Origin of the sequence: Marinifilum caeruleilacunae (genome assembly GCF_013141825.1) — a bacterium.
In the GTDB taxonomy this organism is placed as follows: domain Bacteria; phylum Bacteroidota; class Bacteroidia; order Bacteroidales; family Marinifilaceae; genus Marinifilum; species Marinifilum caeruleilacunae.
Map to the genome: position 1 here is coordinate 57,672 of NZ_RZNH01000014.1, position 52,327 is coordinate 109,998.

The following is a 52,327-nucleotide window of genomic DNA, read 5'->3' on the forward strand; positions in this document are numbered from 1 at the left end:
ACCACCAGGCTTTAGAGACCATAAATCCCAACCCAATATTTCTCCACTTTTTAATCTTTCTTCGTGAATCTTTTCAAAAAAAGTTTCGGTTTCCCAATAATCCAGCTCCATATCGTCTGAAACCTTCATAAAATCGAAAACCAGAAATCTCTCCTGCTGAGCCATGCCAACACTGCATAACAAAGCAAACGTAACCAATAGCAATATTTTTCTCATTTCAGCAAGTATTTAGTGAATAATACTTAAGTTACAGCTTTTTCTTCCGGGAAACAATTCCATTTTGGTAAACCCCGTAAATTATCAGAGTAAGCAAAAATTCTTTCTCTTTATTATCCATATCAGACGAAATATTCTTGATCTGGAAAGATTGCCATCAAATGAAAAGGTTTGCGCTCGTAAAGTCTTGATATTTCGCAAAAACTTGACCTAAAATTCAAATGGAGATTGCATATAAATTGTATCTTTAAAAGTGTTTCACACCTTCGAATATTCAATCCATAAGATTAGAAAATGATCAATCAACCGGAAATTGTAAAAAGCGATCCTCAACTAAGGCCATTTCAATCGATAATCGAAAATCGATTGGGAAGAATGGTAGAAAAGTCTAATGAATTGTCAAAAACCAATTTATCTGACTTTGCGAATGGATACCGCTATTATGGTTTACACCAAAACGAGGAAAATTGGATCTTTAGAGAATGGGCTCCCAATGCCACCAATATTTACCTTATTGGTGATTTCAATAACTGGAGAGAATCAAAAGAATATGAATTCGAGAAAATGGAAAATGGAAATTTCGAATTGATAATCGATAAAAGTAAAATTCCATGTCAAGTCCTATACAAACTTTCGGTACATTGGGAAGGTGGACAAGGAGAAAGAATTCCTGTATGGACCAATCGCGTGGTTCAGGATGAAGAAACCAAATTGTTTTCGGCCCAAATTTGGCAGACTGAAAGTGATTATAAGTGGAAAAATGATAAAAAGAGAACCAAAGTAGATAACCCGCTGGTTTACGAGGCTCATATTGGCATGGCTACCGAAAAAGAAGCAGTTGGAACCTACAATGAATTCAGGGAATGGGTACTTCCCCGTATCAAGAAAGCAGGTTACAATGTAATTCAATTGATGGCCATACAAGAGCATCCTTACTATGGATCTTTCGGATATCATGTCTCCAGTCTGTTTGCCGCATCTTCTCGTTTTGGAACACCGGAGGAACTCAAGCAATTGGTTGATGAAGCCCATGCCATGGATATTATGGTGATAATGGACCTTGTACATTCTCACGCCGTAAAAAATGAATTGGAAGGCCTTGGCCTATTCGATGGTTCGCCTTACCAGTTTTTTCATACCGATGAAAGAAGAGAGCACAGCGCATGGGATTCTCTTTGCTACAATTATGGCAAAAACGAAGTAATTCACCTCCTCTTATCAAATATTAAATATTGGTTGGAAGAGTATCATTTCGATGGCTACAGGTTCGATGGTGTAACCAGTATGTTGTATAAAGATCATGGTTTATCGCGAGATTTTACCGGCTACGAAATGTACTTTGACGGCGAACAGGATGAAGATGCCATTTGCTACCTGGCTTTGGCAAACAAACTTATGAAGGAGGTCAATCCCAACTCTATCAGCATTGCAGAAGAGATGAGTGGTTACCCTGGATTGGCCAGTCCAATTGAAATGGGCGGCATTGGTTTCGATTTCCGCCTGGCCATGGGAACACCCGATTATTGGATCAAATTGATTAAGGAAAAGAACGATGAGGATTGGAACGTTGGGAACATCTTTTATGAATTATCAAATAAAAGAGAAGAAGAACAAACCATTAGCTATGCAGAATCGCACGACCAGGCATTGGTTGGCGACAAAACCATCATTTTCCGTTTACTTGATAAGGAAATGTACTGGAACATGGACAAACAAAGCAGGAGTCTTGTGATTGATCGTGGAATTGCCTTGCACAAATTGATTCGACTGATGACTTTTTCCTGCGCCGGAAACGGATATTTGAACTTTATGGGAAACGAATTTGGACATCCCGAATGGATCGATTTTCCAAGAGAAGGGAACGACTGGTCGTACAAACATGCACGCAGACAATGGAGCTTGTTGGATCATCCAGACTTGAGGTTTGAGCATTTAAATGCCTTCGACAAAGCCATGATCGTTCTGCAGCATGATCAATCTTTCCTGTCGGATACAAGCATAGCCTGTCTTGCTGCAAATGAAGAAGACCAGGTTTTGGCAATTCAAAGAAAAGACCTGGTTTTTGTTTTCAATCTACACCCATCAGAATCTTATACCTTTTATGGAATTCCTGTAAAAGCTGGAAAATATGAGATCATATTAGATTCGGACGCTGAGGAATTTGGCGGTTTTAATCGAGTTGATAATCAACAACAATATTATTCAAAACCAGAAGTTCAATTATCGCAAAAACACAGGCTATACTTATACCTTCCCAGCAGAACAGCATTGGTTTTCAAGCACATTCCGCCCAAAAGTATTTTTTAAATCATGACAAAAGAGAAAATTATTATATACCAGTTATTGCCCAGGTTGTTTGGCAATAAAAACACAAATCTTGTTCTGAATGGTTCAAGAGTTGAGAATGGCAGCGGTAAATTCAGCGACATCACTCACAAAGCCCTTAGGGAGATAAAAAAAATGGGTGTCAACCACATTTGGTATACTGGTATTATTGAACATGCCATTGCCGAAGGATATCCTGAACATGGTATTTTAAAAGGAAACCCTTTGGTGATTAAAGGAAAAGCCGGTTCGCCCTACGCCATTGCAGATTACTATGATGTTAATCCCGATTTGTCAGACAATGTGAATGAGCGAATGGAGGAATTTCAGGAGCTGGTATCACGAACCCATCAAAATGGCATGAAAGCAATTATCGACTTTGTGCCCAACCATTTGGCCCGCGAGTACAAATCGGACAAAAATCCTAAAGGCACAAAAGATTTTGGTGAAGTGGATGATAAAAACAAGTCATTTTCTGCCACGAACAATTACTACTATCTGCCAAATGAGGAGCTGAAATTACCACAGGAACTTCAAGATAAGTTCCCAAATCAGCAGTATACCGAAAATCCTGCCAAAGCAACGGGAAACGATCAATTTTCGGCCTATCCCAATTCTAACGACTGGTACGAAACCGTAAAACTTAATTATGGTATCGACTATCTGAATGGTCATGCCAAACATTTCGATCCCATTCCCGACACCTGGCATAAAATGAAAGACATTCTGCTCTATTGGGCACAAAAAGGAGTAGATGGCTTTCGTTGTGATATGGCAGAAATGGTTCCCGTAGAATTTTGGAATTGGGCAATTGGTGAACTAAAACATGAATTTCCTGATATCCTATTTATCGCCGAGGTATACAACCCTCAACTTTACGAAAGTTATATCAGGCAAGGAAAGTTTGATTATTTGTACGATAAGGTAGGCTTGTACGATACTTTAAAAGCCGTAATTCGAAATGAACAGCCCGCCCGAAATATTTCAAATTGCTGGCAAGCCTTGAATGGCCTGGATCAACACATGCTTCGATTTTTAGAAAATCATGACGAACAACGTATTGCTTCACGCTTTTTCTCGGGAGAAACACAAAAGGCAATTCCTGCCATGATGGTTTCAACCTGCCTGCACAAAGGTCCGGCAATGATTTATTTTGGACAGGAAGTTGGTGAACCGGCTGTTGGAGAATCAGGCTTTAGCGGCGACGATGGCAGAACTACCATTTTTGATTATTGGAACGTGCCTGAACACCAGAAATGGATGAATGGAGGTGCTTTCGACGAAGGCTTACTTTCTGCTTCACAAATTAATTTGAGAAAATCTTATGCCGAATTGTTGCAATTAGGACAAGAGCCTGCCATTAGCACAGGAGAATTCTATGATATCATGTGGCAGAATACCAATATGAATTCGTTTAATTCCGACCGTATTTATGCATTTCTTCGCCATACAAAAAATCAAAAATTACTTATCATTTGTAATTTCGATTCTCAAACTCAATTCCCTCATGTTGTTATTCCATCTCATGCATTGGAAGTTATGCAAATTCCAAGGCCAATTAAAATCTCCTTAACGGATAAACTAAGTTCATACGCCACAACAATTGGTACCGAAGAATTGATAAATCAAGGTGTAAAATTGGAAATAAGTGCTTACAATTCATTAATTTTAGAATTGAAGTACTAAAACCCAAACAACATGAAAACCTTACATTGGAAAAAAGGCCTGTTTAGCTGTACCTACAAAATCTATTCGGGCAATGAACAAATAGGATCGCTTTGCAACAGAAGTTTCTCAAAAAACAGTGAAGCCGAAATGAATGGTAAGAAATACACTTTTCGAACCAAAGGTTTTTTTAAGCAATCAACCGAAGTGTATACTGAATCTGGCGAGCTTGTAGGCGAAATTCAGTACAACTCCTGGATGACCAAGGCTCAAATCAGCCTGAATTCTAAATATTACTATTGGAAATACAATACCATGTGGAATACCAAATGGATTATGGAAGGTGAAGACCAAACTCAAATTAAGTCATGTACCAATTCTTTTAGTGGTGATATTGATACCAATACCGATAATGAATTGGCAATTCTTTCGGGATTGTATGTTACCAATTACTATATGCAAATGACCGTAGCGGTTATGGTGGCTGTATTTATTCCAATTTTTACAAGTACGATGCAGTAATCTTGAATTAAAACCTCAGGAATTAAAGGAAATCTTGAATTAAGCACACTTTAAAATTACAAAATAGGAGAACACAACGGTCAAAACTCAGTTCTCCTCTATATTCTTACGCCCTTTTAAGCACTCCTTTTCAGGTTTCAATTCTTATCTTTATTGATTATAAACAACGAGTCACTCCTACTTCTAAATATAGGCTGTTCAACAGGATACTATGAAATACAATCACCACTGCATTTTATTATCATTTCATTTTTAGATACTTATACGAACACTACTTATTATCCAACGATACAATTGTTAAGGTTTGTTAAAACATTAGGTTAAGATGTTAATTTTTTAATTTTACTTAAATTTTCCACTAATATTTTAGTTACATTTAAAGTGATTTTGATTATTAACATGAGGGGACAGATTGAAGAAGGGACGAAAAAAGACTACTAAACCATTTTGAGAACTGTTCAAATCTTAAATCAGATTGCATGTATTTGCATCATTGTGTTGTTTATTTCATGCAATTCTTCTAATTCTGATGATTTTTTTACCTACAAAGTAAATCGATCGCCTTTTACCGAAAAAGTTCAAATTACTGGTGAGCTTGAGCCCATTAAAACACTTACGGTTTACTGCCCCAACCTTAGAAGTGATGCTATTATTTCCTATTTGGTTCCCAATGGAACTGTTGTAAAAAAAGGTGATATCATCTGCAAGCTACAGTGTTACCAGTTAGATAATCAATACAATATTAAACAGAGAGAATTGGAAATCCAGAATGCCGAACTCTTAAAAATACAGGCAAACCAAAACCTTCAACTTCAACTGCTGCAAGCCCAACAACAAAACATTGAAGCTTCCACAGCTATTAAAATGCTCGATACCATACAGGAGAAGTTCATAAGTCCAGCCCAAAAGAAATTATTAAAACTAGAATTACAAAAGGCTCAAGTTGAATTGAATCAGATCAAAAGTAAAATTGGAAGCTTACAAAAAATCAACAAATCAGAAATTAACAGTCAAAGGCTTAAAATCAAACAAGCCGAAATGCAATTGACAAGTTCGAAGCAGCTGATGGACCAATTAACAATTAAAGCCTCATCGGATGGAATTGCCCTAAGAGCCAGGCGCTATGGCGATGGTCCTTTTCTTGTGGAAGGAGATGCTGTTTGGAGAAGAAAACCAATTGTTAAAATCTCAAACAATTCGGAGTTCTTGGTAAAATTTAAACTTCCCGAAGGTGTATACAAAGCGATTAACAAAGATAACCCTATTACTGGAGTGATCAGTTCCATTCCCAAATCTAAATTGAGTGGAAAAATTAGTCAGAAAGCTCCTGTAGGCAAACCCATTTCAAAAGAATCGAAAGTAAAAGTATTTGATGTAAGTGCCACAATTGATAGTATAAACATGACTCCCAAACCGGGATTAACTGTGATTTGTGATGTTTTTACCCAAAAAATGGACAGTGCTCTAGCTGTACCACTGGTTGCCATTCATAAAAGCGATTCTTCTCAGTATGTCTACACAAAACGCAAAAACAAATTCGTAAAAAGAGAGATCAAAATATCGTACAAAAGCGCCTCTTTGGCAGTGATTGAAGCAGGCATAAAAGAAGGTGATGTTATTTCCTTACACAAACCTGATAACAGGTCCATAACATCAACCGAAAAATTATAAACTAAACCAAACAGTACTTTTTTTTACTATGAACAAGTATTTATTCCCCTTACTCTTGTTTATTGTCGCTTGTGGCAATAAACACAATCCTGATATTGGATTGTACACCGTTAAAAAAGGTGATTTACAAATTATGCTTTCGGAAGAAGGTGAACTTAAGGCAACCCATTCAATTAACATTTCCTCTCCTAATGTATCGTGGAGGTATGGCAATCTTAAAATAGTAAACATTGTTGATGATGGAACAGAAGTATTCAAAGGTGACACAGTAATTACCTTTGATCCTTCAGAAGTGGGCAAAGCAATCGAAGAATCGAAAAACGAGTTGGAAATTGCCAAAGCAGAATTGGAAAAATTGAAAGCCCAACACAGTTCAAAACTAGCGGAATTGGAATCCAATTTAAAGGTATCTACCCTATCGCATGAAATATCGAAAATCAATTTTGAATTGGCCGAGTTTGAAGCTGAAGTAACCAAAAAAGAGATTGAGCTGAAACTCGAAAAGGCAAAAATATCGCTTGGCAAAGCCAATAATGAGATCGAGAACACAAAAAAAATGCAAAATGAGGAACTGCAACAATCTCTGCTTAAAATTGAGCAGCTAAAAACAAAACTAGATGAAGGCGAAAAAGCCCTTAAAAGTCTTACCGTAATTAGTCCTGCAAATGGTATAGCCATACTAACCAAGAATTTTAGAACCAATAACAAATGGCAAATTGGTGATCAAACCTGGTCGGGAAACCCGATGATTACCTTACCTGATTTGAGTGAAATTATGGCAAAAGTACAAATCAACGAAATTGATATTTCAAAGATATTGCCCGATCAGTATGTTGAGATACGCTTAGATGCCTATACCGACACCACTTTTAAGGCGAAAGTGAATAAAATTGCCAATTTGGCTGAGAACAAAGACAACAAGACCAAGATTAAAGTTTTCCCGGTCGAAGCATTAATTGAAGGAAGATCAGCGAAACTTTTACCAGGAATGACTGTGAGTTGTAACATCCATATCAGTAAAATAAATGATAAAATATTAATCCCTACCGATGCCCTGTTTTCTAAAACAAACCAACACTGGGTATACCTTAAAAAAGGGAGTTCCTTTATCCGTAAAGATATAGAACTGGGTGCCTCTAACAACGATTATGTGATTGTGGAAAAAGGTTTAAATGCAAAAGACATTATCGCATTAAGCAATCCATTTCCAGAAGAAGAAGAATCCCAAAAAGAATCATAAAACTTAACAGGATGAAAATCATTATCAAATGTCTTTTTGTGAGTATCCTTTTTTGGTCGTGCAGCAAAGAAGGCAAAAAGAATATTCACAATCTACAAAATGGTGCGTACACCGCATCCATTAGTGAATCAGGCGAATTACAAGCCATGAACTCACGAGCTCTTAATTTGCCATCCATTGGTTTTAGATATGGTTGGGAATTTAAACTGATTCATCTTGTTGAGAATGGCAGGATTGTTAAACAGGGCGATGTGATCGCAAAATTTGACCAGTCGTCGGTGAAAAAAGTAATCATCGAGTTGAAAACCAAACTTGAACTGGAGCAAGCCAACTACAATAAAACCAAAGTAAGCAACGAAATTGAACTTAGAAAACTAGAAACCGCTTTAGAAGAAGAAGAGGCCAACTTTGATCTTAAAAAGCTTGAAATTGAAAAGTTCAAATTCGAATCTAAACAAAAACTAAGGGTAAAAGAACTTGAGTTCGAACAAGTAAAACTAAAATTAGCAGAAGCAAAAAAAAGAATAAAATTACAGGGAATCATTAGCTCCAACGAATTAAAAATTCAGGAATTAAAAGTAAAACAGATTCAGAATGATATCGAAAATGCTTATGCCGCATTGGAAAAACTTACCGTTACAAGTCCGATTAATGGTATTGTTCAAATTAAAAACAACAGAAGAACCAAACTGAAATTCAAGGTTGGAGATGAACTTTACCTTGGCCAATCATTTGCTTTGGTTCCCGACCTAAAGAAAATGAAGGTTTTAACCAAAATCAACGAATTGGATTTTAAAAAGATTCAAGAAGGCCAGAAGGTAAAAGTTCGTTTGGATGCTCTCCCATCTGTTAGTTTTCATGGCAAAGTGAAATATTTGGGAAAATTAAGCAAAGCAAAGGAAGCGGAAAGTAGAATTAAAGTGTTCGACTGTGAAATTGAGGTAGATGAAGCCGATCCGAGGTTAAAACCAGGCATGACAGTAAGCTCAGAAATTTACTATGCTGATTATAAAAATGCTGATTACGTAAGCAATGATTGCATTTATACTACAAATGGTAAATCCTATGTTTACATCTGGGAGAATAACGAACCTACCATGTACCCTGTAAACGTAAAAGCAGTAAATAGTCAGTTTAGTTTGGTAGAAACCAAGTTAAAGCATGGTCAAAAACTCATTCCCATTCAAGAAATTTCTAAGCTTAAAAGTTAATTCATATCAATATGCAAATAGAAGAAAATATACGGGTTGCTTTTAACGGGCTCGTAGAGCACAAGGTGAGATCATTTTTAACCATGCTGGGGATCATTTTTGGTGTAGCCTCGGTAATTGCAATGCTTTCGATCGGTGAAGGTGCAAAGCGCGAAGCCATTAAGAAATACCAGCAGTTGGGTGTCAACAATATCATTGTAAGAGATAAAGACTTATCCGATCAGGAGCTGGAAAATGTGAGAGCAAAATTCTCCAACGGTTTGTCTTTAAAAGATGTTGAATCCATCCGAAATATTGTACCACAAATTGATAAAATTTCTCCACAGGCAGAAAAAGCAAGCGAGGTAAAATATGAAGACAAATCGCTAAAAGCCAATTTAATTGGCGTTACCCCTGAATATGATGAAATTTTGAATTACAAAATGGAATCGGGCAGTTTCATCAATAATGATCAATACCAACGACAACTAAAAGTGTGTGTGATTGGTTCCGAGGTTGCCAGCAAATTTTTCAAGCTTGGAGATCCAATAGGACAAAGTATAAAAATTGATGATCAATGGTTGGAGGTAATTGGCGTTTTGCAAAGCAAAGCTCTATTTACCGAAACTGTAGGAGAGCTAGCTTCAAGAGATTTAAATTCCGACATTTATGTTCCTCTTTCTACATTTCATGGAAGGTTCGATAAAGAAAAGCAACTTGCCAGTGAGTTGAAACAAATCACCATTAAAGTGGAAGATTCCAAGAACATCTCCAAAGCAGCCAAATTGATAGAAAATATTGTGAGCAGGCATCATTTCGACAATGATGATTTTAGCATTATCATTCCTGTTGAGCTTTTAAAACAGGAAGAGAAAGAACGTAGGATTTACAATATTTTATTGGGATCAATTGCTGCCATATCCTTATTGGTTGGTGGAATTGGCATTATGAATATTATGCTGGCAACAGTTATGGAACGAACCCGCGAAATTGGGATTAGAAGAGCCATTGGAGCCAAAAGAGATGCCATTCTTTCGCAGTTTATTACAGAATCTTTAACACTAAGTATTACAGGTGGGATAATTGGAGTACTCTTAGGTCTCAGTCTATCAATAAGCATCAGCTTTTTCACCGAAATTACAACTAGCGTAACACTTTATTCTGTACTGATTGCCTTTCTGTTCTCGGTAATCGTAGGTGTAACTTTTGGATACCTGCCGGCTAAAAAAGCAGCCAACCTTCGCCCAATTGAATCGATACGTTACGAATAAAACTTTTACTATGCTGATAGAAATAAAAGACCTCAGAAAAAAATACATCATGGGAGATATTGAAGTTGAAGCTTTAAGAGGAGTCAACCTCAATATACAACAAAATGAATTTGTATCGATTATGGGACCGTCGGGTTCAGGAAAATCAACCTTAATGAATATTCTGGGTTGCCTGGATAATCCTAGTTCTGGTCAATACATCTTCGACTCGGTAGATGTTTCATTGCTGAACGATGATGAATTATCTGAAATTCGAAATCAGAAAATTGGGTTCATCTTTCAAACCTTTAACCTTTTGCCAAAATTAAGCGCATTGCAAAATGTTGAGTTGCCTTTAATTTATGCAGGTTACGACAAGCATGAAAGACGCGAGATTGCTCGTGAAGCTCTGGATAAAATGGGGCTTTCGAGCAGAGCCGATCACAAACCCAATGAACTTTCGGGCGGACAAAGACAAAGAGTTGCCATTGCCAGGGCGCTGGCAACTAAACCTGGAATTATTCTTGCCGATGAGCCTACCGGTAACCTGGATTCGAAAACAGGAAACGAAATTATGGCCTTGTTTCGTGAGCTCAACGAAGAGGGAAATACAATTATCCTGATTACCCATGAACCCGAGATTGCAGAATATGCCGACCGCGCCATAATTATTAAAGACGGATTAATTATATCTGATAAACCAACAAGCGGAAATACTGCAGAAGTCTTAAGTGAGAACAGTCTAACATCCTAACCCACAAAAAATAACAGAATGAGATTTTTATACAAATACTTGATTATATTATTTTTAACACCTTTTGGCCTGAATGCACAAACCATTCATACCCTTGATTTGGAATCGAGCATTAATATAGCCAAAGAGAAAAGCTACAGCATTCGTATGCTGAGCGAAAGCTTAAAGGGTGCCGAACACAATTTACACGCAGCAACCAGTTCGTTTAAAACACACATTACAATGGATATGGAGTTGCCAAATTATTCAGAGCGAATTACCTCATATCAGGATACAATTGGTTTGACCTATTTTTCTGACAAACAACTCTCCTATTCGGGAAATTTAAGGATTAACCAACCCTTACCAACCGATGGTAGTTTATTCATCCAATCAGGATTATTCAATACGGATGACTACGATCAGGATGAAAAGATTCTACAGCTTACAACACGTCTTGGCTTTACCCAGCCCATTCAATCTCTTTACATGTACAATGAAATAAAATCGGAGTACGAAAAGGCCAAAACCAATTACGAGTTAACAGGAAAAAGGCTAAAAAGAAACGAATTGGACATCATTTTCCAGGTGAGCAGAACATTTTACGATTTGCATGCCTCCAAGGAAAGAATGAAAATTGCCAAAAAATCGCTTGATCGCCAGAAAGATGCTTATCAAATTGCAGAAAACAAATTTAAGGCAGGCCTTATTCGAGAGGTAGAGGCCTTGCAAATGGAGGTTGATTTGGGTGAGGCAAGAAACACTTACGATTTATCATTGGTAAGTTATGAATCGCAGCTAAATCTATTCAAACAAACATTGGGTTTGTCCTTAAAAGATAGTATTGTTTTGGTGAGCGATTTTGCGTACACTCCTATACAGGTAGATATTGATCAGGCGGTTAAAATGGGCCTGGACAACAGAATGGAACTAAAAGAAAAGCAGCTTGAACTGAAATTGGCAGAGCTCGACATCAAAAGGGTAAAATCATACGGAGCATTATCTGGTAATATTAATGCCTATTATGATTTTATTGGAATCGATCGAAATCATATCGATGCTTCTTTAAAAAGTGCCATTAAAAACTCATGGAATGACCTTAAAGACAGACCGGGAAACTTTGGTGTTTCACTGCAGTTAAGAATCCCGATTTTAGATTGGGGAGAAAACAAGGCACGTGTAAAGGCTGCCCAAACCAGAATCAATCAGAATTTGATTGAAATAGAGGAAGAGACCATGGATATTGAACGAGAAATTATAAGTACGGTAAACAATCTTCACAGTAGCCTAAGAAGACTTCAATTGTTAGAGCAAAATGTGAAGGTTGCAGAGAAAAGCTTTGCCATTTCCCAATCAAGATTTGCAAATGGCGACATTGACACACAAGCACTTGCTCTCGACAGAGAAAGACTTGACAATTCGCACGTCTCTCACCTTGAAGCTTACATTAGCTATAAAATGAATCTTGCTGATTTAATGAGAAAAACCTTTTTCGATTTTGAAAAAGGAATGGCAGTTAGTCAATAACAAACGGACAATTATTGGATTTTAATGGGCGATACTCTCGCCCATTTTTATTGAGGTTTCGTAGCCCTTTTGAGTGTTTTCTGTAAGATCTTTATCAAACTTTACCTTTCCCTTTTCGAAGAATAAAACCACTGTCGAACCGCCAAAGGCAAAGTATCCTTTTTCGCTTCCCTTTTTCACAAATGAATCGTTCTCATAGGTCTGAAGAATACTCCCTACCATGGTAGCACCAACCTCAGAAATCAGGATATCGCCATATTCCTCAGTCTCCAGTATACTGTAGGTTCTTTGATTCTGGCAAAAAATCTCCAAGCTTTTCTTCAGGGCTAAGGGTGAAACAGAAAAATACTTCCCCTTAATTTTTTTCGATTTCGAAATTTTTCCGCTTGCCGGAAAATGAAATCTATGATAGTCAGCCGGAGCCAATCGAACGATCAACATCGCCCCATCAGCATATTTATCTGCCAGCTTCTTACTCTTCAAAAAACTTCTCACAGAAAATTCCGATCCCTTTATGAAGAATGAATCAACTTCGTTGATATTTGGGAAAGCCAATAATTTACCATCGGCTGGAGAAACAACTGCCTCTCCAATCGGACGCTGAGTTTCCTGTATTTTACGGTAGAAAAAATCGTTAAAATGTCGATAAGATTTGCTATCTGTCTCGTGGTAAATGGAAAGATCAATCCCATTTTTTCGAACAAATCGTTTAATTTGCCCTTTGGAAAGGCGGCTATTCATAAATCGGCCACCCACAGCCGAAACCACCTTTCTTTTTACCAGTACATGCAAAGATGCTTTGCCAAAGAAAGAACCATAAAGCCATTTAAGCATACCCTCACCGGGAACAACTTCTTTTTTTACTTCACCACTCTCTCTTTCAATGTATTTAATGTACTCCATAAAACGATTTGGGATTTTACAAGCTACAAATTTAGTAGTATTTAGAGAATTATCATCAATTTCGCGAGCTCTTTTGGGACTTTTATCATAGAAATCTATTCACTCACCATCCTTGTAAATTCAAATTCAAATTCAACATACTTTATTATCTTTAGTTTTTATACGATTTAATAGTGCATTTGAAAATCAGGTTAACATGTCTAATTCAATCCCAACATTCGAAACCAACAGACTGATTATCCGTGAGATGAAATCTAAAGACGTAGATATTATCTATAGCTTCAACTCTTCGGAATCTTGTTTAAAATACATTGTTCGAGAAGTTTTTCGATCTAAAATTGAAGCGATTGATAAATTAAATTTCTTTTTGGATGGCCATAAAAAAGAGACCGCATATTGGTGGGTGTTTACTTTAAAAGATACTTGTGAAGATATTGGTTATGGTGGTTTATTTGATATTTCGGATGAACATAGCAGGGCAGAAATTGGTTACGGAATCTTGCAAAAACACTGGAATAAAGGATATATGTCAGAGATTATCGATGAAATCCTTGAATTTGGAAAATCATCATTATCATTACATAAAATTTATGCTTACATTTTAGATGGAAACCACGCATCAATAAAACTATTGGAAAATCGTGGCTTCGAGAAAGAGGCACATCTAAAGGAGCATTCATATACCAATGGGAAATATTGGGACGAAACAATTTACAGTTTAATTAACAAGTAAGAATATTATTTTTTCATGAAGTACATTGCGATTCTCTCTATAGGTATACTTGCCTATCTTTTGTTTAAAAAATTATGGTCGAAGAAAGACTGGAAATCTCCAAAGAAAAATTTCCCTTCCAATTGGAGGAACATCCTGGTTCAAAAAGTTAGTTTCTACAATAGCCTAAACACCGAAGAAAAAACAAGATTTGAATATAAGGTTCAGGAGTTTTTATTGAACTGTAGAATTACAGGAATACATACCGAAGTTGATGATACAGACAGGATTCTGGTAGCAGCAAGTGCCATTATTCCGGTTTTTGAGTTTCCCAATTGGAAATATACCAACCTGTTTGAAGTGCTACTCTACCCAAATAGTTTTAACGATAAATTCGAAACAAATGGTGATGATGCCAGAATATTAGGAATGGTTGGCACCGGTTATATGGAGGGTAAAATGATTCTTTCGAAACCTGCTTTACTTCATGGTTTTTCGAATGAATCGGATAAAAAAAACACGGCAATTCATGAGTTTGTGCACCTAATTGATAAGATGGATGGCACTGTAGATGGCCTTCCTTCTATCTTAATGGAAAAACAGTATTCCATTCCGTGGCTGGATCTAATCAGTCGAAAAATTGAAGAAATCTACGAAGAAAAGTCAGATATCAATCCTTATGGAGCAACCAATAAGGCTGAATTTTTTGCTGTAATAAGCGAGTACTTTTTCGAAAGACCAAAACTTTTAGCAAGTGCACACCCGGAACTATATCAATTGCTTGAAGAGATTTTCAACCAAAACATGTCGCAGAGAAAACTGTTAAGAGCCAAACAAAGCATCGGCAGAAACAGCCCTTGTCCTTGTGGAAGCGGATTAAAGTTTAAAAAGTGTTGTGGAAAATCACACTATTAAATAATCATACAAAAAAGCTTGACTCCTAAGGAATCAAGCTTTCTTTCTATATCAGCATTCTTAAATCCATTTTACGTAGTTGAAATCCTGACGGTGAGGCAGATTTGGATTACATGCATACATTCTTAGTCCAAAATCGAAAACCCCTGGATCATTCAAATCAAGATCCAAATGGTAAAAGCAAAGTGTATCTACTTTTCTTACCTTTTGCAATCTTTCTGTGCGTATTGGTCCGGCTGCTTTCCCTTCTGTTGAGGTACGTATCACCAGTTCAACGCAAATTTCCTCATCCACAAGTTCCTTTAAATCAAGTGCCACTTCAACATGATATGATTGACCTGAAGAATACTTGTGTTTCGGAGTACTAGGAGCATCAACTGAAACCACATCGATCTGATCCCAGCCTGCCAGAATTTTTTGTTTCCAGGCAGCCGTTGCTTTCGCATCTTCATAATTAGCTTCTCTTAATTTCTTTACACGATTAAAAAGCGGCATGTAAAAACGCTCTTTGTAATCATCCATCATACGTTTGGTTGTATAATCGGGAGCAATTTCAGAAATACAATTCTTGATGTATTTTACCCAATCTACAGGAATATTTTTCTCATCGCGTTTGTAGAAAAGTGGAATAATTTCATTCTCGAACATAGAGTAAATGGTTTGTGCATCAAGCTCATCCTGGAAGGCCTGATTTTCGTAGGTACGAGAATCGGTTAATGCCCAACCTGCACCTTCGCGATATCCTTCCAGCCACCAACCATCAAGCACACTAAAGTTCATTACACCATTCATTACGGCTTTTTCTCCAGACGTTCCTGAAGCCTCGAGCGGTCGTGTTGGGGTATTCATCCAGATATCAACTCCTTTTACGAGGCGCTGTCCCAATTCCATATCGTAGTTCTCAAGGAATAGAATTTTCCCTACGAACTCCGGTCTTCTCGATACATCAACAATCAGCTTAATTAAATCCTGACCTGCCTTATCAGCAGGGTGGGCCTTACCAGCAAATATAAACTGAACCGGTTTTTCCGGATTGTTTAGAATCTTAGACAATCGGTCCAAATCGCTAAATAACAAATGAGCTCGTTTGTAGGTAGCGAATCGTCTTGCAAAACCTATTGTTAAGGCATTCTCATCAATAGAGTCAAGAATTTCAACCAAACTTCTTGGATCTTCATACCTTCGAATCCAGTTCTTTTGGAATCTCTTTTTTGCGTAGTCGATTAGCTTCTTGCGCAATTTGTTCTTGATATCCCAAACTCTATCGTCTGAGACCTCATGAATTTTCTTCCAATATTCCTTATTTGACAAGTCGCTTAAAAACCCTTCCTTAAACTCACTCTCGTAAAGTGTTCTCCACTCTTTTGCTGTCCAAGTTGGATAATGAACACCATTGGTTACGTATCCAATGTGCAGTTCTTCAGGAAAATATCCCTGGTATAGCTCATTAAACATTTCCTGTGATATCTTACCATGAAGCATACTCACACCGTTCATTCCAACAGAAGTATTGGCTGCAAGATTACTCATTGAGAATTTTTCATTATGATCTTCCGGATGAACACGTCCTAGAGCCAGAAACTGATCCCAACTTACCTTTAACTGCTCAGGTACATACGAAAGGTAATGCCTGATCATATCAGGAGCAAAGGTATCATGACCCGCAGGAACCGGAGTGTGCGTTGTAAACAAAGATGATGCTCGTACAACTTCCATGGCTTCTTCAAATTCATAGCCTTCTGCTACCAGTTTTATCAATCGCTCCACATTAATCAATGCGGCATGACCTTCGTTACAATGGTACAAATCGGCTTCAATTTTCAGGGCATCCAAGGTTTTGATCCCCCCCATTCCAAGCAGAATTTCCTGTTTAATTCGGTTCTCCCAATCGCCACCATACAATTGGTGTGTAAGCGCTCTGTCCTGCTCAGCATTCATTTCTGTATCGGTATCTAATAAATAGAGCGATATTCTACCCACTTCAACTTTCCAGATTTTTGCCACTACATTTCTACCTTCCAGCGAAAAAGAGATGCTTAGCGGTAAGCCAGCATTATCGCGAACCTGGGTAATTGGCAGTTGAGAAAATTTCTGAGAGTTTAATTCAACCAACTGCTCACCATTTAAAGATAGGCGCTGCGTAAAATATCCAAATCGATACATAAAACCAATGGCAACCATATCTACCAAAGAATCACTCGCCTCTTTTAAATAGTCTCCAGCAAGAATTCCCAAACCTCCCGAGTAAATTTTTAAATTATCACTTAAACCATACTCCATAGAGAAGTAGGCAATTTTTGGACTTCCCTCTTCTGGTTTTTCCGACATGTAATCTTTAAAATCCTGGTACACTTTTTTGTAGTTAGCCAGAAATTCTTTGTCTGCCGCCAGCTCTTGCATTCTCGATCCTGGAACTTGCTTCAGCAGTACAATTGGATTCTTTTTACAATTCACCCAAAGTTTCGGATCAATCGATTCAAACAAGTCAATTGCTTTGTAATTCCAACACCACCAAAGGTTTCGAGACAATTCTTCCAAGCCTTCCAGTTCGCTTGGCAAGTTCGACTCCACTATGAGTTTTCTCCAATGAATCTGATTGCTCTTTTTAACTTGAAGTTCTCTCCCTTTCTCCATCATTGTATTTGTATCTTTTTCCATCTTGTTTTGAATAGCGATTTCGTAAGCTTTGTAATAATATCCAATAAAGTTTTTCCAGAGTGCCTTCTCTGCAATTAGCCTTGCATTGGCTTTGGCACTTCTTATTTCTTCTTCGGATTTGGCCGAAAACAAACGAATGTAATCTGCCATATTGTTTACGAGTTCTTCTGTGTTCGAATCGTTTCGTTCAATCACCTGAACCCCTCCCTTATCTGCTTCGTTGATTTGTTGTACCCAGCGACCAAAACCAGCCAAACTTGTGGTGATGGTAGGAATACTAAATGCAACACTTTCCATTGGAGTATAGCCCCATGGTTCATAATAGGAAGGAAAGACCGACAAGTCCAATCCCATCAGCAAATCGTAATACGATCGATTAAATATCCCATCGGATCCGGTAAGGTAGGTTGGCACAAAAATTACTTTTACCTTTTCACCTGCAAAATTGGTAAAACCCAGGCTCTTGATTTTGTTCAGAATTGCATCATGATCAACATTTCCCAGGTAATGGGTTAGAAATGGAGTAACCAATGCCTCATTCTCCGAGCCATTATTCATGGCATCCTGTAAATCTTTTCGTGCTCCTCTCTGATCACCGGGAATTAAAAAGAAAGCCACAATTTCCCTTTTCTGATTCTTATCGTGATTGATCTCAGACAAAGAATCCAAAAATACGTCCAGGCCTTTGTTTTTGAACTCATAACGTCCTCCGGTTCCTACAAATAGAGTGTTCTTTTGCAGTTCATATCCCAAAAGGGATTCTGCAACTTTCTTAAGCAATGCTCGCGATTCAATTGCTTTCGACTCTAATTGCAAACTAGCGGGTACAAAATCGTCTTCGAAACCATTGGGCATCACAACATCTACCACTCTGTTATGAAATTGCTTACACTCCCGGGCTGTTATTTCACTCACTGTACTTAAGCAGTCAGCTGCTTGTGCTGCTTTCTTCTCCAATGAACATTTGGCTGTTACATTGTATTGGCGGGTTTTCTCAATGGAGTTAAACTGATATAAATTATCATACAAAGGCTCATAGTTACTCGCCAACACACGACCAAGCATGGTAGCGTGAGTGGTAAAAATAGTTGCTATTTCAGGCGCTTTATCCTTTAAGTATAAACAGCCGGCACCAGTCATCCATTCGTGAAACTGTGCCACAGCGTGATTTGATTCTGCCAAATTCGATTTTACGAAATTCTCGATTGTTTTCCCCGCAGCATAACCAAACATCGTTGGTTCATGATAATCCTTATCTCCATAAAGTGACTCTAAGCCATAAAGTTCCCAGAATCTCGCATAAATGGCATCCTTCTTTTGTAAAAAAGGTTTAAAATCGATCAATATTACCACTGGTTTTCCTGGAATTTTCCATCTACCGATACGAATAGGCAAGCCTTGTAATATGGCTTTATCTTTCCATTTGGAAAACAGGTTTTCATCTTCCTCAAATTCTTTCTCCCGATGTTCCTGGTTTCCAAAATCAGGGCCGATATAAATGATATTGTCTTCAAACTTTTCTTTCAAAGACAATGCCTTGGTTGAAACAACCGTATGAATACCCCCAACTTTGTTACAAACCTCCCAGCTCACTTCAAAAATAAAATCAGGAGTGACTTTAATATGATTCATACGCAATTAATTTATTGATTATGCTAATTATTCTTAATCTTCAATCCATTAGGCTAAATACTAAAAAAATCCTATAAAGTGAATGGCAGGAGAATGCTAGCCTATCATTCTCCTGCTTCAACATTATATTATTCCGCTTTCTCGAATTGGGCCTTTAAATCGTCCAATTCTTTCCTGTATTTCTCTATCAAAGCATCTTTCTCCGCAAGCTCAGCTTCCATCAAATCACTTTTATCAGCAAGAACATTTCTCATCTCTTTAATTCTTAACTGAAAGTCACTCAATACATTCATATAATTGATAAAGGCATCATATGGTGAGTCGTACGGATTAAAATACGAGTGAACATCGCCATCAGAGAAGAATTTTGTACACATGTAATAAAAATGGTCACTTGCCTGAAGATATCTCCAATCCTTTAACAATCTCTCATCTTTTAAGGCAAGAACATCATCTCTTAATTCATACAATTTATTGAAAGCCTCATCTTGCAGGTTGTTCCCCAACCAGGCCGACAAATCTCTCTCCTCGTCAGCCCAGGAAATTGGATTTGGAACATGAGCCTGTGCTATTGGCTGATAGTTTGCTGCAAGTTCGGTTGGAGTTGCAAATTGATAATTCGACTTAAGAATAACCTCTTTTGGCAGGTTCTCAAGAAATTCGAAAATACCTGACTCCTTTTTCTGATGCTCACCAAAAGTCTCGTAATCCATGAAAATGTTAACAACATCTTCTTTTTCATCCTGATCGTTCAACCATTCTACAAACTTAGTAGTGGTTAGTGGCCATTCTTTCCATCCTTCGGCCGAGAACCTAAAGGCAATATCATCGCTCAATTTGTAGTTGCGCAACAAAACTTTCAATTTCGGATTGATGGCATTACAATACAAATAATTCGGACTCTTCCAACCTAAAATGTGCTTTGCACCTTCGGTTAAAATTCCTTTGTATCCCATTTCAGAAACCATCTCTCCAATTCCATCGGAATATACCAGCTCTGTGTTCCTAAAAGTTGTTGGTCGCACACCAAACAAAGCTTCAATTCTATCACTATGCTCTTGCACCTGGCTCACAAACTCATCCTTATTCTTTAAGGATGCCAGCGAATGCGAATAAGTTTCAGCCAAAAACTCCACATCACCTGTTTTAGCCAGTTCTTTGAAACTATCCAATACTTCCGGAGCATATTGTTCAAACTGATCGATGGCAATACCGGTAATGGAGAATGCGACTTTAAACTTGCCCTTGTTCTCCAAGAGTAAATCCAGCAAAATTTTATTGGCAGGAAGATAGCATTCATCCGAGATCTTTCGCATAATCGACTCATTGGTATAATCATCGTAATAGTAATGATTGTTACCAATATCGAAGAATCTGTATCTTCTTAAACGCAGTGGTTGATGTACCTGAAAATATAAACAAATTGATTTCATGATCTTAATTTTGGTTAGTTTGTTCAACAAATGATTCAATAGTAGAATTGTAAACGTCGTATACATTTAAAGCAGCATTGGCCCACTTTAAACTATCAACTTCCTCTTTCCCTTTCTCTTTAAATTCATTCGAAAGAGAATCATAACGAATGATACCATAAATTGCATCAGCCATAGCATCAATATCCCAATAGTCAACTTTTATGGCATGTGTTAATATTTCCGATACACCCGATTGCTTAGAAATAATTGTGGGAACATTAGATTGCATTGCTTCCAATGGCGAAATTCCGAATGGCTCCGAAACCGATGGCATCACATAAACATCACTCATTTTTAGCATATTGAACACATCATCACCTTTCAAAAATCCTGTAAAGTGAAATTTATCTGCAATTCCCAACTGAGCAGCTCGTGTTACCATTTTTTCAAGCATATCTCCACTTCCTGCCATTACAAATCGAACATTACTGGTTCTTTTTAAAACCTGGTAAGCAGCTTCTACAAAGTATTCAGGACCTTTCTGCATGGTAATTCTTCCAAGAAAGGTTACCACCTTTTCCTTTACCCCTTTCTTTATGGCCTGTTTTTCTTCAAAGCTCACTGGTTCAACGGCATTGTATACCGTAACCACTTTATCAGGATCTTGCCCGTATTTTTCAATCACAATATTACGCGTCAGGTTACTTACTGCAATAATTTTATCGGCAGCATCCATCCCCATTTTTTCTATTTCGAATACTTTCGGATTTACACTTCCTCCACTTCGGTCGAAATCTGTGGCATGCACATGAATCACCAAAGGCTTACCCGAAACCTCTTTTGCAGCAATTCCAGCCGGATAGCACAACCAATCGTGAGCATGAATCACATCGTGATCATGATCCATGCTAATGGTAGATGCTACATAAGCGTATTTGTATATCTCTTCGATCAGGTTGGCTCCATATTTACCACTGAACTCAAGCTTTCCTTCTTTATCCACCTTGAAAAACTTATTCTTTCCATACACATCTCTGCTCGAAAATGTGTAGTATTCATCAGGATCGTTATAAGGCACCAATTGCGAATCAACTTCTAAATAGGTATGCTTCGATTTAAATTTTTCAACATGAGTTTGCACCTGGTTAATGGTAACACCATTGGCTCCAACCAATTGCATTTTACTCTGATCTTCATCACCATAGGCTTTTGGCACAACGAAAACAATATCTAAATCTTCTACTTTCGACAATCCTTTGGTTAATCCGTAACAGGCAGTTCCCAAACCACCTGATATATGAGGAGGAAACTCCCATCCAAACATTAGAACTCTCATACTCAAACTATTTAAAAGATGATTGGTTTAACATTTTACTCACTCTAATTATTTCTGCCACACTTAAGGCGTAAGATGTAGCTTCGTTTGGCTTATGTGGCGGATTGCCATCGTAAATCTCCGAAATAGATCCTAAGCCATGCTCATGTAGGCAATATTCGAAACCTTGCAGGTAACGTTGAATGGTTGATTCTCCTCCTGCTTTGTAAAGATTTAGATATGCATCAGCAAAATGTCCAAATAACCAGGGGAAAACTGAACCATAGTGAAAGGCACAATTTCTATCCTGCTCATTTCCTTTAAATACTCCGATATATTCGGGATGATTAGGCGAAAGAGTTCTTAATCCTCGTGGGGTAAGCAAATCTCTTTCAATAATGTCTAAAATCGATTTTTTCTGTTCATTACTTAAACAGGAATATGGCAATGAAACAGCAAACAACTGATTCGGACGAATGGCCCAACTCTTATGATTATCGTCCACATAATCGGCCAGGTATTTTCTTTCCTCTCCCCAAAAAACTTCAACAAAAGCTTCTTTTAAGCTCTCAGGAATCTCTTTCCACTCCTCAATGAATTTTTTGTCTCCAGCCTCTACCGCCAGTTCCAAAGCAAAGCACACTGCATTGTACCACAACGCATTTAGCTCCACAACGTATCCCATTCTCCGATTCAGGAAATTGCCATTGTTTTGTACATTCATCCAGGTTACCCCTTGGGTAATGGTCCATAACAAACCATTGTCGTGCATTTTAATGGAAAGTCTCGATCCAAATTTGTAATGATTAAAGATCTCTTTAATCTTCCTGCCATAATCCTTCCACAGTTTGCCTTTATCTGCACCAAAATCTGCATACTGCTGCAAGGTCCACATAAACCACAATGGCACATCTACAGAATCTTTACCTGCATTTTTCTCATTATCGCCGGAAAAGCGATAGAGGATTTTATCGTAAGCCGTATTCAATACCTCCAGGAAGGTCTTCTCATCTTTGCGCGCCAATGTTAGACCCGGAAGTGCCAGATAGGTATTTCGCTCACTTGTGCTAAACCAAGGAAATCCGTTAATAATGGAGGTTTCCTTTCCCTTGCGGGATATAAATTGTTCTGCCGAGTTCTCAAGACAATGCTCAAAACTGTCTCTTCTCACCCTTTTCTTCACCTCTTTATCGAATTGTTTGGCAATGGACTTTGGATTGATCTCCTCAGTACCGGCAGAAAAAACGATTGGTTCCCCTTTTTTGATTTTCATTTCGAAATATCCAGGCACATAAAGATCTTCGTGACAGGCATAGCCTCTCTTTTTCTCCTCTTTGTATTCCACATTATAATACCAGTCTGGTACATGAACAAATTCCGATGCTTCCGAAGTCTGCATATACAAATGTGGGAATCCATCATACAATCGCAATCCTATCCCGTTATCAACAATTGATGCACGTGTATTTGCATTTAAATTTGCTTTGGTTAATGCATGAATGTTTCGAAAAGCAAGAAATGGCTGAAATCGAATGCTTGTAGGCGAATTCGCCTCCACTAAAGTATATCGAAGCAATACTCTTTGTTCTTTTTCTACAAGCAAAAACTCTTTCTTTAGCACAATACCTCCTACTCTGTAGGTGATGGCTGGAATTGGATCCATCCCATACTCACGAACATACTTATGACCTTTGGGGCTGTATTCACCAGGGAATTTATGAATTCCCAAGTTAAACGGAGCTCCATGTTGGATCAATGTCTCATCCAAACTGGAAAGCAAGACATGATTTTCACCTCCAAAATTTTCTATCGGACAGATTAATAGTCCGTGATACTTACGGGTGTTACAATTGATAATTGTTGAACTGGCGAAAGAGCCTGCACGATTCGTACGGATAAACTCTTTCTTTAGAGAATACTCGGTATTTACAAGCCGAGCCTTGTCAAACTTAAGGTAGTCCATGCGCAAACGATTTTGGGTTTAATTTATAAATGGTTAGACCAATAGTCTTATCATAAAAATCACTTGTTTTTTGATTAAAGTTATTAATATTTTTCTGAATGTTAGCAGCATACAGACCCCTTCAATATTATTTTTTTGTGAATTTTTTGTAGCCTTAAAAAATAATTAACATATTTATTTTTTAGAAATATCCCTTGCAATCGTTGTAATTGAAAAAAAAGTATATTTACATCGTTTTCAGTGGAATTTTTTAAAAAAAATCAGAAAAACATTTGGACAAAAATTTTTTAAAGATTTCATTTCAAAAAAGTTAAGATTATTAAAGAAAGATTTCATTAAATAAGAATTTGTACTGATTTTCTTAAACAATTCGCATATGAATCAATTGCAACAAATCTCGATTACCCTTCTGATTATATATTTTACTGTGATCATGTTTATCGTTTTACGATCGAAAGCAAGTAAAAATACCGAAGATTATTTCCTGGCTGGCAGACAGTTGCCATTTTGGGCATTAGCCATTACATTTATAGCATCATGGTGGGGAGGCGGATCATCCATCGATTTGGTAGATCATGCGTTCAATAAAGGTTTGTCTTCTTTTTGGATTTATGGTATGCCCGTTCTTTTTTCTACTTTTTTAATGTATTTGTTCTCGAAAGCCATCCGTAAAGTAGGAACCATTACCCAACCACAGATTATGGAAATGCGCTACAACAAAACAGTGGCTCTTTTATTGTCCATTCTCATTCTAATTTTTATGATTCTGGGGGTTGCAACACAGGCTGTTGTAATTGGCAATTTCTTTCAATCGTTTTTCGATATCGACTATACACTGGCCGCATTAACAGGAACTACTATTGTTGTGCTCTATTCATTCTTTGGAGGTTTTAAGGGAGTCGTTGTCACAGATATCATTCAGTTTGTGTTCCTCTTAATGGCAGCCATCGTGCTTTTCCTTTTTGCTTATCATCACTCGGGTGGATTTGAAAAAGTTCAGGAAATCGCCATGAGCAGCAACAAACCAGAGTTTTTCTCCTTCTTCCATAACTTATCGAACAATTTTGTGTTCATAATTACCTTTGGATGTTCGTGGATGATACAGGCCAATATCTGGCAAAGAATTTCGGCAGCCAAACAACCCGGCGATGCAAAAAAAATGATGGGATTGGCTTTCATCGTTTTTATACCCCTTTATTTAATGGTAACATTAACGGGTATGTTAAGTCTGGGAATATACGAAGCGGTTCCCGAAGGTGGAATTGTTCCGGCTATGATTCAGGATTATATGCCCATAGGATTGGCAGCCTTACTTTTTGTTGGATTGTGCTCTGCCATCATGTCAACCATGGATTCGATGATTAACACAGGCGCCCTGGTACTAGGTGTTGATGTTTTTAAAAACCGGTTTAAGCCAACAGCTAAAAACAATGAAATGGTCTGGGTAGGAAAAATTGCCACCTTAATCATCGCTGTGCTTGGATTGTTAATCGCAATTGAAATTCGTTCAATCCTAAAAATCACCTGGATTGGATCCGATTTCCTTGCTACAGGTGCCTTTGTACCTTTGGTACTGGCATTTATTTGGAAAAAAGGAAATTCTATAGCTGCTACCCTTTCCATTGTATTTGGTTTGATATTTTCCACCTATAATTTATTAATTGCATTGGGTGTAAAATTACCTAGTGCATGGGAAATTGCATCGGTTCAGCAGGCCGCCTATGGCATGATCGGATCTGCTTTAATTTTTACAGTGGTGAGTATTGTGAGTAAAACTGATCAGAAAAAAGCTGAAAACTTTATAGAAAAGGCAGGAATGCTTGGGAAAGAAGAAGCATAGAGAATTCTATCGGCAACATTTAAAATTGTAAAAAGAACTTACACAATATGAAAAAGGCAAATCAAAACAAATCAAAAAGTAAAAAGAAGAGAAGCAAATCAAAAAAAAGAAACATTTCCTGGATTCAGATCGTGGCCCTCATCACAATTGGGACAGCTCTTGTATTTTTGGCAGTAAAGCCTAATTTTTCCAGTCGCTCCGGAAAATCAGTAAATAAAAGAATTGAAATTCCTTTCAAAAAAGAAGGTGAACTTTCATTCCTTAGCAAACAAAATCAGGAAAAGATTAAAACCATCGATATTGAGATTGCCGAAGGACAAGCGGAAACGGCTTCAGGCCTTATGTACCGATACTCCATGAGCAACGAGCAAGGAATGTTATTCATTATGGAGGTAGAACAAGCACAAAACTTCTGGATGAAAGAGACCTATATCTCTCTGGATATCATATTTGTGAACAGTGATTTTGAAATTGTAAGGATTCACAAACATGCTCCTGCACTTTCCGAACAGAATATTCCTTCCATTAAAAAAGCAAAATATGTGCTTGAGGTAAATGCAGGCTTTTGCGACAAATTTGGCATTAGCGAAGGTGATTTGATTCGTTACGAAAGACAGTAAGAATATACTTATTGATGGATTCAATCCGTGTTTACTGAGCTTCATCCAGATGAAGTTCTGCAACACGGATTATTTTCATCAGACCTCATGTCCTACCAATTTACAGCCAGATATTTTTGACATTTTTCACACTTTGCTGGCAATCTAAACATTTGCCAAAAGCCATTCAATTTGCGCCAAACATAGATTAATATTATCAGCTTACATTCTTGAGCCCTATAATCTATTTTAGAAAAATACATAGCATGTAAGATGTACTACCAATTAATTCTTATATTTGTCTGAACCTTTAACTCAACAAATCATAAGATGAAACATTTTCTATTACTTCTGACCCTATTTTTAAGCCTTAATACCTTAGGGCAATACATTGATGATGTACCTTATTTTTTCCAGTACAACAACAGTACAAATCCTGGTGGAAGCTGTCAAAATACATGTATGGCCATGTTGCTTAAATATTATGGTGTAGAAGACATCACTCCCGACCTAATCAGCAAACAATATGGCACCAAAAAAGCGCAAACGGTAGAGGGATTCGAAGCCATGTTTAATAATCTTGCCGGTAAATACAGTCTGGGTGTAAAAGATTCTGGTACTACATCTGGTTCTGTTGCTAAAATTAAAAGCCTGCTTGATGATGGTTTTCCTGTGGTAGCACATGCCTATTTTACTTCCTATGGTCATGTGGTATTAATTGTAGGTTACGACGACGATTATTTCTATGTGAATGATCCGGCGGGCAGCTGGAACAAACAAGTTTGCGGTGGCGGTTATAGTGGCGATGGACCTACCGATGGGAAGTATGTGAAATATCCTGTAAAGGAGATGGAAAAAGTGCTAACCAGTTCAACCTGTAGCACACAAGATGGAAAAGTTTGGCTCCATGCACTCTCAAATCACATTGTTACAGCAGTTGAGGATATCACAAATGGCGAATCTGAAGTTTATTTGAGTAACAATTCCGGTTCTATCGATATCAACAATTCTAGAAATATTGTACAAGTTAACCTTTACGATAAAGTAGGCAGATGCTTACAGACTAAAGCAAATAAGGGCAATTCATTAATTCAACTGGCTACAAACCACCTTCCTGCCGATGTATACATTGTTAAAATGACCGATACAAAGAAACAGGTTCTTGTAAAAAAGATATTCAAGAATTAAAATATTGCCTTAAGATTATATTAATCTGCAGACTAGCTCAACAACAACTACAAACAAGGCAAAGTGTAAACCGGGCAAACTGCCTGGTTTTTTTTCTGTTCAAATGAAATCCAAACTGATTTATTGAAAATCACAAATTAAAAAAATCAATTTTATTTTATGGAATTCCTGTTCTGATTGCATCCTTCAAGAAAACAAAAAATATGAGAACAATAAGTATTTTAATTTTCAGCCTGATTTTCAGCAATCTATTCGCACAGGAAATTCCTGAACAAAAAGTTCAAACCGAAGTAAAAGAGGCCATCGTATTTCTGGATGGAGCACAGGTGCTCCGAAAGAAAAACGTTCAACTTACCAGAGGAAAAAGCCTGATCAAATTTGTAAACCTCTCTCCTTTTATCGATGCCAAAAGCATACAATTGAAAGCCAAGGGTGAATTGACAGTTCTATCGGTAAATCATCAACTGAACCATTTGAGTAAATCAGAGAAATCGAAAGAATTGCAAAGCTTACAGGATAAACTGGACGCACTACGGACTACAATTGAAGTGGAAAAGGCCCATCTTTCTGTCCTGAAAGAAGAGTTGGACTTTTTAAAAGACAATCGCGATATTGGAGGTAAAAATGAACAGTTATCTTTAAGCAACCTGCAACAAACTGCCGATTACTACAGCAAAAAACTCACAAGCTTAAAGCTAAAACAGATCGAGAGAAAAAACACTTTACGAGATTTACACCAGGAACAAATTGACCTTGAAAAACAGGTACGAAATGTAAGTAACGAGAAGGAATATCCTACTGGTGAGATTCTGGTAAAGGTAGATGCCAAGGCAAGTAAAGCATTCCCTATGGAACTTTCATACCTGGTGAACAATGCCGGTTGGTTTCCCAGTTATGACATCAGATCGAGCAATGTGAATGAGCCTATTGAGCTTATTTATAAAGCCAATGTAAGTCAAAATACACAAGTTGACTGGAAGAATGTAAAGCTTACTTTCTCATCGGCCGACCCAAATACATCGGGCGTAGCACCTCAACTCATTACCTACTATTTGGATTATTACAGCAAACCACCTGTTTACCAAATGCAATCGAACAGCATTATTGGAACAGTTATTTCTGATGAGGATGGTTTGGGAATACCTGGTGTAAATGTGATCGTAAAAGGAACAAGTATTGGCACAGTTACAGATATCGATGGGAACTATTCCATTACCATTCCGAACAATGCCAGCGAATTGGTATACTCATTTGTTGGTATGAACACACAAACACTTCCTATTTCAGGATCACGAATGAATGTCAATCTTGAAACAGCTTCTCTTGGCTTAGATGAAGTGATTGTTACTGGTTATTCATCTTCCGATAAGGATATGTTCGACGAAGAATATGCTCCTATTTTTGACGAGCTGCAAGGAAAAGTTGCAGGAGTATCTGTACAAAAAGCACCAAAAGTCAAAAAGTATGAGATGAAAAGCATTCCAATTGCAGTAAACCAAGTGGAAAGTAAAACATCGGTAAGTTTTGAAATTCAAAGGCCCTACTCCATAAAATCTGGCAATTCTAATTTTGCCATTAACATGTCGGAGTACGAAATACCCGCAATGTATGAATACTATTGTATCCCAAAAATAGACAAAAATGCATTCCTGTTGGCCAATATCACCAATTGGGAACAATACAACCTGCTTGATGGTGAAGCCAATGTTTTTTTCGAAGATACTTACATCGGGAAAAGTTTACTTGACTTGAGACAAGCAGGCGACACACTGCAGGTTTCACTCGGAATTGATAAAAATATCAGTGTAAACAGGGAAAAAGTAAAAGATTTTTCGGCCAGTAAAATGTTGGCCAAAAAGAAGGAAGAGACCATTGCCTGGAAAACAACTATTAAAAACAACAAAAGTCAAAAAGTGAAATTAATTTTACTGGACCAGGTTCCTGTATCTTCACGTTCGGAAATTGAAATTAATATTCTGCACCTGAGTCAGGCAAAACATGATGGTGATAGTGGTGAAATAAAGTGGGAGTTTGAACTGAAACCAGGCGATAAAAAGGAAACAGAACTAAGGTATTCGGTAAAATATCCGAAATACCGAGACTTGGTAATTGAATAAACGGAACAAATCCAATTCCAAATAGATTCCGCAGGATTCCAATGTTTATTACAGCTGTTTATCTACAATCCAATTCTGGTTTATCTAAAAATAAACAACAAGCTATCGACATGGAACTCCTTCGGGATTTATTAAAAAAACGACACTTAAATGGTGTCGTCATACATTCCAATTGCCAAATTATATCAATTCGAAAACATTTTTACCAACCATAGAATAAGATACAAACCTATTCCGGCACCAAAAACCAAAACCGATACAACAAATGCTACTCGAATAAAGGTAACGCTCCAGCCCAACTTTCCGCTGAGCCATTCTGATACTCCTAAAATCATATTCTAATTTTTATTGATGAGCCGTTAAGATACAATTTTTATTCAGACTAATTAACAAATCAAACATTTAAAAATTTCACAATCAACCCCCTAGAATTGAACTTCCTTTTTTTGTAAATTGTACAAAACATTATATTATATAAATAACCGCACATCCAACATCCATCAATACACTAAACTAACAAATATGAAAAACCTCCTATTCCTGATACTATTTCTTAGTATCAACATTGTATCATTTAGCCAAGCAAAAACAGACAAAGAAAAAGCCTACGAAAAAGCAAAAGAGGCCATTGCCATAATGGACCAGGGAAATTACGATGAGTCGATTCAACTTCTCGAAGAATCCTGGAAATTAGATCGAAGAAATTTCAACTACCCTTACGAAATTGGCTATGCCTATATTTTAAAAAAGGACTATGCAACGGCCTGCGAATATTTTGAGTATGTGGTGAAAATGAATAAAATTAATGATCAGTGTTACCAAATGCTTGGCAATGCCTACTCAATGGCCGGAAAACCGAAAAAGGCAATTGCTGCTTATAATAAAGGCTTGGAACTTTTTCCAAATTCAGGAAGATTATACCTCGAGTTGGGAAATATGCAAGGCGATGATTTAAACCAAGCCATTAAATTTTACGAGAAAGGCGTAATGGCCGATCCAAATTTCTCCTCGAATTACTACTGGTTAACGAAATTATTTTGTAGGTCGACAGAAGAAATGTGGGGCATGTTATATGGTGAGATGTTTATGAACATCGAACGAGGATCGAAACGAACCGAAGAAATCAGTAAATTATTATTCGACACCTATAAAAGTGAGATACAATTTACTACAGACTCAACAATAATGGTGAGTTTTTGCAAAAATCATGAATTTCGTGCAGACAATATGACTGGTAAATTACCATTTTCAATGATATACGAACCTGGATTAATGTTTGCCATAACAGTAACAGATTCCATCAACCTGGAATCATTGAATAAAATTCGATCGGAACATTGCATGTTTTATTTCGACAGGAAATTTGACCAGATGCATCCAAATCTTGTTTTCGATTGGCACAAATTTCTGATCGAAGATGATCTTTTCGAGTGTTACAACTATTGGTTGCTTATGAAAGGTGCCCCTGATGAATTCGATTCATGGTACAATCTTAACAGGGAAAAGTATGATGAGTTCATCAAGTGGTTTGCTGCAAATCCGCTGGAAATTGACGATTCGAACTGTTTTCACCGCTTAAAACATTAATCTTCCACTCATTTTGAACGGCAAACAAAGGGTAACAAAGGGAACAAAGAAAATGGAGAGCCGCCTAGCTCTCCATCCCAACTATTACTACTAAATTATTAAAGAATATGATAGAATGCCCATGCATCCGTATCGAGTATTTCCAATATTAACATACGGTTTAAAAAATCCATTTAAACCAAATAAGGAGCTCTCAAGCTAAAACAGAATTATAATCCTTTCAATCTGCCACTTCCACTCCTATCCTATTTTAATTTAATGTATCCGGCCGGAACTCATTATTTAACTAAAAACATAACGAAGTTAGAAATTATTAATTACATAAAAAATTTTTTATGAACACTTTTTATCTAACTTCTCATTTTCTATGTTTAATTTTTGTTCTAAAGTCAAGTAATACGCCTATTTAACTGTTTTTATTTTTTATTGATATTTAAAACATTTTCTACTATTACAGTCTAAACTTTATATCAAACATGACTTAGATATTAAAATTGTTTTATGCATAGCGACATACAGATTTAATAAATCACAAACTTAATTATCAATATTTAATTTATAATTGTTATTATTACACCTTCAAATAAAATTAACACATGTCTTATAATTGAAATTTAACTGAGCTAAGCCAGTAAAACAAATCAAAACCATGTATGAAAAACTAACCAAAAACTATATTCTGCTACTGATAAGTTTGCTTAGTATGCATTCATTTCTCTTAGCTCAAACAGAATGTTCTGAAGTGATCAATGTAAATAGTGGTGGCAAAACAGCAGAAGTATTTTATGTTAGAAGTAATGATCCAGCAATCAAAGAAGGTCGATATATCTTCAAAAACAACAATGTCATACAAATAAAGGGACATTATCAAAACAACTTGAAAGAAGGAGAATGGTTGTATCAACCAAATTCATCTTTAAAGATTATGGGTAATTATAAACATGATAAGAAGGAAGGAAAATGGATTTATTCAAGAAATAAAACCTTAATCTCTGTTCTAACCTACTATAACGATTCATTAATTGGACCACAAACTGGTTATCATGAAAATGGAAACATCCAGTCTGAAGAATATTACAGAAAAGGCAAACTACATGGCGAAGTAAAAACCTATTATGCTAGTGGAAATTTAAAAGAAATATCCATATACAAGGATGGTAAATTACATGGAGAAAGTATTCACTATACTATAGAGGGCAGTCTAATTTCTAAACTGATGTACTCAAATGACACCCCCATTTCATTAATGATTACGGAAGGATTAGATTCTCTATCCAACTTTTCAGGTAATCTAAAAAATGGTACGGGATGTTTAAAAACAATCAGTTGGACAAACAGCAAAGAATGTGTTCTGTTGGAACGAAATTTTAAAGATTCCCTTTTGCATGGAAACATTATACGTTATTCTGTAGATGGCAAAAAAGTTTTCTCAGGTTCATATCAAAATGGATATATGAATGACAGATGGCTTTTTTATGATCATACTGGCAATTCAAACCGTTATAATATTTATAATGCTTTGGAACAACGAAAAATGGATCCTTTCGAACCTTTAAGCCATGACTACAATGAGAAAGCCATTAAACTTGAAGATCTTCCAAAATTTGGAAAATACAATCAGCAAGGATTCCAATACTTTATTGCAAAAGCAGTTAAATACCCTGTAAGCTGCATCAACAATGGAATTACAGGTAGAGTTTTAGTAAACTTTGAAATCAATCTCGAAGGAAAAGTTCAAAATGCACAAGTTGTAAAGCCTGTGCACCCTCTACTCGATAAAGCCGCCATAAAAGCGGTGTTATCATCACCCTTGTGGACGCCAGCCTTTATAAATCAATTGCCCAAAAGAGTGAGTTACACTGTACCAATTAACTTTTATTTTATGTAATTCAATTATTTTATTCTTATCAGCAATTATGCTTAAACGCAAAAAAGCCAGCAATCTATCGATAAAAACATTCAGCAAACCAATAACCACCTAATTACACGCACATTACACCATCTCCCCCATCATTTACAATTTTTTAACAAATCCTTTTTTGGATAATTGATCACATGTGCATATATTTGCACACATAAAACATTTAAGCGATGCCAGAAAAGTTATACGTAGGAATTGATCAAACTATCAATTCAAAATTCTTTATCACCTTTTTCGATCCTGTTCGTTTCGAATTGGTAAACTTTCTGTCTAGCTACGAATGGTTGAATATTGGAGAAATAGCTGAACACTTTCCCCAGGATAGATCGGTAATTTCGCGCCACTTGGATCAAATGTATCAGCAAAACATTCTGATTAAAGAGAAAAGATCGAAGTTTATTTATTATCAGTTGAATTGCGAGTACATCACAAAAATGTTTGAGAATACTTCTTCAGAACTAAGAAAATTAATGGATACATGTACATCTAACGAATAAAAAATTTACCATAACATATGCATATCTGTGCATGCAAGCACGATAAATACGAGATAAATCAAAATCAATACATATTATTTTAAACTTTTATGTGCATAAATGCGCACACTAACACGAAGAATATGAAAATTTTTGCAATACTGGGTAGTCCCAACAAAAAAGGAAGCACAGCTCATTTATTAGAGAATTATTTAAAAGGAGTTAGAGAAACTCATCCCGAAGCCAAAATACAAGAAATATTCCTACAAAATCAGAATATCGGTTATTGCAAAGGTTGTCAGGCTTGTAAAACCGGAAAGAGCAATCGCTGTGTATTTAAAGATGATATTTACAATTTATATCAAGACTTTGAAGAAGCTGATGTTTTCGTAATTGCATCCCCTATTTATTGGTACGATGTAAGTGCACAAACCAAGACCTTTATCGATAGGCTTTATGGCTCAGATTTTAACAATATGCACCCCAATAAGCAAGTTGTTCTATTATCTAGTTATGCTGGAAAAACTATTGAAGAAGCTGGAATTGAGAGTGCCATTTCCGTTATTAAACGAATCGCAGACTTCTTTGGAGCTAAGTTTGAGCAAAAATACCTGGTTGGTACTTCGAGCAAAGAGTACTACGACTCACCTGTGAAGCATAATAAGACAGCTTTGAACGAAGCTTATGAATTGGGCAAGCAATTAAGATTGGAAGTAACAAAATAGTTTTATCGAAATCTTTTATCAACTTACATGCATAGATGTGCATATCAACATTAAAAATATGAAAATTTTAAACATTATTGGAAGTCCGAGAAAGAAAGGAACAAGTGCGAGAATTGCACAGTCTTTTGTTGAAACTTCGCAAGAAAACGGGGCCAGTGTAAAATCCTATTATTTGAATGGAATAAACTACAGAGGTTGCCAGGGCTGTGAGGCTTGTCATTCAAAACTAGACAAATGTGTTCTGAAAGATGATTTAGAGGAGGTATTGGATGCAATGCGTGAAGCAGATATTATCGTGTTTTCGAGCCCGGTTTATTACGGAGATACAACAGGCCAATTCAAATCTTTCCTGGATAGAACATGGTCGCATGTTGAAGTGAATTATGAGAATGAAAATCCATATACAAGTCGATTACCGGAAGGCAAAAAGGCTGTCCTGATCCTGAGTCAGGGCGATGTTGAAGAAAAACATCTTGATATAGTAGAGAGATTTCAGTTTTTCATGAATTTATATGGTTTGGAACTTCATGTAATTCGTGCAACAGGATTAATCACTGGTGCAGCAAATGCAGATGTTACTGCATACGAAGAAGAAGCCAATATGTTGGCGAACCAGTTGACACAGGAGCTGGTGAGTTAAGAACCTTACAAATCAATAACTAAAAATAAGGATGAATCATGATAGAAAAATTAAGAACACCGGATGAAAGATTTACAAATCTTCCAGATTACAACTTTACGCCCAATTATATTGAAAACCTGAAAGGATATGAAGGATTAAGAGCTCATTATTTGGACGAAGGAAATCCAGATTCGGAAGAAGTATTTCTTTGCTTGCATGGTGAGCCAAGCTGGAGTTATTTATATCGTAAAATGATTCCCATCTTTTCTGCAAATGGAATCCGCAGCATTGCGCCCGATTTATATGGTTTCGGGAAATCCGATAAACCAGTAAGTGAAGATGTTTACACTTTCGATTTTCATAGAAATTTCCTGATTCAACTGATTGAAACACTGAATCTGAAAAACATCACACTTGTCTGTCAAGATTGGGGCGGACTCTTAGGTTTAACATTGCCAATGGACATGCCAGAGCGTTTCAAACGACTTCTCATTATGAATACGGCTCTAATTAATGGCCAGCCTGCCGGCCCGGTATTTGCCGAATGGAAAAATGAAATTACAGGCCAGGAAAATGTTGATTTGGTAAAACTTTTCAAGAAACATGCACCCGGCATAAAGAATGATGAAGCCAAAGCATATGAAGCACCTTTCCCTGATGCAAGCTACAAAGCAGGAGTTAGAAAATTTCCACACCTGGTTGCTGAAAAGCCCGATATGGATGGTGTTGAAACATCTTTAAGGGCAGCAGGATATTGGAACAGACAATGGAAGGGAGAAAGCTTTATGGCAGTTGGCATGAAAGACCCGATGTTAGGTCCTCCGGTAATGAATTATATGAAAGAATTAATAAAAGGATGTCCTGAACCACTTGAAGTTCCCGAAGGTGGGCACTTTGTACAAGAAGCAGGTGGACAAGTAATTGCCCAGAAAGCTTTGGAACATTTTGGAATGATTAAAAAATAAGTTTAGAAATGAAAATTTTACATTTAGTATTTCACCCAGATTTAAAAGCATCAAGAGTAAATCGAACCTGGAAAGAACAATTGGAGCAAAGCGGAAAAATATACACTTCGAGAGACATGTACTCCGAATATCCTGACTTTCAAATTGATGTTGAAAAAGAACAAAAACTATTGCAAGAACACGACAGAATCGTCTTGCAATTCCCAATGTATTGGTGGTCGGTAACACCTCTTTTGAAAAAATGGTTTGATGATGTACTTCAGTATCAATTTGCTTATGGTAGCAAGGGAGACAAGCTGAGTGGCAAGGATTTGCAAATCATCTGTTCAGTTGGCGGACAGGCTAAAAACTACAATGGATTTCATATGTTTGCCAGCGTGCCTGAATTAATGAAACCCTTGCAGCTAACTGCAAACCTGGCTAAAATGAATTATGCACAACCGCTTTATATGTTCAATGCTGATGCTTGCGCAGATGAAGAAGTTAAAAAATTTGGAGAAAAATGGGTCGAACTGATTGATGATTCAAGAAGAGCCGATGGCCTTAAATATACCAACGAAAAAATACACGAAGACTTAATTGATGTATATCAACAATTAGGAATGGATTAAGTCTATTGGAAAATAAACTGCACGAGTATTCTCGTGAAGTAGCGATTAATAGTAAAAGCCAAGGCATAAGCCTGGCTTTTTTAGCAATATGATACAAAGCTAGTGCGCAGCACACTAACTTAAAGATCCAATAAATTCATTCGCTTGTCCCTTCTCCAATGCCTTGATAAAGGCAGTTCCAATAATTGCCCCATTAGAGAAGCTGGCAGCATGTTGAAAACTTGCTTTATCATGAATTCCAAAACCAATTAGAGATGGAATTTCCAGTGCAGCAATTTTCCTGAAATACTCCTCACGTTCTTTGCTTGCCTGTAGTGCTCCTCCTGTTGTGGCAGCACTCGAAACCATGTACAAGAATCCGCTCGCAGCTTTTTCTATAATGCTTAAACGCTTATCGGTAGTTTGTGGTGTAACCAGCAGCACATTGTGAACACCTGCAGCTTCAAATTTGCTTTGGTAATCTTCTGTGTACTCTTCCAGAGGCAAGTCGGGTAAAATCACACCATCAATCCCTGTCTTTTTGCATTCATCCAGAAAGGCATCTACGCCAAACTTGTACACCGTATTCCAATATCCCATCAAAATCAAAGGCATTGTAATACTTTTACGTGCATCGCGCAATTGATTAAACAAGAGTTGTAAACTCATGCCATTGTCAAGCGCTTGTTTGGCCGCACTTTGAATTACGGGTCCATCGGCCAGCGGATCGGAAAATGGAATCCCAATCTCCACCAAATCAACACCTTTATCCTGCAACATTTGTAAAGTAGGAAGTGTATCCCCTAATTTAGGATATCCGGCAGGAAAATAAATTGACAAAATATCCTTTTGTTTATTTTGAAATAATTGATCAATTCTGTTCATCGGTAATAGTTAATGGTTAATGATTGGTGATTGATGACTGAAGTGTAGAAAACTGTTATTCTATGCTCATTAATCCCAAATCATTAATAATTTAAGCAAAGTGTTTCATGTACGTCTCCATATCCTTATCGCCACGCCCCGAAAGATTAATCACCACAACATCATCTTTTTTAAACTGCATTTTTTCCAATACAGCCAGTGCATGCGATGATTCAAGCGCGGGAATGATCCCTTCCGATTCGGCCAGCACTTTTGCCGCATTCAAAGCTTCCTGATCGGTAGCCGAAAGAAAGTCTGCCCTTCCCGACACGGCCAGGTGTGCATGCAAAGGCCCAACTCCCGGGTAATCCAATCCTGCCGAAATAGAGTATGGTTCGGTAATTTGTCCATCCTCATCTTGCATCAGCATGGTTTTACTTCCGTGGATAAAGCCGATATCACCAATGGTAATGGTTGCAGCTGTTTCTCCACTATCAACACCCAAACCTGAAGCTTCTACTGCCACCAGTTTTACTTTTCTTTCGTTCAAGTAATGATAAAATGCTCCGGCAGCATTGCTTCCGCCACCTACACAAGCAATTACATAATCCGGATTCGGATTTCCAGTCTCTTTTTCCAACTGTTCACGAATTTCTTCCGAAATAATCGATTGTAAGCGGGTTACCAAATCGGGGTAAGGATGTGGACCAACCACCGATCCGATCAGGTAGAAGGATTCAGGATTGGCAATCCAGTCGCGAATGGCTTCGTTGGTAGCATCTTTCAAAGTTTGATTGCCCGAAATTGCAGGAATTACCTTGGCGCCTAACATCTTCATTCGAGCCACATTGGGTGCTTGTCTTTCCACATCCAATGCGCCCATATACACCACGCATTCCAGGTCGAACAAAGCACAAACCGTGGCAGTGGCAACTCCATGTTGTCCAGCTCCTGTTTCAGCAATAATTCGTTTTTTACCCATGTATTTGGCCAATAAAATCTGCCCAATGGTATTGTTGATTTTATGTGCCCCGGTATGGGTTAAATCTTCTCTTTTCAGGTAGATATTGGTTCCATATCGCCTGGAAAGGTTCCCTGCTTTGGTCAATGGAGTTGGTCTTCCAACATAGTTATCTAACAGGCGGGCATAATCTTTCCTAAACTGCTCCGACCCAAGAATTTTCAGGTAGTTTTCTTGCAATTCATCAACATTCTTACGCAAAAGTTCCGGAATATAAGCTCCTCCAAACTCTCCGTAATACCCTCTTTGGTCTACAGCAAATTTATCCTTCTTCATACTTTCCAATTCCAATTTATTCAGGAAGATCTCCAGCTGGTCTGCATTTTTCTTTGCAGGTTGCAATTCAAAGCCCGAGTTTAAATCCAATGCATACAAACATTCATGCGTAAATTGTTTGATTTGTTCGGCATCCTGAGCTCCAATTCCCCCACTCAAAAAAAATGGAGTTGTTCCTTTGTACTTTTCCAACACCTTCCAGTTAAATTTTCTGCCGCTTCCTCCGTAGTTTTCTGTTTTGGTATCGAAAAGAAAGAAGTCACATACATTTTCATACTCCTTCAAGCTCTGAAATTGAAAGCTTTCATTCATCTGAAAAGCCTTAACCAACTCAAAACCTGCATCTTTTACTTTTCGACAATATTCTGTAGATTCACCACCATGCAACTGAATAACATCCAGTTGATATTTCTCTCCTTTTTCCAGAAGAGATTGCAATTCCTCATTCACAAAAACCCCCACTTTACGGGTGCTTTCAGGAAACATTGCAGGAATGGCCGGATCGAACTCTTCTCCTACATATCTTGGTGATTTTGGATAGAAGATAAATCCTGCATAATCAAGTGGTAGCTGCACCAACTCTTTAATGTTCTTGCTATATTTTAATCCACAAAGCTTGATCTTCATTATTTTGGTTATTTAAGAGATAATAGTTATTACATGATTTCCTTAATGAACTCCCGACAAGCATCTCCCGGAGAACTTTGTTTCATAAAATATTCCCCCATCAGGAATGCCTGAAATCCTTTGTCTCTCATTTCTTTAACAATACCTGAGCTACTTAAACCACTCTCCGCAACGCGAATCATATCTTCAGGCAATTTTCCAGCTAGCTGTATCGATTTATCTGTATCCACGGCAAAAGTTTTTAGGTTTCGATTGTTGATTCCCACCAAATCCACAAATTTATTGACATGCTGTAATTCCGATTCATCATGAAGTTCAAGCAATACCTCCATGCCCAATTCTTTTGCAAGAAATGCAAAATCTTTGCAGCGCTGAGGAGTTAAAATGGCTGCAATTAGCAAAACCACATCGGCACCCATGGCTTTCGATTGATAAATCTGGTATGGATCTACAATAAACTCTTTTCGCAAGAGAGGAATCTGCAAGGTCTTTCTGGCTGTTTCAAAGTCTTCGCTTTTTGCACCAAAAAAACTTTCATCAGTAAGCACTGAAACCATTGAGGCACCGGCTTTCTGGTACTTTCCAACCACTTCATTCGGTTTTGCAGTTCCATTAATTACACCCTTAGAAGGAGACTGGCGCTTGAATTCAGCAATAACCCCAGAAGCTCCTGCCTTGCGAATCGATTCCTTGGCAGAGTAACACTTGCGCTTAAAATTCTTCTCGCTCATCACCTGGTAAATAGGCTGTTTCATTTTCTGAACGGCAACCTCAGCCAGTTTTTTCTGAACAATTCGATCTAATATATTTTGTTTCGCACTCATTTTCTAATTCGTTAATTTCTTCAACACCTCGTATGCCTTGCCCGATTCCAAAGACTCAACCGCCCTTGCAATGGCATCTCCCCTGCTTATTTCAGGACGCAAACAATGAATGGCCAAACCTGCATTCCTGGTCACTACGGCATTCTGAGCATCTGTTCCCTCTCCTTTCAGGATATCGGTAAAAATCCTCGCTGCCTGCTCCACATTTTCACCTCCATGCAATTCGGTTGGATCTAATTTTCTATGACCAAAATCATCTGGTTCAAGAAGTTCTTCCATCCCATTTCCAATCAATTTCACCTTATCGGTTAAAGAAACCTCATCGTAACCATCAACACCATGAATAATGGTATATTTCGAATCGGTTTGCTGCAACAAATACTGGTACAAACGTGCCAATTCCAGGTCGAACACTCCTACAATCTGATGCTTTGGTCTCGATGGATTCACCAGCGGACCTAACATGTTAAAAAAGGTTCTTACACCCAAGTTACGACGAATTGGCGCAATATTCTTCATGGCAGGATTGAATAAAGGAGCATGCAAAAAGCAAATCCCTGCTCTGTCTAAATCCCTTTTCAAATCTTCCTCCTTGCTTTTGAATTCGTACCCCAAATGCTCAATTACATTGGACGATCCACAGAAAGAAGAAACTCCGTAATTTCCATGTTTGGTAACCATTTCTCTGGCTCCCGCTACTACGAATGATGCCAGGGTTGAAATGTTAAAAGTGTTTTTGCCATCACCACCTGTTCCACACAAATCAACGCCATTGTATTCCGATAAATCAACAGGTATTCCCAACTCGAGTAGTGCTTCTCGAAAACCGGTCAACTCATCAACAGTAATGCTACGCATCATGAATACAGTTAGAAAGGAGGTAATTTGAAATTCGTTAAAATCCCCTTTGGTAATCTGAATCAGCACCTCCCTGGCTTCATCTCTTTTAAGGCTTTTGTGTTCGAACAGGTGTTGTAATATGTTTTTCATTTGTTTTAATTTTCTTGATTTTTTATAAAAGAATCAGTTTTAATCTTTTCAAGTTTCAAGCTCAAGGCTAACACAAACTTGAGCTTGCAAGAGACAACTTAATTCTTCAACCAATTCTCAATCATTTTCATTCCATTAGGAGTTAAAACCGATTCAGGATGAAACTGAACTCCTTCCACATCATATTCTTTGTGGCGAATTCCCATGATAGCACCTTCCGAATCGCGGCAAGTAATCTCCAGACAGTCGGGCAAATCCTGCTCCATTACATTCCATGAATGATATCTCCCTGCCTGAAATTCCTTTTCAATTCCCTCAAGAACTCCACCTGTGCTTTCTGTTCTATAGACCGATGTTGCCACACCATGGTACACTTTATTCAGGTTTTCGATGCTACCGCCAAAAACCTCGGCAATAGCCTGCTCTCCAAGACAAACTCCCAGAATAGATTTTGTAGCTGCATACTCTTTAATCAGGTCTTTTAAAATGCCCGCCTCATCAGGAATTCCTGGTCCCGGCGACAAAAGAATTTTATCGTATTTGGCTACTTCTTCAATTTCTATTTCACGGTTACGAAACACTTCCACATCAGTAGCTCCAAGCTTTCGCAGATATTCCACCAAATTGTAGGTGAACGAATCGTAATTATCCAATACCAATATTTTCATCTCTTAAATATTTTGAGCCAATTCCATTGCTTTACGCAAAGCTGCCAGCTTGTTACTAACCTCGTTTAATTCACTCTCTTCGCTCGATTTTTCCACCACTCCTGCTCCGGCCTGGTAATACAATTTGTTGTTTTTACTTAAGAAGCTTCGAATCATGATGGCCTGGTTTACTTCACCATTAAACCCAAGAGCACCAATGCAACCACCATAAAATCCACGAGCCGTTGGTTCATATTCATCAATCAGTTGCATGGCTCGATATTTTGGTGCCCCCGATAAGGTTCCTGCGGGAAAAGTATCTCCCATCAATTGGAAAGGGTTATAATCTTCGGGTAATTCTCCAGATACTTTCGATACCAAGTGAATAACATGAGAGAAATACTGCACTTCTCTAAAGGTTTCTACCTTGATATTTTGTGCATCGCGGCTTAAATCGTTTCGAGCCAGATCCACCAACATCACATGTTCGCTCTGCTCTTTTTCATCATTAAGAAGCTCTTCTGCTAAGGCTGCATCTTTTATCGAATCACCAGTTCGTCTGAAAGTTCCAGCTATTGGATGGATGTATGCTTTCTTGTTCTTGATTTCGATTTGAGCCTCTGGCGAGGACCCCATAATTCGGTACGAACCATAATCGAAATAAAACAAATAAGGTGATGGATTTATAGATCGAAGTGCTCGATACAAGTTAAAATCATCACCTTTATAATCATGCGAAAACTGTCTTGACAAAACAATCTGAAAAACATCACCTCTTCTGCAATGCTGTTTCCCTTTACTTACCATATCCATATAAGCCTTGTCATCCATATTCGATTGCTCCTGCCCTTCCAAAGCAAAAGTAAAAGCTGGCAAAGTTCTGTTTCTCAACAAATCAGAAACCTCACGAATTCTGGATTCATTTCCATTCTCAACCAACTCAATAATTTTCAAGGTATTGTTGAAGTGGTTTACCTCTATAATGAAACGGTACAACGAATATCTCATCTGTGGAATTCCGGATTGCTTTTTCTCTGTATTAAAATCCAGATCTTCGAAAAAAGGAACGGCGTCGTAAGCAGTATATCCGAAAAGGGCGTTGGCTTTGGTAACACTCTCTTTATCTTCTAAATCGAATTGATTAACAAAAGCTTTTAAGCGTTCCGAAACAAATCGTTTGCCCTTTCCCCTTGCATCAATGACTTGTTTGTTGCCAAAAACCTCTTCTATTAAATCTCCATTTTTCAATTGAATGCTTGCAATGGGTTCCAATGCAATAAATGAACTGGCATTTTCCGGACTGTGATAATCCGAACTTTCCAATAAAATCGCACCAGGAAAACGATCTCGAAGTTTTAGATACATGCTTACCGGGGTGATTACATCGGCAAGTAGTTCTTTTTTCAGGTATTTAAATTTTATCATGACTAATAGTTGTTTTTCGAGTTAGGTAAAAAAAAAGCGGCCTACTGAGTTTCAGTAGGCCGCTTGCTTTATCTTTTCTTTTCGTTTGATTTTAGCACATAGGGAGGACACTTCCGCTCATGGTATTTGAGAGATTACAGTTGTGCCACCACCAATATTTGCTATTCAATCCGAACATTTTTTTCTGTTTTTGTCTTTACAAATCTAAAGAATAATTTTTTCAAATTCCAAATGTGTTTCTTTGGTTTCATCCTGATTTTTAACCCTACAAAGTTCTGTACGGCCCATAAACATTGCACTTTAAAGCGAATGTATATTTTTTGTTAATTTTTAAAATTCAGATATCGTATCAGAAATAATTTCAAAACACCCCTATTTAAATGGGTCAAATTTTAATAAAGTACACTTTCTCTATTCTTACCCCCATTATCAAACAAGCAATAAAGAAAAATTTAATTTTCATTAAAAAGTCCTGAAAGACCTGTTTTTGCAGGTAAAAGAGGAAGTCAACTTTACTTTCTCAAACGTTAACATTTCATTAAGTAAAGCAATTTAAATTTGCAGGTAAAAAATTAATTCATACATTTGAATCAGAATTAACGCACAAAACAGCGATGAAAACAGTATCTACATACATTTCTAACTATTTTTATTTTTGGTTTTACTTTTATCCAACAAGATAAGGGCAAGAATTGATATGTAGTAATACGAAGAATATAAATCAAAGGTCTTGCCCAACAGGTAAGACCTTTTTTTATGCATAATTTGAACTATGAGTAACAGAGCATTTACATACCGATTTTATTTTTATTATTTCTGGTTTAACACAAATCGGGCGGGATGCCTTATACCATAACTCAAGTAAAAAGTATAAAAGATCCTGCCCGAAAAGAGCAGGATTTTTTTTTGAATAAGACCAAAACCAAATTTTTAACAAACAATAGAAATGATTCAACCAGCAAACAGAACCCAAGTAATTAAAGAGTACTACTTCTCGGTAAAACTGAAGGAGATTGCACGCTTGAACGAGGGTGAAGTAAAAGTTTTAAACCTAGGAATCGGAGATCCGGATATGACTCCATCGGAAGATACCTGGAACTCTTTAAAAGAAGCCTGTATACATCCAAAAAGTCATGGATACCAGAGCTACCAGGGAATTCCTGCCCTACGCCAGGGCTTTTCGAAATGGTATAAAACTTATTTTGATGTAGATATCAATCCTGATAATGAGGTTCTTCCACTTATGGGTTCTAAGGAAGGGATCATGATTACCTCTTTGGCTTACCTGAATGAAGGTGACGAGGTTTTAATTCCAGACCCATCCTACCCAACCTATAAGTCGGTAACTAATTTACTGGGAGGTAAAATCATTTCATATCCGCTTTGCGAAGAGCACAACTGGCAACCAGATCTTGATGAATTGGAAAAAAGAGATCTATCGAAGGTAAAAATCATGTGGATCAATTATCCACACATGCCAACAGGAGCAAGAGCAAGCAAAGATTTACTGGAAAGAATTGTGGCATTTGGACGAAAACACAACATCCTAATTGTGAACGACAATCCTTACAGCTTTATTCTGAATGATCAGCCAATGAGCATTATGAATATTGAAGGAGCCAAAGATTGTTGCCTGGAATTGAACTCACTGAGTAAATCGCACAATATGCCAGGTTGGAGAGTGGGAATGATCTGCGGAAGCAAGGAACTTCTTGAGCCGGTTTTAAAGGTGAAAACCAATATGGATTCGGGCATGTTTTACCCGGTACAACAGGCTGCTATTAAAGCCTTAAGCCATGATAAAAGCTGGTACGATTCTATTAATCAGGTGTACAAAAACAGAAGAGAGCTTGTGTTTTCTTTAATGAAATTGATCAATTGTAAGCCTAGTGCCGACCAGAGTGGAATGTTTGTTTGGGCATCCATTCCTGATCAGTATAAAGATTGCTACGAGTTGAGCGATGAGATTTTAAAACAAGCAAAGGTATTTATTACTCCAGGTGGCATTTTTGGAGAACAAGGAAAAAGATACATCAGAATTTCTTTATGCAGTAGTGAATCTGTAATTAATGAGGCAATTCAACGTATCGAAAAATCAAGAAAAAATTAAGAAAATGATAGTTTCAGTTATAGGATTAGGATTAATTGGTGGATCGATTGCTTTGGATCTGAAGCAACGTGGTTTTGCCGATAAGGTGATAGGCGTTGACAATAATCCAATGCATGCTCACCAGGCAAAGAAAATAGGCCTTGCAGATGAAATTCAGGATTTAAGAACTGCAGTTGAATCGTCGCATGTGGTGATTCTTGCCATTCCGGTAAGCGCCTGTTTGAGAGCTTTACCCGAAATCATGGACATGGTCGACCAGCAAGTTGTAACCGACTTAGGATCAACCAAAGAGCAGTTGATTGAATGCATTGCAAATCATCCAAAACGAAAGCAATATGTTCCTGCCCATCCTATGGCGGGTACCGAGTTTTCTGGTCCTAAAGCGGCACATTCGGGCTTATTTGATGGCAAGTGTTCGATCATATGTAATCCTGAGGATTCCGATAAAGATGCCGTTAACATGATTAGCGACATGTTCCATACACTGCAAATGCGATGTGTATACATGGATGCCGAAGTTCACGACAGACAAACTGCATATGTTTCTCACCTTTCTCACATTAGTGCATTCGCTTTGTCACTTACCGTACTTCATAAAGAGAAAAAGGACAAGCACATTTTTGAACTGGCAAGTGGTGGTTTCGACTCAACAGTTCGATTGGCAAAAAGTTCGGCTGAAATGTGGACCCCTATTTTTCACCAGAACAAAAAGAACATCGGGAAAGTGCTTCAAAAGTATATCGATACCCTTCAGCAATTTAAAGATCGGATTGAGAATAACGATTTAGGAGGAGTTGACGATTTGATAAACGAAGCCAATGACATTAGCAGGGTCTTAGATGAAAAAGAACGAAACGAGGCTGAAACCATCAAGAATGCTAAAAAAATAAGAAGAGCATAAAAAGTCAAGAGACAAATATCATAAGAAATAAACCAAATTTTTAATCACTCGAAAAAAGAGTTAATATCAAAATAGCATGAGCAAAAAAATTGAAATAGCAGACCTTAGCAGTTGGCCAATAGAAAATGTTGACAGACCATTAATTATTGGCGGACCATGTAGTGCAGAAACTGAAGAACAGGTGTTGGAAACAGCCAAAGGAATTAAAGCGGCCGGAATTCCGATTTTCCGTGCAGGAATTTGGAAGCCCAGAACCCGTCCGAACAGTTTCGAAGGCATTGGTGCGCAAGGCTTAATCTGGTTGCAAAAAGTAAAAGCCGAAACAGGAATGCTAACGGCTACCGAGGTTGCCAACGGCAAACATGTTGAATTGGCACTAGGCGCTGGTGTAGATATTCTTTGGATTGGTGCCAGAACCACTGTAAACCCTTTTGCCGTTCAGGAAATTGCTGACGCTTTGCGCGGAAAAGACATTCCTGTCTTGGTAAAAAATCCTATTAATCCTGATTTGGAACTGTGGATTGGTGCAATTGAGCGATTAAGCGCTGTTGGCATTACCAAACTTGCTGCCATTCACCGTGGATTCTCAACTTACCAAAAACTGAAATACAGAAACGATCCACAATGGCAAATTCCGATTGAACTGAAAAGAAGACTTCCAAATTTGCCAATATTCTGTGACCCTAGCCATATTACCGGCGACAGAAATTTATTGGATGAAGTTACCCAGAAAGCCATGGACCTGAACTACGAAGGTTTGATTGTTGAATCGCATTGCAAGCCCGAAGAAGCATGGAGTGATGCAAAACAACAGCTAACTCCTAAGTCACTTGAAGAACTTTTAGCTAACTTAGTACTTCGTGATCCGGAAGCAGACAACGAAGTAATCAATAATACACTGGGTGAATTGAGACACCTGATTGATGATTTCGACCAGAAACTTCTTGAATTACTGGAAAATAGAATGCAGGTTGCCAAAACAATCGGACATTACAAGAAAGAAAATAACATCACTGTATTACAGAATAAACGTTGGGGACAGATTCTTGAAAAAAGCCTTGAAAACGGGAAGAAAAAAGGATTCAGCGAACAATTCATCAATAACTTGTTCAAAGCAATTCACCAGGAATCTATCAACCAGCAGGAAGATATCATGAATTCGTAAACCGAGATATAAGATTGAGGGTATGAGAAATTAAGCAAGCAATTTCTCATATCTGTCAACTTTCATCTAACATCTATTTAAAGAATGAAAAGCATACACATCGAAAATCAGAACAGCACAATTTTAATTGGTGAATCTTATCTTAACATTCAAAAATACCTGCCTGAAAAAAAGTGCTTTTTAATTTGCGATGAAAACATCTACGCCCATTACAAAAGTTTTGTCGATGACTTTGACCACATTATAATTGGCTGTGGTGAAGAGATCAAAACCTGGTCATCAGTTGCAAAAATCGTTGAAAAACTACTGGCTGGTGGTGCCGATAGAAACAGTTACCTCCTTGGAATGGGAGGCGGATTAGTTTGCGATGTAACAGGATTTGTAGCATCTGTTTTCATGAGAGGCCTAGACTTTGGTTTCATTTCTACTTCCCTGCTCTCGCAGGTTGATGCCAGCGTTGGTGGCAAAAATGGAATCAATTTCGGCAAACTTAAAAATATGATTGGGGTTTTTAACCCACCCCAATTTGTGATTTGCGATCCGCAACTTTTAAGAACATTGCCTGAGCGCGAAATCAGAAGTGGATTTGGAGAGGTAATTAAACATGCTTTCATTAAGGATAAAGATCTCTTCGAATTTTTGAAAGAGAATAAAGATGCACTTTTAAACCTGGATGCCGCACTTATGGAAGATCTGATTTACAGAGCAGTATCCATCAAAACAGAAGTAGTAAACAAAGATCCTTTTGAAAAAGGTGAACGCAAGAAATTGAATTTTGGACACACCATTGGACATGCCATCGAGAACAATTCCGATTTAACACATGGCGAGGCGGTATCAGTTGGTATGGCACTAGCCACAAGACTTTCAGAGGAAATGAGTGGATTGAGTTCCGATCAAAGTTATGAGGTGATTAGTCTTCTCAGAATGTATAAACTGCCTGTTGATCATGAAGTTCCGGCAGAAACAATCAATAATTTTCTGATTAAAGACAAGAAAAAGAATCGTTCATCTATCGACTTTATCCTATTAAACAGCATTGGAGAAGCTAGTATTAAAGCTATTCCAATTGAAGATTTAAAAAGCAAAGTGATTCGCCTTTGCAAAGACCCAAAACCAATACAATAAGACAAAAGCATGAGAGTCAGGATACAAAATTCAAATATAAAAGGGAAATTAACTCCTCCCAGCTCTAAAAGCATGATGCAAAGAGCATTGGCAGCTGCTGCCTTGGCAAAAGGTGAAACAAGTATCTTAAATCCATGTAGATGCGACGATGCCTCGGCAGCTACAGATATCATACAAAAAATGGGTGCCGATGTCATGGATTTGGGACACAAAATAATTGTGAAAGGCAATCATTTGAAAGCTGCACAATCGGTAATGGTAGGAGAATCAGGATTATCCTTAAGAATGTTCTCTCCTATTTTGGCCTTGAATCCTGAACCGGTAAGCATTAATGGTCGTGGAAGTATTCTTAAACGCCCTGTGCACAATATTCTTGAAGGATTGGAAGCCCTGGGAATTAAATGCAAAAATCCTGGCAAAGGTGTTTTGCCCATACAATTGCAGGGTGCTTATAAAAATAACACTGCCGTAATTAATGGAGCACTTGGCTCGCAATTTCTTACCGGACTTTTAATGGCCCTGCCATGTCGAAAGCAAGATACAATTCTGGAAGTAACAAATCTTAAGAGCATTCCTTATATCAATATGACCATTGATTTACTGAAAGATTTTGGGATTGAAATCAGTCATGAAAACTACAAACGCTTTATAATTAAAGGAAATCAGCAATACAAAGCAACAGAATACGCCGTTGAATCCGATTGGAGTTCGGCAGCACCACTTTTGGTAGCCGGAGCATTAAAAGGAAAGCTTACGCTTGAAAATTTAAATCCGTATTCGTACCAGGCCGACATTGCTATTCTTGATGCCTTGAAAAAGTGTGGTGCAAGCCTGCACTGGAAAGAGAACAGTCTAACAGTAGAGAAAAAAGCACTGAATGCCTTTGAATTTGATGCTACACATTGTCCCGATCTTTTCCCGCCATTGGTTGCTTTGGCCGTTCATTGCAATGGCGATACCCGAATTAAAGGAGTACACCGATTGGAACACAAAGAAAGCAACAGGGGAATTGTTCTTCAGAAAGAATTTGGGAAACTTGCTGTTCCTATCCGCATAGAAGGTGATGAAATGGTGATTCCTGGAGGAAGGTTAAAAGGTGGTATTTCTAACAGCAATAACGATCATAGAATTGCCATGGCTTTGGCTGTTGCCGGATTGAATTCCAAATATGCAGTAGAAATTGGCGATCATGATTGTGTAGCAAAATCATATCCCGATTTTTTCAAGGATTTGAGAAAAATTGGCGGTGGCATTGCAGAATTCTATTTCAAAAGTCAATTTGTTTAAAAATCAAGATTCATGATTATAGTAAGTTCCTGTCTGGCAGGTATAAATTGCAGGTACGATGGCAATAACAACCTTGTGCCTGAAATCAAAGAATTGGTTTTAGCGGGAAAAGCGATTCCCTTATGTCCCGAAGAGTTGGGAGGATTGGAAACGCCCCGAACCTCTTGCGAGATTGTAAGGAAGGGAAATCAGATTTTTGTAATAAGCAAGGAACAATTGGACTGCACTGCACAATTCGAACTTGGAGCCCAAAAAGTAGCCGAAATTGCCAAAACACTAAACTGCAAACAAGCCATTTTAAAAGCCAATAGTCCATCATGTGGATATGGAATAATTTACGATGGTAGTTTCACAGGCAAAAAGATAGAAGGAAATGGGCTTACTGCCGATAAACTGGCAAAACAAGGAGTTCAAATTAAAAACGAAATAAACTATAAAGAATAAAACAAAACACTAAGCGATGAAAATCGAATCGTCTATACACACCAATAAATCCGGCAAAAAAATCACATTACGTAAAGCAAATAGCTCTGATGCTCATTCGCTGAGAAAGTGCATTCTTTCGTACATAAATGGAGTCACCATTCCGTTTACCAGGAAGGAATTTGAAAAATCGGATGCAGAAATTGAGCTTTGGATCAATGAGCTAAACAATTCGCAAAACAGCCTATTACTGATTGCTGAATATGAGGGTGAAATTATTGGCAATATCGATGTTAGTTCGAGCGGAAGAAGCATGCTGAAACACACCGGATATATTGGCATGGGCGTTCATGAAGATTGGCAAAATTGTGGTGTTGGTTCTCTTTTATTTCAGAAAATGATAGATTATTACGAAAGAAATCGTGAAATCGAAATGTTATGGTTGCAAGTATTTGGAACAAACCTGGCCGGTTTACACATGTACCACAAATTTGGTTTTGAAGAAAAGGGTCGACAAGAAAAATTCATAAAAATGCATGATGGCAAGTATATAGACAATGTTATTATGACAAAAACATTAATTTAGAGCACACAAGATTAACAGCATAAAATATGAACAATTTCGGAAGAATATTCAGATTAAGCATATTTGGTGAATCGCATGGAAAAGGAGTTGGAATAACCATTGACGGTTGTCCCGCAGGAATTCCGCTAACCGAAGAAGATTTAATGCAGGATTTAGGTCGCAGAAAATCTGGCGCCCGAGGAACCACTCCCCGAATAGAGAAAGATTTACCAGCCATTTTAAGTGGAACATTCGAGGGAAAAACAACCGGAGCTCCTTTAATTATCCTGTTCAGAAACAAAAACACCCAATCGAAAGACTACAGCAATTTATTGGATAGTCCTCGTCCCGGTCATGCCGATTTTGTGGCACAACATAAATTTGGCAAGAACAATGACTATACTGGTGGCGGTCACTTTTCGGGTAGAATTACCCTGGGAATTGTAGCAGCCGGTGTGGTGGCGAAAAAAATATTGGGAGATGTTAACATCGATGCGAAACTTACCGAAATAGGTGGCAGAACCGATTTTGATGCTGCCATTGAAGAGGCGCTGCTTGAACATGATTCTATTGGTGGAATTGTGGAATGTAAAGCAAACAATCTTCCTATCGGATATGGAGAACCATTTTTCGATTCGGTTGAATCTATGATCTCCCATTTGATTTTTGCCATTCCTGCAACCAAGGGAATTGAATTTGGTTCGGGTTTCGAAGCGGCAAAAATGAAAGGATCGGAGCACAACGATAATTTTATCGATGAAAATGGAAAAACAGAAACCAACCACGCAGGTGGCATTAACGGTGGAATTACCAATGGAAACGAATTGGTTTTTCGTGTAGCCATAAAGCCAACTTCATCAATTGGGAAAGTTCAAAACACCATGAATTTTGCCAAAGGAAAGGTTGAAGAATTACTGATAGAAGGTCGCCACGATGCCTGTATTGCACTTCGTATTCCGGTTATTATTGAAGCCGCTGCTGCCATTGCATTGGCAGATTTAAAACTGATAGATCAAGCAAGAAGATAATAGGTCGCTGCATGTTATATTCAGACCTATGTTTCAATCAATGAAAAGAGATGCCATTTGGTGTCTCTTTTTTTATTGAATAGATCGCGTATTTAGGATGCTAGCAATTTGTACAAGTGAGAGGTTCTTTCCTATATCTATACTATTCTGATACGTATCCCCATAAGCTTGAGACCTAAGTTTTTATATTTTTATTATATATTATTATTGTTTTTCATATATATCATATATTATTTAGATATATATTATTGTTTTTTTTAATATATATCTAATTACTAAAAAGATGAAATCTTTAGGCTTACAAATAGTTATAAGAGTTAAGATCAGACCGTATCTGAATTCACACCTTCCGTTGCAATAAATTCCCAGAACAAATCGACAGAAACAAGTGCAAGGACTTAATCCATTGCCATAACCCCAGGCCGACAGTCGCTACTCTCCTTTGGCCTGGGCTAGAATAAGATTTGCCTTTCAGGCAAAAACTGCAAAATAAAAGTTTGCACTGTTTAAGGGACATTCAATAATTGTAGCTGCCCTATTTGCATCAGGATAAATCGTGCCTGA

General features: G+C 37.6%; 43 protein-coding genes (1 of these 43 running past the window's edge). 30 read left to right on the top strand and 13 right to left on the bottom strand.

From position 1 onward, the window contains the following. Positions 1–216 carry the 5' portion of a hypothetical protein gene (locus ELS83_RS10100; RefSeq protein ID WP_171595448.1) on the bottom strand. It extends 567 nt beyond the left edge of the window, so only the first 216 of its 783 coding nucleotides appear in the window; its start codon is at positions 214–216; its stop codon lies off the left edge, out of view. A 294-nt stretch (positions 217–510) separates the two neighbouring features. Here ELS83_RS10100 and ELS83_RS10105 point away from each other — a divergent pair, with 294 nt between their 5' ends. From ELS83_RS10105 to ELS83_RS10145, 9 genes are all read left to right on the top strand, one after another. Further along, complete coding sequence (locus tag ELS83_RS10105) at positions 511–2,523, top strand: alpha amylase C-terminal domain-containing protein (RefSeq protein ID WP_171595449.1); 2,013 nt, start codon at positions 511–513, stop codon at positions 2,521–2,523. 3 nt (positions 2,524–2,526) lie between these two features. Continuing rightward, positions 2,527–4,227 carry an alpha-amylase family glycosyl hydrolase gene (locus ELS83_RS10110; RefSeq protein ID WP_216616476.1) on the top strand — a complete coding sequence of 567 codons (1,701 nt, stop codon included), beginning with the start codon at positions 2,527–2,529 and terminating at the stop codon, positions 4,225–4,227. 12 nt (positions 4,228–4,239) lie between these two features. After that, entirely contained in the window at positions 4,240–4,728 is a 489-nt protein-coding gene (locus ELS83_RS10115; RefSeq protein ID WP_171595450.1) for a hypothetical protein, read from the top strand. 447 nt (positions 4,729–5,175) lie between these two features. After that, positions 5,176–6,399 carry an efflux RND transporter periplasmic adaptor subunit gene (locus ELS83_RS10120; RefSeq protein ID WP_171595451.1) on the top strand — a complete coding sequence of 408 codons (1,224 nt, stop codon included), beginning with the start codon at positions 5,176–5,178 and terminating at the stop codon, positions 6,397–6,399. Positions 6,400–6,427: 28 nt separating this feature from the next. Next, a complete protein-coding gene (locus ELS83_RS10125; protein ID WP_171595452.1) occupies positions 6,428–7,639 on the top strand; it encodes an efflux RND transporter periplasmic adaptor subunit in 1,212 nt (403 codons plus the stop codon). Positions 7,640–7,650: 11 nt separating this feature from the next. Further along, positions 7,651–8,850 carry an HlyD family secretion protein gene (locus tag ELS83_RS10130; RefSeq protein WP_171595453.1) on the top strand — a complete coding sequence of 400 codons (1,200 nt, stop codon included), beginning with the start codon at positions 7,651–7,653 and terminating at the stop codon, positions 8,848–8,850. Positions 8,851–8,861: 11 nt separating this feature from the next. Continuing rightward, positions 8,862–10,100 carry an ABC transporter permease gene (locus ELS83_RS10135; RefSeq protein ID WP_171595454.1) on the top strand — a complete coding sequence of 413 codons (1,239 nt, stop codon included), beginning with the start codon at positions 8,862–8,864 and terminating at the stop codon, positions 10,098–10,100. Positions 10,101–10,110: 10 nt separating this feature from the next. Then, complete coding sequence (locus tag ELS83_RS10140; protein ID WP_283242725.1) at positions 10,111–10,833, top strand: ABC transporter ATP-binding protein; 723 nt, start codon at positions 10,111–10,113, stop codon at positions 10,831–10,833. Positions 10,834–10,851: 18 nt separating this feature from the next. Continuing rightward, positions 10,852–12,339 (top strand): TolC family protein, encoded by a 1,488-nt coding sequence (locus tag ELS83_RS10145; protein WP_171595455.1) that lies wholly within the window; start codon positions 10,852–10,854, stop codon positions 12,337–12,339. A 21-nt stretch (positions 12,340–12,360) separates the two neighbouring features. Here the strand turns inward: ELS83_RS10145 and ELS83_RS10150 are convergent, their stop codons facing one another. Next, on the bottom strand, positions 12,361–13,242 hold the full coding sequence (locus ELS83_RS10150; protein WP_171595456.1) for a phosphatidylserine decarboxylase: 882 nt from the start codon (positions 13,240–13,242) through the stop codon (positions 12,361–12,363). A gap of 196 nt (positions 13,243–13,438) precedes the next feature. On the opposite strand from ELS83_RS10150, the gene ELS83_RS10155 reads away from it, so the two are divergent. Both ELS83_RS10155 and ELS83_RS10160 read left to right on the top strand, forming a co-directional pair. Then, positions 13,439–13,975: a GNAT family N-acetyltransferase gene (locus ELS83_RS10155; RefSeq protein ID WP_171595457.1), complete on the top strand. Its 537-nt coding sequence runs from the start codon at positions 13,439–13,441 to the stop codon at positions 13,973–13,975. A 15-nt stretch (positions 13,976–13,990) separates the two neighbouring features. Then, the gene (locus ELS83_RS10160; protein WP_171595458.1) at positions 13,991–14,869 is read left to right on the top strand and encodes a M90 family metallopeptidase; all 879 of its coding nucleotides are present in this window, start codon (positions 13,991–13,993) and stop codon (positions 14,867–14,869) included. Between the two features lie 60 nt (positions 14,870–14,929). On the opposite strand, the gene glgP is transcribed toward ELS83_RS10160, so the two are convergent. The 4 genes from glgP to ELS83_RS10180 form a co-directional block, all read right to left on the bottom strand. Further along, complete coding sequence (gene glgP, locus ELS83_RS10165; RefSeq protein ID WP_171595459.1) at positions 14,930–19,159, bottom strand: alpha-glucan family phosphorylase; 4,230 nt, start codon at positions 19,157–19,159, stop codon at positions 14,930–14,932. Positions 19,160–19,287: 128 nt separating this feature from the next. Continuing rightward, on the bottom strand, positions 19,288–20,592 hold the full coding sequence (locus ELS83_RS10170) for a glycoside hydrolase family 57 protein (RefSeq protein WP_171595460.1): 1,305 nt from the start codon (positions 20,590–20,592) through the stop codon (positions 19,288–19,290). Positions 20,593–20,596: 4 nt separating this feature from the next. After that, positions 20,597–21,910, bottom strand: coding sequence for a glycosyltransferase (locus ELS83_RS10175; protein ID WP_171595461.1), 1,314 nt, complete (start codon positions 21,908–21,910; stop codon positions 20,597–20,599). A gap of 7 nt (positions 21,911–21,917) precedes the next feature. Next, a complete protein-coding gene (locus ELS83_RS10180) occupies positions 21,918–23,852 on the bottom strand; it encodes a glycogen debranching enzyme N-terminal domain-containing protein (RefSeq protein WP_171595462.1) in 1,935 nt (644 codons plus the stop codon). 376 nt (positions 23,853–24,228) lie between these two features. On the opposite strand from ELS83_RS10180, the gene ELS83_RS10185 reads away from it, so the two are divergent. From ELS83_RS10185 to ELS83_RS10200, 4 genes are all read left to right on the top strand, one after another. Next, positions 24,229–25,692, top strand: a complete 1,464-nt coding sequence (locus ELS83_RS10185; protein WP_171595463.1) for a sodium:solute symporter family protein — start codon at positions 24,229–24,231, stop codon at positions 25,690–25,692. A gap of 47 nt (positions 25,693–25,739) precedes the next feature. After that, positions 25,740–26,312 carry a DUF192 domain-containing protein gene (locus ELS83_RS10190; protein WP_171595464.1) on the top strand — a complete coding sequence of 191 codons (573 nt, stop codon included), beginning with the start codon at positions 25,740–25,742 and terminating at the stop codon, positions 26,310–26,312. Between the two features lie 309 nt (positions 26,313–26,621). After that, positions 26,622–27,479: a C39 family peptidase gene (locus ELS83_RS10195; protein ID WP_171595465.1), complete on the top strand. Its 858-nt coding sequence runs from the start codon at positions 26,622–26,624 to the stop codon at positions 27,477–27,479. Between the two features lie 203 nt (positions 27,480–27,682). Beyond that, positions 27,683–29,596 (top strand): DUF4139 domain-containing protein, encoded by a 1,914-nt coding sequence (locus ELS83_RS10200; protein ID WP_171595466.1) that lies wholly within the window; start codon positions 27,683–27,685, stop codon positions 29,594–29,596. A 185-nt stretch (positions 29,597–29,781) separates the two neighbouring features. On the opposite strand, the gene ELS83_RS10205 is transcribed toward ELS83_RS10200, so the two are convergent. After that, positions 29,782–29,931, bottom strand: a complete 150-nt coding sequence (locus ELS83_RS10205; RefSeq protein WP_171595467.1) for a PspC domain-containing protein — start codon at positions 29,929–29,931, stop codon at positions 29,782–29,784. A gap of 187 nt (positions 29,932–30,118) precedes the next feature. Here ELS83_RS10205 and ELS83_RS10210 point away from each other — a divergent pair, with 187 nt between their 5' ends. The 7 genes from ELS83_RS10210 (at position 30,119) to ELS83_RS10240 (ending at position 36,503) form a co-directional block, all read left to right on the top strand. Next, positions 30,119–31,183 (top strand): tetratricopeptide repeat protein, encoded by a 1,065-nt coding sequence (locus ELS83_RS10210; RefSeq protein WP_171595468.1) that lies wholly within the window; start codon positions 30,119–30,121, stop codon positions 31,181–31,183. 649 nt (positions 31,184–31,832) lie between these two features. Next, the gene (locus ELS83_RS10215) at positions 31,833–33,071 is read left to right on the top strand and encodes a TonB family protein (protein ID WP_171595469.1); all 1,239 of its coding nucleotides are present in this window, start codon (positions 31,833–31,835) and stop codon (positions 33,069–33,071) included. 203 nt (positions 33,072–33,274) lie between these two features. Next, a complete protein-coding gene (locus ELS83_RS10220) occupies positions 33,275–33,601 on the top strand; it encodes an ArsR/SmtB family transcription factor (RefSeq protein WP_171595470.1) in 327 nt (108 codons plus the stop codon). A 122-nt stretch (positions 33,602–33,723) separates the two neighbouring features. After that, the gene (locus tag ELS83_RS10225; protein ID WP_171595471.1) at positions 33,724–34,305 is read left to right on the top strand and encodes a flavodoxin family protein; all 582 of its coding nucleotides are present in this window, start codon (positions 33,724–33,726) and stop codon (positions 34,303–34,305) included. 58 nt (positions 34,306–34,363) lie between these two features. Then, positions 34,364–34,945, top strand: coding sequence for a flavodoxin family protein (locus ELS83_RS10230; protein WP_171595472.1), 582 nt, complete (start codon positions 34,364–34,366; stop codon positions 34,943–34,945). Between the two features lie 38 nt (positions 34,946–34,983). Then, complete coding sequence (locus tag ELS83_RS10235) at positions 34,984–35,892, top strand: haloalkane dehalogenase (RefSeq protein ID WP_171595473.1); 909 nt, start codon at positions 34,984–34,986, stop codon at positions 35,890–35,892. 8 nt (positions 35,893–35,900) lie between these two features. Beyond that, complete coding sequence (locus tag ELS83_RS10240; RefSeq protein WP_171595474.1) at positions 35,901–36,503, top strand: NAD(P)H-dependent oxidoreductase; 603 nt, start codon at positions 35,901–35,903, stop codon at positions 36,501–36,503. 114 nt (positions 36,504–36,617) lie between these two features. Here the strand turns inward: ELS83_RS10240 and trpA are convergent, their stop codons facing one another. From trpA to ELS83_RS10270, 6 genes are all read right to left on the bottom strand, one after another. Next, positions 36,618–37,367 (bottom strand): tryptophan synthase subunit alpha, encoded by a 750-nt coding sequence (gene trpA / locus ELS83_RS10245; RefSeq protein WP_171595475.1) that lies wholly within the window; start codon positions 37,365–37,367, stop codon positions 36,618–36,620. Positions 37,368–37,458: 91 nt separating this feature from the next. Next, positions 37,459–39,270 carry a tryptophan synthase subunit beta gene (gene trpB / locus ELS83_RS10250; RefSeq protein WP_171595476.1) on the bottom strand — a complete coding sequence of 604 codons (1,812 nt, stop codon included), beginning with the start codon at positions 39,268–39,270 and terminating at the stop codon, positions 37,459–37,461. A 29-nt stretch (positions 39,271–39,299) separates the two neighbouring features. Next, the gene (trpC, locus tag ELS83_RS10255) at positions 39,300–40,094 is read right to left on the bottom strand and encodes an indole-3-glycerol phosphate synthase TrpC (protein ID WP_171595477.1); all 795 of its coding nucleotides are present in this window, start codon (positions 40,092–40,094) and stop codon (positions 39,300–39,302) included. A 3-nt stretch (positions 40,095–40,097) separates the two neighbouring features. Beyond that, positions 40,098–41,084 carry an anthranilate phosphoribosyltransferase gene (gene trpD / locus ELS83_RS10260; protein WP_171595478.1) on the bottom strand — a complete coding sequence of 329 codons (987 nt, stop codon included), beginning with the start codon at positions 41,082–41,084 and terminating at the stop codon, positions 40,098–40,100. Between the two features lie 98 nt (positions 41,085–41,182). After that, positions 41,183–41,752, bottom strand: coding sequence for an anthranilate synthase component II (locus ELS83_RS10265; protein WP_171595479.1), 570 nt, complete (start codon positions 41,750–41,752; stop codon positions 41,183–41,185). A gap of 3 nt (positions 41,753–41,755) precedes the next feature. After that, positions 41,756–43,156 (bottom strand): anthranilate synthase component I family protein, encoded by a 1,401-nt coding sequence (locus ELS83_RS10270; protein ID WP_171595480.1) that lies wholly within the window; start codon positions 43,154–43,156, stop codon positions 41,756–41,758. 946 nt (positions 43,157–44,102) lie between these two features. On the opposite strand from ELS83_RS10270, the gene ELS83_RS10275 reads away from it, so the two are divergent. From ELS83_RS10275 to ELS83_RS10310, 8 genes are all read left to right on the top strand, one after another. Further along, positions 44,103–45,266 (top strand): pyridoxal phosphate-dependent aminotransferase, encoded by a 1,164-nt coding sequence (locus ELS83_RS10275; RefSeq protein WP_171595481.1) that lies wholly within the window; start codon positions 44,103–44,105, stop codon positions 45,264–45,266. 4 nt (positions 45,267–45,270) lie between these two features. Next, positions 45,271–46,167, top strand: a complete 897-nt coding sequence (locus ELS83_RS10280; protein WP_216616478.1) for a prephenate dehydrogenase — start codon at positions 45,271–45,273, stop codon at positions 46,165–46,167. A 76-nt stretch (positions 46,168–46,243) separates the two neighbouring features. After that, a complete protein-coding gene (locus ELS83_RS10285; protein ID WP_171595483.1) occupies positions 46,244–47,332 on the top strand; it encodes a bifunctional 3-deoxy-7-phosphoheptulonate synthase/chorismate mutase type II in 1,089 nt (362 codons plus the stop codon). 84 nt (positions 47,333–47,416) lie between these two features. Then, entirely contained in the window at positions 47,417–48,460 is a 1,044-nt protein-coding gene (aroB, locus tag ELS83_RS10290; RefSeq protein ID WP_171595484.1) for a 3-dehydroquinate synthase, read from the top strand. Between the two features lie 9 nt (positions 48,461–48,469). Further along, positions 48,470–49,747, top strand: a complete 1,278-nt coding sequence (gene aroA, locus ELS83_RS10295; protein WP_171595485.1) for a 3-phosphoshikimate 1-carboxyvinyltransferase — start codon at positions 48,470–48,472, stop codon at positions 49,745–49,747. 12 nt (positions 49,748–49,759) lie between these two features. Beyond that, positions 49,760–50,191: a 2-thiouracil desulfurase family protein gene (locus ELS83_RS10300; protein ID WP_171595486.1), complete on the top strand. Its 432-nt coding sequence runs from the start codon at positions 49,760–49,762 to the stop codon at positions 50,189–50,191. A 16-nt stretch (positions 50,192–50,207) separates the two neighbouring features. Then, positions 50,208–50,756: a GNAT family N-acetyltransferase gene (locus ELS83_RS10305; RefSeq protein WP_171595487.1), complete on the top strand. Its 549-nt coding sequence runs from the start codon at positions 50,208–50,210 to the stop codon at positions 50,754–50,756. A 26-nt stretch (positions 50,757–50,782) separates the two neighbouring features. Continuing rightward, positions 50,783–51,763, top strand: a complete 981-nt coding sequence (locus ELS83_RS10310; protein WP_171595488.1) for a chorismate synthase — start codon at positions 50,783–50,785, stop codon at positions 51,761–51,763. Positions 51,764–52,327 lie beyond the last annotated feature (564 nt).

Bases quoted from the DNA above. Each gene is read 5' to 3' on its own strand.
- ELS83_RS10210 (WP_171595468.1), top strand. From the start codon at position 30,119: ATGAAAAACCTCCTATTCCTGATACTATTTCTTAGTATCAACATTGTA.
- ELS83_RS10300 (WP_171595486.1), top strand. From the start codon at position 49,760: ATGATTATAGTAAGTTCCTGTCTGGCAGGTATAAATTGCAGGTACGAT.
- ELS83_RS10285 (WP_171595483.1), top strand. From the start codon at position 46,244: ATGAGCAAAAAAATTGAAATAGCAGACCTTAGCAGTTGGCCAATAGAA.
- ELS83_RS10195 (WP_171595465.1), top strand. From the start codon at position 26,622: ATGAAACATTTTCTATTACTTCTGACCCTATTTTTAAGCCTTAATACC.
- ELS83_RS10305 (WP_171595487.1), top strand. From the start codon at position 50,208: ATGAAAATCGAATCGTCTATACACACCAATAAATCCGGCAAAAAAATC.
- ELS83_RS10235 (WP_171595473.1), top strand. From the start codon at position 34,984: ATGATAGAAAAATTAAGAACACCGGATGAAAGATTTACAAATCTTCCA.
- ELS83_RS10185 (WP_171595463.1), top strand. From the start codon at position 24,229: ATGAATCAATTGCAACAAATCTCGATTACCCTTCTGATTATATATTTT.
- aroA (WP_171595485.1), top strand. From the start codon at position 48,470: ATGAGAGTCAGGATACAAAATTCAAATATAAAAGGGAAATTAACTCCT.
- ELS83_RS10175 (WP_171595461.1), bottom strand. From the start codon at position 21,910: ATGAGAGTTCTAATGTTTGGATGGGAGTTTCCTCCTCATATATCAGGT.
- ELS83_RS10225 (WP_171595471.1), top strand. From the start codon at position 33,724: ATGAAAATTTTTGCAATACTGGGTAGTCCCAACAAAAAAGGAAGCACA.
- trpB (WP_171595476.1), bottom strand. From the start codon at position 39,270: ATGAAGATCAAGCTTTGTGGATTAAAATATAGCAAGAACATTAAAGAG.
- ELS83_RS10265 (WP_171595479.1), bottom strand. From the start codon at position 41,752: ATGAAAATATTGGTATTGGATAATTACGATTCGTTCACCTACAATTTG.
- trpC (WP_171595477.1), bottom strand. From the start codon at position 40,094: ATGAGTGCGAAACAAAATATATTAGATCGAATTGTTCAGAAAAAACTG.
- trpA (WP_171595475.1), bottom strand. From the start codon at position 37,367: ATGAACAGAATTGATCAATTATTTCAAAATAAACAAAAGGATATTTTG.
- ELS83_RS10215 (WP_171595469.1), top strand. From the start codon at position 31,833: ATGTATGAAAAACTAACCAAAAACTATATTCTGCTACTGATAAGTTTG.
- ELS83_RS10310 (WP_171595488.1), top strand. From the start codon at position 50,783: ATGAACAATTTCGGAAGAATATTCAGATTAAGCATATTTGGTGAATCG.
- aroB (WP_171595484.1), top strand. From the start codon at position 47,417: ATGAAAAGCATACACATCGAAAATCAGAACAGCACAATTTTAATTGGT.
- glgP (WP_171595459.1), bottom strand. From the start codon at position 19,159: ATGAATCATATTAAAGTCACTCCTGATTTTATTTTTGAAGTGAGCTGG.
- ELS83_RS10105 (WP_171595449.1), top strand. From the start codon at position 511: ATGATCAATCAACCGGAAATTGTAAAAAGCGATCCTCAACTAAGGCCA.
- ELS83_RS10110 (WP_216616476.1), top strand. From the start codon at position 2,527: ATGACAAAAGAGAAAATTATTATATACCAGTTATTGCCCAGGTTGTTT.
- ELS83_RS10180 (WP_171595462.1), bottom strand. From the start codon at position 23,852: ATGGACTACCTTAAGTTTGACAAGGCTCGGCTTGTAAATACCGAGTAT.
- ELS83_RS10205 (WP_171595467.1), bottom strand. From the start codon at position 29,931: ATGATTTTAGGAGTATCAGAATGGCTCAGCGGAAAGTTGGGCTGGAGC.
- ELS83_RS10230 (WP_171595472.1), top strand. From the start codon at position 34,364: ATGAAAATTTTAAACATTATTGGAAGTCCGAGAAAGAAAGGAACAAGT.
- ELS83_RS10200 (WP_171595466.1), top strand. From the start codon at position 27,683: ATGAGAACAATAAGTATTTTAATTTTCAGCCTGATTTTCAGCAATCTA.
- trpD (WP_171595478.1), bottom strand. From the start codon at position 41,084: ATGAAAAACATATTACAACACCTGTTCGAACACAAAAGCCTTAAAAGA.
- ELS83_RS10240 (WP_171595474.1), top strand. From the start codon at position 35,901: ATGAAAATTTTACATTTAGTATTTCACCCAGATTTAAAAGCATCAAGA.
- ELS83_RS10125 (WP_171595452.1), top strand. From the start codon at position 6,428: ATGAACAAGTATTTATTCCCCTTACTCTTGTTTATTGTCGCTTGTGGC.
- ELS83_RS10150 (WP_171595456.1), bottom strand. From the start codon at position 13,242: ATGGAGTACATTAAATACATTGAAAGAGAGAGTGGTGAAGTAAAAAAA.
- ELS83_RS10115 (WP_171595450.1), top strand. From the start codon at position 4,240: ATGAAAACCTTACATTGGAAAAAAGGCCTGTTTAGCTGTACCTACAAA.
- ELS83_RS10280 (WP_216616478.1), top strand. From the start codon at position 45,271: ATGATAGTTTCAGTTATAGGATTAGGATTAATTGGTGGATCGATTGCT.
- ELS83_RS10155 (WP_171595457.1), top strand. From the start codon at position 13,439: ATGTCTAATTCAATCCCAACATTCGAAACCAACAGACTGATTATCCGT.
- ELS83_RS10135 (WP_171595454.1), top strand. From the start codon at position 8,862: ATGCAAATAGAAGAAAATATACGGGTTGCTTTTAACGGGCTCGTAGAG.
- ELS83_RS10275 (WP_171595481.1), top strand. From the start codon at position 44,103: ATGATTCAACCAGCAAACAGAACCCAAGTAATTAAAGAGTACTACTTC.
- ELS83_RS10220 (WP_171595470.1), top strand. From the start codon at position 33,275: ATGCCAGAAAAGTTATACGTAGGAATTGATCAAACTATCAATTCAAAA.
- ELS83_RS10190 (WP_171595464.1), top strand. From the start codon at position 25,740: ATGAAAAAGGCAAATCAAAACAAATCAAAAAGTAAAAAGAAGAGAAGC.
- ELS83_RS10145 (WP_171595455.1), top strand. From the start codon at position 10,852: ATGAGATTTTTATACAAATACTTGATTATATTATTTTTAACACCTTTT.
- ELS83_RS10160 (WP_171595458.1), top strand. From the start codon at position 13,991: ATGAAGTACATTGCGATTCTCTCTATAGGTATACTTGCCTATCTTTTG.
- ELS83_RS10270 (WP_171595480.1), bottom strand. From the start codon at position 43,156: ATGATAAAATTTAAATACCTGAAAAAAGAACTACTTGCCGATGTAATC.
- ELS83_RS10130 (WP_171595453.1), top strand. From the start codon at position 7,651: ATGAAAATCATTATCAAATGTCTTTTTGTGAGTATCCTTTTTTGGTCG.
- ELS83_RS10140 (WP_283242725.1), top strand. From the start codon at position 10,111: ATGCTGATAGAAATAAAAGACCTCAGAAAAAAATACATCATGGGAGAT.
- ELS83_RS10170 (WP_171595460.1), bottom strand. From the start codon at position 20,592: ATGAAATCAATTTGTTTATATTTTCAGGTACATCAACCACTGCGTTTA.